At 45.9% G+C, this 57,671-nt stretch carries 44 protein-coding genes, 1 other RNA gene and 1 pseudogene (2 of these 46 cut by a window edge); 26 read left to right on the forward strand and 20 right to left on the reverse strand.

Going from position 1 to position 57,671, the window contains the following annotated elements; all coding sequences use genetic code 11:
• From RID53_RS06980 to RID53_RS06990, 3 genes are all read right to left on the reverse strand, one after another.
• On the reverse strand, positions 1 to 136 hold the start of the coding sequence (locus RID53_RS06980) for an iron uptake porin (protein WP_446387479.1). The gene continues 1,469 nt to the left of window position 1, outside the view; 136 of the gene's 1,605 nt are visible here — the first part of the coding sequence; the start codon lies at positions 134 to 136; its stop codon lies beyond the left edge, outside the window.
• On the reverse strand, positions 75 to 242 hold the full coding sequence (locus RID53_RS06985; protein ID WP_446387427.1) for a hypothetical protein: 168 nt from the start codon (positions 240 to 242) through the stop codon (positions 75 to 77). The genes RID53_RS06980 and RID53_RS06985 overlap by 62 nt, the downstream gene beginning before the upstream one ends.
• 239 nt (positions 243 to 481) lie before the next feature.
• A complete protein-coding gene (locus RID53_RS06990; protein ID WP_446387428.1) occupies positions 482 to 2,569 on the reverse strand; it encodes an acylase in 2,088 nt (695 codons plus the stop codon).
• 198 nt (positions 2,570 to 2,767) lie between these two features.
• Between RID53_RS06990 and RID53_RS06995 the strand changes: the two genes are divergently transcribed.
• Complete coding sequence (locus RID53_RS06995; protein ID WP_446387429.1) at positions 2,768 to 3,556, forward strand: SDR family NAD(P)-dependent oxidoreductase; 789 nt, start codon at positions 2,768 to 2,770, stop codon at positions 3,554 to 3,556.
• Positions 3,557 to 4,069: 513 nt separating this feature from the next.
• Here RID53_RS06995 and RID53_RS07000 read toward each other — a convergent pair.
• Positions 4,070 to 4,261 carry a hypothetical protein gene (locus RID53_RS07000; RefSeq protein ID WP_006098246.1) on the reverse strand — a complete coding sequence of 64 codons (192 nt, stop codon included), beginning with the start codon at positions 4,259 to 4,261 and terminating at the stop codon, positions 4,070 to 4,072.
• A 481-nt stretch (positions 4,262 to 4,742) separates the two neighbouring features.
• Here RID53_RS07000 and RID53_RS07005 point away from each other — a divergent pair, with 481 nt between their 5' ends.
• Positions 4,743 to 6,134: a glutaredoxin family protein gene (locus RID53_RS07005; RefSeq protein WP_446387430.1), complete on the forward strand. Its 1,392-nt coding sequence runs from the start codon at positions 4,743 to 4,745 to the stop codon at positions 6,132 to 6,134.
• A gap of 119 nt (positions 6,135 to 6,253) precedes the next feature.
• On the opposite strand, the gene RID53_RS07010 is transcribed toward RID53_RS07005, so the two are convergent.
• Complete coding sequence (locus RID53_RS07010; RefSeq protein WP_006098250.1) at positions 6,254 to 6,442, reverse strand: hypothetical protein; 189 nt, start codon at positions 6,440 to 6,442, stop codon at positions 6,254 to 6,256.
• A gap of 270 nt (positions 6,443 to 6,712) precedes the next feature.
• A complete protein-coding gene (locus RID53_RS07015; protein ID WP_446387431.1) occupies positions 6,713 to 7,369 on the reverse strand; it encodes an HAD-IB family phosphatase in 657 nt (218 codons plus the stop codon).
• 749 nt (positions 7,370 to 8,118) lie between these two features.
• On the opposite strand from RID53_RS07015, the gene RID53_RS07020 reads away from it, so the two are divergent.
• Positions 8,119 to 8,463 (forward strand): hypothetical protein, encoded by a 345-nt coding sequence (locus tag RID53_RS07020; protein ID WP_006098037.1) that lies wholly within the window; start codon positions 8,119 to 8,121, stop codon positions 8,461 to 8,463.
• A 286-nt stretch (positions 8,464 to 8,749) separates the two neighbouring features.
• Here the strand turns inward: RID53_RS07020 and RID53_RS07025 are convergent, their stop codons facing one another.
• Positions 8,750 to 9,394 (reverse strand): class I SAM-dependent methyltransferase, encoded by a 645-nt coding sequence (locus RID53_RS07025; protein WP_446387432.1) that lies wholly within the window; start codon positions 9,392 to 9,394, stop codon positions 8,750 to 8,752.
• Between the two features lie 222 nt (positions 9,395 to 9,616).
• Between RID53_RS07025 and RID53_RS07030 the strand changes: the two genes are divergently transcribed.
• The gene (locus tag RID53_RS07030) at positions 9,617 to 12,871 is read left to right on the forward strand and encodes a protein kinase domain-containing protein (protein WP_446387433.1); all 3,255 of its coding nucleotides are present in this window, start codon (positions 9,617 to 9,619) and stop codon (positions 12,869 to 12,871) included.
• A gap of 548 nt (positions 12,872 to 13,419) precedes the next feature.
• Here RID53_RS07030 and RID53_RS07035 read toward each other — a convergent pair.
• Positions 13,420 to 17,208 (reverse strand): P-loop NTPase, encoded by a 3,789-nt coding sequence (locus RID53_RS07035; protein WP_446387434.1) that lies wholly within the window; start codon positions 17,206 to 17,208, stop codon positions 13,420 to 13,422.
• 183 nt (positions 17,209 to 17,391) lie between these two features.
• Here RID53_RS07035 and RID53_RS07040 point away from each other — a divergent pair, with 183 nt between their 5' ends.
• A complete protein-coding gene (locus RID53_RS07040) occupies positions 17,392 to 17,583 on the forward strand; it encodes a hypothetical protein (protein WP_446387435.1) in 192 nt (63 codons plus the stop codon).
• 563 nt (positions 17,584 to 18,146) lie between these two features.
• Here RID53_RS07040 and RID53_RS07045 read toward each other — a convergent pair.
• Positions 18,147 to 18,956, reverse strand: a complete 810-nt coding sequence (locus tag RID53_RS07045) for a DUF1350 family protein (RefSeq protein WP_446387436.1) — start codon at positions 18,954 to 18,956, stop codon at positions 18,147 to 18,149.
• Between the two features lie 268 nt (positions 18,957 to 19,224).
• Between RID53_RS07045 and RID53_RS07050 the strand changes: the two genes are divergently transcribed.
• Together RID53_RS07050 and RID53_RS07055 are read left to right on the forward strand one after the other, a co-directional pair.
• Positions 19,225 to 19,635 (forward strand): hypothetical protein, encoded by a 411-nt coding sequence (locus tag RID53_RS07050; protein ID WP_446387437.1) that lies wholly within the window; start codon positions 19,225 to 19,227, stop codon positions 19,633 to 19,635.
• Between the two features lie 355 nt (positions 19,636 to 19,990).
• Positions 19,991 to 20,419 carry an FKBP-type peptidyl-prolyl cis-trans isomerase gene (locus RID53_RS07055; protein ID WP_446387438.1) on the forward strand — a complete coding sequence of 143 codons (429 nt, stop codon included), beginning with the start codon at positions 19,991 to 19,993 and terminating at the stop codon, positions 20,417 to 20,419.
• 119 nt (positions 20,420 to 20,538) lie between these two features.
• Here RID53_RS07055 and RID53_RS07060 read toward each other — a convergent pair whose 3' ends face one another.
• A complete protein-coding gene (locus tag RID53_RS07060) occupies positions 20,539 to 21,354 on the reverse strand; it encodes a pentapeptide repeat-containing protein (RefSeq protein WP_446387439.1) in 816 nt (271 codons plus the stop codon).
• A gap of 535 nt (positions 21,355 to 21,889) precedes the next feature.
• Here RID53_RS07060 and RID53_RS07065 point away from each other — a divergent pair.
• The 3 genes from RID53_RS07065 to RID53_RS07075 all read left to right on the forward strand — a co-directional run bounded on the left by RID53_RS07065 (position 21,890) and on the right by RID53_RS07075 (position 24,267).
• Positions 21,890 to 22,738: a lysophospholipid acyltransferase family protein gene (locus RID53_RS07065; protein ID WP_446387480.1), complete on the forward strand. Its 849-nt coding sequence runs from the start codon at positions 21,890 to 21,892 to the stop codon at positions 22,736 to 22,738.
• Positions 22,739 to 22,955: 217 nt separating this feature from the next.
• Complete coding sequence (locus RID53_RS07070) at positions 22,956 to 23,159, forward strand: hypothetical protein (protein ID WP_446387440.1); 204 nt, start codon at positions 22,956 to 22,958, stop codon at positions 23,157 to 23,159.
• 550 nt (positions 23,160 to 23,709) lie between these two features.
• Positions 23,710 to 24,267 carry an SH3 domain-containing protein gene (locus tag RID53_RS07075; RefSeq protein WP_446387441.1) on the forward strand — a complete coding sequence of 186 codons (558 nt, stop codon included), beginning with the start codon at positions 23,710 to 23,712 and terminating at the stop codon, positions 24,265 to 24,267.
• 197 nt (positions 24,268 to 24,464) lie between these two features.
• On the opposite strand, the gene acsF is transcribed toward RID53_RS07075, so the two are convergent.
• Both acsF and psbO read right to left on the reverse strand, forming a co-directional pair.
• Positions 24,465 to 25,541, reverse strand: a complete 1,077-nt coding sequence (gene acsF / locus RID53_RS07080; protein WP_446387442.1) for a magnesium-protoporphyrin IX monomethyl ester (oxidative) cyclase — start codon at positions 25,539 to 25,541, stop codon at positions 24,465 to 24,467.
• Positions 25,542 to 25,908: 367 nt separating this feature from the next.
• Positions 25,909 to 26,745 carry a photosystem II manganese-stabilizing polypeptide gene (gene psbO, locus RID53_RS07085; protein WP_446387443.1) on the reverse strand — a complete coding sequence of 279 codons (837 nt, stop codon included), beginning with the start codon at positions 26,743 to 26,745 and terminating at the stop codon, positions 25,909 to 25,911.
• A 714-nt stretch (positions 26,746 to 27,459) separates the two neighbouring features.
• On the opposite strand from psbO, the gene RID53_RS07090 reads away from it, so the two are divergent.
• The 3 genes from RID53_RS07090 (at position 27,460) to rdgB (ending at position 30,241) form a co-directional block, all read left to right on the forward strand.
• The gene (locus tag RID53_RS07090; RefSeq protein ID WP_446387444.1) at positions 27,460 to 27,780 is read left to right on the forward strand and encodes a hypothetical protein; all 321 of its coding nucleotides are present in this window, start codon (positions 27,460 to 27,462) and stop codon (positions 27,778 to 27,780) included.
• A gap of 290 nt (positions 27,781 to 28,070) precedes the next feature.
• Positions 28,071 to 29,507, forward strand: coding sequence for a phosphoglucomutase/phosphomannomutase family protein (locus RID53_RS07095; protein ID WP_446387445.1), 1,437 nt, complete (start codon positions 28,071 to 28,073; stop codon positions 29,505 to 29,507).
• Positions 29,508 to 29,668: 161 nt separating this feature from the next.
• The gene (rdgB, locus tag RID53_RS07100; RefSeq protein ID WP_446387446.1) at positions 29,669 to 30,241 is read left to right on the forward strand and encodes an RdgB/HAM1 family non-canonical purine NTP pyrophosphatase; all 573 of its coding nucleotides are present in this window, start codon (positions 29,669 to 29,671) and stop codon (positions 30,239 to 30,241) included.
• 48 nt (positions 30,242 to 30,289) lie between these two features.
• Here the strand turns inward: rdgB and RID53_RS07105 are convergent, their stop codons facing one another.
• Positions 30,290 to 30,628 (reverse strand): P-II family nitrogen regulator, encoded by a 339-nt coding sequence (locus RID53_RS07105; RefSeq protein WP_006098071.1) that lies wholly within the window; start codon positions 30,626 to 30,628, stop codon positions 30,290 to 30,292.
• Between the two features lie 386 nt (positions 30,629 to 31,014).
• On the opposite strand from RID53_RS07105, the gene ssrA reads away from it, so the two are divergent.
• From ssrA to RID53_RS07120, 3 genes are all read left to right on the forward strand, one after another.
• Positions 31,015 to 31,404, forward strand: a transfer-messenger RNA (tmRNA) gene (gene ssrA / locus RID53_RS07110).
• 484 nt (positions 31,405 to 31,888) lie between these two features.
• Positions 31,889 to 32,926, forward strand: coding sequence for a helix-turn-helix domain-containing protein (locus RID53_RS07115; protein ID WP_446387447.1), 1,038 nt, complete (start codon positions 31,889 to 31,891; stop codon positions 32,924 to 32,926).
• Positions 32,927 to 33,356: 430 nt separating this feature from the next.
• Positions 33,357 to 35,018: an adenylate/guanylate cyclase domain-containing protein gene (locus RID53_RS07120; protein WP_446387448.1), complete on the forward strand. Its 1,662-nt coding sequence runs from the start codon at positions 33,357 to 33,359 to the stop codon at positions 35,016 to 35,018.
• A gap of 125 nt (positions 35,019 to 35,143) precedes the next feature.
• Here the strand turns inward: RID53_RS07120 and RID53_RS07125 are convergent, their stop codons facing one another.
• Positions 35,144 to 36,178 carry a glutathione S-transferase family protein gene (locus tag RID53_RS07125; RefSeq protein ID WP_446387449.1) on the reverse strand — a complete coding sequence of 345 codons (1,035 nt, stop codon included), beginning with the start codon at positions 36,176 to 36,178 and terminating at the stop codon, positions 35,144 to 35,146.
• A 290-nt stretch (positions 36,179 to 36,468) separates the two neighbouring features.
• On the opposite strand from RID53_RS07125, the gene RID53_RS07130 reads away from it, so the two are divergent.
• Complete coding sequence (locus RID53_RS07130) at positions 36,469 to 36,750, forward strand: hypothetical protein (protein WP_446387450.1); 282 nt, start codon at positions 36,469 to 36,471, stop codon at positions 36,748 to 36,750.
• On the opposite strand, the gene RID53_RS07135 is transcribed toward RID53_RS07130, so the two are convergent.
• Positions 36,747 to 37,919 (reverse strand): S-layer homology domain-containing protein, encoded by a 1,173-nt coding sequence (locus RID53_RS07135; RefSeq protein WP_446387451.1) that lies wholly within the window; start codon positions 37,917 to 37,919, stop codon positions 36,747 to 36,749. The two genes, RID53_RS07130 and RID53_RS07135, sit on opposite strands and share 4 nt — an antisense overlap.
• A 630-nt stretch (positions 37,920 to 38,549) precedes the next feature.
• Between RID53_RS07135 and RID53_RS07140 the strand changes: the two genes are divergently transcribed.
• A complete protein-coding gene (locus RID53_RS07140; protein ID WP_446387452.1) occupies positions 38,550 to 39,584 on the forward strand; it encodes an AAA family ATPase in 1,035 nt (344 codons plus the stop codon).
• Positions 39,585 to 39,590: 6 nt separating this feature from the next.
• Positions 39,591 to 42,104 (forward strand): S8 family peptidase, encoded by a 2,514-nt coding sequence (locus RID53_RS07145; protein WP_446387453.1) that lies wholly within the window; start codon positions 39,591 to 39,593, stop codon positions 42,102 to 42,104.
• 10 nt (positions 42,105 to 42,114) lie between these two features.
• Here RID53_RS07145 and RID53_RS07150 read toward each other — a convergent pair whose 3' ends face one another.
• The gene (locus RID53_RS07150) at positions 42,115 to 42,324 is read right to left on the reverse strand and encodes a hypothetical protein (protein WP_446387454.1); all 210 of its coding nucleotides are present in this window, start codon (positions 42,322 to 42,324) and stop codon (positions 42,115 to 42,117) included.
• Positions 42,325 to 42,552: 228 nt separating this feature from the next.
• On the opposite strand from RID53_RS07150, the gene RID53_RS07155 reads away from it, so the two are divergent.
• The 3 genes and pseudogenes from RID53_RS07155 to RID53_RS07165 all read left to right on the forward strand — a co-directional run bounded on the left by RID53_RS07155 (position 42,553) and on the right by RID53_RS07165 (position 46,605).
• On the forward strand, positions 42,553 to 44,271 hold the full coding sequence (locus RID53_RS07155; RefSeq protein WP_446387455.1) for a diflavin flavoprotein: 1,719 nt from the start codon (positions 42,553 to 42,555) through the stop codon (positions 44,269 to 44,271).
• Positions 44,272 to 44,312: 41 nt separating this feature from the next.
• A pseudogene (locus RID53_RS07160) lies at positions 44,313 to 44,691 on the forward strand (GxxExxY protein).
• Between the two features lie 189 nt (positions 44,692 to 44,880).
• Complete coding sequence (locus RID53_RS07165; protein ID WP_446387456.1) at positions 44,881 to 46,605, forward strand: diflavin flavoprotein; 1,725 nt, start codon at positions 44,881 to 44,883, stop codon at positions 46,603 to 46,605.
• A gap of 505 nt (positions 46,606 to 47,110) precedes the next feature.
• On the opposite strand, the gene RID53_RS07170 is transcribed toward RID53_RS07165, so the two are convergent.
• Positions 47,111 to 48,433, reverse strand: coding sequence for a nuclease A inhibitor family protein (locus RID53_RS07170; RefSeq protein ID WP_446387457.1), 1,323 nt, complete (start codon positions 48,431 to 48,433; stop codon positions 47,111 to 47,113).
• 201 nt (positions 48,434 to 48,634) lie between these two features.
• Here RID53_RS07170 and rsmI point away from each other — a divergent pair, with 201 nt between their 5' ends.
• Positions 48,635 to 49,471 (forward strand): 16S rRNA (cytidine(1402)-2'-O)-methyltransferase, encoded by an 837-nt coding sequence (gene rsmI / locus RID53_RS07175; RefSeq protein ID WP_446387458.1) that lies wholly within the window; start codon positions 48,635 to 48,637, stop codon positions 49,469 to 49,471.
• A gap of 327 nt (positions 49,472 to 49,798) precedes the next feature.
• Here the strand turns inward: rsmI and RID53_RS07180 are convergent, their stop codons facing one another.
• Positions 49,799 to 51,646, reverse strand: a complete 1,848-nt coding sequence (locus tag RID53_RS07180) for an Rqc2 family fibronectin-binding protein (protein WP_446387459.1) — start codon at positions 51,644 to 51,646, stop codon at positions 49,799 to 49,801.
• Between the two features lie 245 nt (positions 51,647 to 51,891).
• Between RID53_RS07180 and remA the strand changes: the two genes are divergently transcribed.
• The 3 genes from remA (at position 51,892) to RID53_RS07195 (ending at position 54,044) form a co-directional block, all read left to right on the forward strand.
• Complete coding sequence (gene remA, locus RID53_RS07185) at positions 51,892 to 52,158, forward strand: extracellular matrix/biofilm regulator RemA (RefSeq protein ID WP_446378804.1); 267 nt, start codon at positions 51,892 to 51,894, stop codon at positions 52,156 to 52,158.
• A gap of 15 nt (positions 52,159 to 52,173) precedes the next feature.
• Positions 52,174 to 52,725 carry a guanylate kinase gene (gmk, locus tag RID53_RS07190; RefSeq protein ID WP_446387460.1) on the forward strand — a complete coding sequence of 184 codons (552 nt, stop codon included), beginning with the start codon at positions 52,174 to 52,176 and terminating at the stop codon, positions 52,723 to 52,725.
• 332 nt (positions 52,726 to 53,057) lie between these two features.
• Complete coding sequence (locus tag RID53_RS07195; RefSeq protein ID WP_446387461.1) at positions 53,058 to 54,044, forward strand: GGDEF domain-containing protein; 987 nt, start codon at positions 53,058 to 53,060, stop codon at positions 54,042 to 54,044.
• Positions 54,045 to 54,242: 198 nt separating this feature from the next.
• Here RID53_RS07195 and RID53_RS07200 read toward each other — a convergent pair whose 3' ends face one another.
• A complete protein-coding gene (locus RID53_RS07200) occupies positions 54,243 to 55,952 on the reverse strand; it encodes an EamA family transporter (RefSeq protein WP_446387462.1) in 1,710 nt (569 codons plus the stop codon).
• A 169-nt stretch (positions 55,953 to 56,121) separates the two neighbouring features.
• Positions 56,122 to 57,671: the 3' portion of a hybrid sensor histidine kinase/response regulator gene (locus RID53_RS07205; protein ID WP_446387463.1), read on the reverse strand. It continues 46 nt past the right edge of the window; 1,550 of the gene's 1,596 nt are visible here — the last part of the coding sequence; its start codon lies off the right edge, out of view — the gene reads right to left on this strand; it ends in the stop codon at positions 56,122 to 56,124.

Consider the following 57,671-nt stretch of genomic DNA (forward strand, 5'->3'; position numbering starts at 1 on the left):
TCCCTATTGTTTCTGGACTCTCTAAGGTTTCCCCTAAAACACAAAACTCCCCCGCACCCCCACACCCTTGCACCTCAACCTCTTGTGCCGTAACAGTTCCAGCCCACACTACCCAAAACGCGATCGCTGTATTCATCCACAGCAGTTTCGGCAAAATTTGATCCATTTTTCGGTTTCTCCTTATGTCCGGTTGAATACTTCAGTAGGTGGGGACAATTAAAGTTAACGGTGGAGATTGTCATTTGTCATTTGTCATTCGTCATTCGTCATTCGTCATACTCACTGTCGCGAGAAAGCAAGCTACGTCTTATGTCTTATGTAAGGGTTTGAGGGTTGTTTATATAACTCCACCCCCTAACCTCTACTGTATCAGTTCAATAAGTGGATTGGTTTTTATCGTATCAAGGCTTATTTCTAGGACTTTATCAACCTTTAATCGTCGATTCCAGCTATTATCCCTAAATGATCGAAGTTTTTTCTTTCAAAACACCGTCCGCGATTCCAAATTTGCCTCGATATCCTGACGAGTCCGCCAAACCGATCGCAATTCTTTGCGGGCATATAAAGGTAACTGATCCCCAATATGCCTAGAACCCGGTTGTGTGGCATTGCCATAAACGGTGAGTACCCTTGCCTTAACTGGATCAGAAAACTCGATCGCGGCAATATAACTATCCCCAGCTACTGATTGCAACCCTGTCTCATTCATCGGTGCAAAATTAATCACCTGGAAACTGCCCAACTGCCCAGACGCGCCACTTCCCGGTAAATCCACATCCCCATACTTTAATCGTGCCCTCTCACCCCAAGGGATATCTAACCTGCCATACCCTGATTTAACCCTAGCGGCGGCTTCTGCTAAAACCTCCACCGCCGCCACCGGATCTGCCAAACTATCAGGGGTAGTCAGAGGCGATTGAGGATTCCAACCTGTAGCAAACTGATTCGTATTCGGCATTAACTGTACCCAAGTGGCAAACAAAACCGTCCCTCGACTGTCTGCATTTGCCTGTCGATCCCAGTTGGCTAACACATTCGCGGCTTCATTGGCTAACTCGTCCCCCGACTGTCGTGTTGCAGCAATTAAGTCATCGAGTATCCGATCTGCCAATTCTAGACGCGAGGAGAATTTTCGGGCAATCATCTCCTCAAAACTAATTGGATTCTCCCTGATCAACATTTTTGCCGATCGCTGGGCGCGGAAATTCATAGATTGGGGTGCCATGTAGGGCGGATAATCATCAGGGTTAATCGCTTGGGGGAATGTAGTCGTCCAAGGTGGATCATTGGCATTTTGTAACCAACCCGTTTCTGGGTCAAGGATGCGAGGTAAATCTTGATAGGGATGATACTTTGTCCATAAGGTTTCAGAGGTATCGCCAGGAACCACACCCTGCCAATACTGCCAATCTCCCTGAGAACGCACTGGCACTTGACCATTAAATATATGCAAAATATGCCCGTCTCGGTCAGCATAGAGGATCGTGAACATGGGCAGTTGCAAACGGGCGACGGCTGTCTCAAACTCTTGGCGATTACGCGATCGCACCATATCCCACAACTGTGCCATTAACTGAGGTTGGTCTAACCCCACCACCCGCAACGCGATCGCATTCCCCTCCTGCTGCGAAACCACAAAACCATGAATCGACCGCCGAATCACCAATTCCTGTTCCGCTAATGTCCCATTTTCCTGCTTTACCTTTAGAGTTTGGGTTTCGGTTGCAAAGGGGCGAACTTGCCCATCAAACTCATACCCCCCATCCGCCAGCGTGAGTTCATAAGCCGTCCAACCCCGATGAGTGTTTACTGTGGCTGTCCAACCCAACTGATCATTAAACCCAATGGATAACATCGGCATTCCCACCAACGCCGCCCCATACGCATCAATCCCTGGGGCGGTTAACTGGGCTTCGTACCAGAGGTAAAAATTCGACCAGGGTAAGTGTGGATTCGCCAGTAGCATCGCATTCCCACTCGCCGAATGAGACGGTGCGATCGCCCATCCATTAGAACCCGCTTGAGACCCTCCCGATTGCAACGATTCTAAACGCTGGGGATTCACCACAAAATTAAAATGAGTTACCCGCTGTAAATGTGCCAACACATCAACCCCATCCACAGGCAACACCACCTTGACCTTATCGTCAATTTGGTCATCATGTTCGGCAGCATACCGATTAATCCCCGCCGCAAAGCTATCCAGATAACGCCGCATCGTCAGATCTTGCGCTTCGTACCATTCCTGCGCCCTGGCGGGAATGCCCATAGTGCGGACATACTTATCCGAGTCCAAATAATCTTGCCCCCAATACTCGGCTGCCTTACCCCGTGCCTGTCCATATAACCTTAGAATAAGATTGCCATGACTTGCCGCTTGCGCCCAACCAAACGCCTGGAATAGATTCTCTGTATTATTACCGTAAATATGCGGTACGCCCCACCTATCCCAAAGAATCTCAGTTTGATTGTCTCCAGTCACTGGACGGTAAATTCCCCAGGCTACAGTAAAAATCACCGTCAGCACTATGACGAGCAAAACTGAAAATCTTTTGTTCAATCGGGACATTCTCAATTAAAATAAACGTCGATATTTTTGTACGACTATAAATTATAGACCTTATTTGTTTAATCAACCACAATAAATTGTAAACTATTCCTTGAGGCTGAGTTCCTTCTTTAATACACCATTTTAGGGGCAATGCGTTAAACTAGACATTAGGTTAATAATGGCAACCTAAACATCTCTAAAAATAATAGAACATTAATGTCCACTGCTTTAATTACTGGAGCGTCGGCAGGGCTGGGGGCTGCATTTGCTCAGGAACTCGCTAAACAGTCAACCGATTTAGTTCTTGTCGCTCGTTCCCAAGACAAACTACAGCAACTTGCCCAAGATTTACAAGCCACATACGGGATTCAAGTTGAGGTTATTCCCCAAGATCTTACCGCACCTGATGCCGTCCCACACGTCTTTGAAATAGTCAATCAGAAAAATATTTCCATTGATTTACTGATTAATAATGCTGGGTTTGGCGACTACGGTGCCTTTAGTCAGACTGCTCGGCGTAAACAGCTAGAGATGATTCAGCTTAATGTCCTGGCGTTGGTAGACTTGACTCATCACTTTCTCCCGCAGATGCAACAACGAGGTTCTGGAAGTATTATTAACCTCTGCTCAATTTCTGGGTTTCAACCGCTCCCGTATCTATCAATCTATTCAGCAAGTAAAGCCTTTGTGCTTAGTTTCAGTGAGGCGCTTTGGGCAGAAAATCAGCATACGGGTGTTAAAATTATGGCAGCTTGTCCTGGACCAACGGAAACGAACTTTTTCACCACAGCGAATTTTGCCGAATATGCTCCTGATAGTTTAAAACAGCAACAAACCGATTCCCCGGAGGTAGTGGTTCAGGAAATTCTCCAGGCTCTAGACGCTGATGATTGTACGGTTGTGCCAGGGCGGTGGCAGAATAATTTTATCGTTAATCTGCCGAGATTCTTTCCCAGAAAAACTATGGTACAACTTGTTGAACAACAGTTTCGTCCTCAAAAATAAAGAAAAAGGGAACAGAGAACAGGGAACGTGGGAAGCAATGTAGAGACGTAGCATGCTACGTCTGGGAGCTGGGGAAGTAGAGATAAGCTGTAATGCATTTAAATTGGGTATTAGTAGCGAGCAAGATGCAAAGCCTGCGGCATGGCTTCGCTAAACGCACTACAAGGATTGCGCCATTATTGATATTAAGGTTTAAATGCCGAACAGCTTACTTTCAAATGCCACGTTCGATAAGGGAATGCCTCGGTTCATGACCTATACATAAGTTTTATTGTGGTAAACGATTAAAATTGCTAATTTTATAGCAGTAGACACATCGATTAGGATTTTCGACACCATTGTAGAGACGTTGCATGCAACGTCTCTACATGACAAAGGTGCAACCCGGTTTAGGCTGCACCCTTTCAGTTGTCTGTATAAGTCGAGGGGTCTGAAAACGTTTAGATTAATCGAGGTAATCAAGGAATAATGACCAATTCGTCATTCCTCTACTGCTATGGAAGCAGTTGAGGATCAATAGTTCGCCACTGGCGTAATTTCGTCTCCTAACAAGGGTCCGTACAGATTGGAAGCACCCGTTTCGTGACTATTCCAGTTTCCTTGGATAAAGTAGATTCCATCATGGCTGGAAGCCGCGATTTTTCCCGTGTGACCTTTTAAAGAGCCTTTGGTGATTTGCACGAGTTCATGTTGCTTGTAAACCATTGTGATCCCTCCGTTTCACATTTGTTCAAAAATTAGCTTTTCCTACTTATACAGTATTTTGACAAAAGTTTTACATCATCAGCGACGATCTTTCGACAGATTTTAGAAATCTTTCAGGTTTACAATGCCTGACAATAACAAAGAACTCTGGAAACCGTTGGTATTGCTGGGGTCTGAACGATTGGCATCCAAGAGAACAAGCCACAGAGCAGATGGTAGAGGGCAGAAGGTTCCCAGGAAAAGGTATCCAAGTCATGCCTAGGGGTGACTTCATCGGATTGGGTATACACCGTTGATCCCCTATAGGAAATACAGCTTTGGGATCAATGGCACTGAAAAGCGTGCTTTAAAACATCATGCCCATCCTGTCAAGGTAGAACTATTACATCTTTTTTCTAAGGGCAGATCCTCGCCCGGTGATGGATTTACAGTGGAAGTATCGTCTTCTAAATTTCTCCTCATGTAAAAAGGACGCTAAAAAATGATGGTTAAATCTTACCGCCGACTGATTCTGTCCTTTATCATCATGGTTGGTCTGGTATTCGTGACCTCCTTTCAGTCCGTTGCCCAGGCTAGTGATGATGTCGTCAATGTCTATTTCTTCCACAGCAAAACCTGCCCCCATTGCCTCGAGCAAAAGCCGTTAATGACTTATATCGATCAACACAATAAAAATGTTGAGGTTACGTCGCTTGAGGTTAACGACAATCCCAGGGAATGGCAGGAATTCCAAAAAGCCCGGGGAATCTCGTCCGGCGCTGTTCCCAGGACTGTAGTTAAGGACAAAATGTTCATTGGCTATAGTGAAGCCGAAGGACCCTTGGAATACACTCCAGTTCATCAAGCTTATATCGGCTACAAAAACCAAATTATTGCAGCGATAGAAACAGCCGTCGGATCTCCACTCAATTTACCCACAACTGATCAACAGCAACAAACTAAGACCAGCCCCCCGTGGCAGGTCTTTTTAATCCCGTTCTGGTATCTCTGTAGTTATCCGTTTTTGAAAGACCAGCTTGAGAAACGACAAGGTAAACGCTATTGGATTGGCGGGTTGCTGGCAACAACGATCATCAGTCTATTTGCGTTTCTTGCCCTCACCCCTGATGCTGTAATTAAAACCTTTGCCCAAGGGCTTCCCTTTCCCCTATTTGTCTCTACCATTGCCCTTGCCGATGGCTTTAACCCCTGTGCGTTTACGGTTTTAGTTATTCTGCTGTCGTTACTCACCTATACCCGCAGCCGCAAGGATATGACCTTGGTGGGGACAACTTTTATTATCACATCAGCGGTGATGTATTTTATCTTTATCATGCTGATGGTCTTGGCGGGTTCAGTTTTCCTAGAAAACTATGGCGTTCGATTTATGCAAATTCTGGGAATTCTGATTACTGGGGCGGGTCTAATCAATATCAAGGATTATTTTTGGTTTAAAAAATCTATCTCCTTATCCCTCTCGGAAAAACAACAGTCAACGATCAATAAACGAGCGGGAACGATTGTCAGAAACCTGAGAAATGCTAAAGGCGATCGCAAGATGTTTCTGGCGGCATTAGCGGGGACGGTTCTATTAGCTGTCTTTGTCAATATTGTCGAACTTGGTTGTACAGCGATTCTGCCTGCGGTTTACATGACGGCGCTGTTACAGTACTGCTCCGATACAATTGGCTTGTGTCATATCTCGTGGACAGCGTTGTATGCCGCGATTTACATTATGCCGCTGTTGGCTATTTTAGGCAACTTTATCTATTCGTTTAAGTCCACTCGACTCACTGAAAACCAAGGGAGAGTACTGAAACTGGTTGGCGGACTCTTTATGCTATTCTTTGGTCTGGCGATGATCTTTAAACCCCAGTTACTAACCCTTGGCTAGGACTTATCGCCCAAGGCAGAAGGCTTAAGGGAAGAAGCTTCAAAGGAAAAAGTACCCAAATTATTAAGGGGGTAAAGTTTATTCTCCCCCTGTTTTCGCATTGTATGAGTGAATTCAATTTAATAAGATAAGGGTGAAATTTCGTCGCCCAGCAGTGGTCCGTATAGGTTGGACATATCGTTTGTTTGATGCGTCAAGTCTCTGGCAATAAAATAGCTACCTTCATGGCTACAAGAGGCAATTTTTCCTGTATGACCTTTGAGAGAGCCTTTGATGATTTTTACGCGATCGTTTTGTTGATAGACCATGGTGCAACTCCTAGTTGGACGTTTTTCAATAAACTATTTCATTATATGAGTGTTATTTTTTCAATTCTATGAAGCTGAATCAGCTTTTCAATAAAGTTTTGGCAAAGTTTATTTTACAAAACTTTACAGTATATCTCCGAAAGATCCCCGACTTCTCTAAGAAGCTCCCCCTGCTCCCCCTGCTCCCCCTGCTCCCCCTGCTCCCCCTGCTCCCCCTGCTCCCTCTGCTCCCCCTGCTCCCCCTGCTCCCCCTGCTCCCCCTGCTTCCCCTTAGCTATCTCCCCAAAGCTGGGATAGCTGTTGACGCACCTCAAAAAAGTCATTCCAGGGTAGGTAGGGCTTTTGACGTTCATCGAGATACTGGCGGAGGCGATCGCGGGCGAAGACGACAGAGGCGTGCAATGCCATGTTAAAATCCGTTACCGAATCCCCGATCGCAATCTGTTCGTCTGCTGGGTGTTGTGCCATCACCTGAACTTTAGCAACCAATTCGCTATCCCCCTCAAACTCGGACAATGGCTGGAGATAGTCACCACTGGTATCCACATCTACCGCATAAACCGCCGCCACTCGTTCGAGCAGCGACGTTCGTCCCCGCTTTTCTCGACCCAACACCGTCTCCACCATACCGCGCAATCCCCCGGAAACCACCACAAACGGTACGCCGCGATCGTCTAGAAAATCGAGTAATTCGACTAAACCGGGGCGAATCGGTTTAGATTGGGTATAGGTGAGGATATCTGGATATCGAGAGGACGGAATTGATTCTAGGACGCGGCGCACACCTTCCCGTAGGGTTAGCCGTTTAGCATAAAGTTCGGGCATCACTTGGGCAGATACTTCAGGCGCAAAATCCTTTAACATCCCGGCAAAGGTTTCTACTGCCGTAATCGTACCGTCGAAGTCACAAAAGACAACTCGCTGCATTCGAGATCAGAGGTTAGGTTTAACATTGATAAAGATGGTATATTCTTAGCCATCCCACTTGCTTTATTATGCCGCCTTAAATCTCTCTAAGCAAAGAATAGATCAGATAGTTTTTAATTTTAAGATGAATCGATAAAAATCATCCGGCTACAACCGATAAAGTTCTGAACGATGGAATAGACCGAAGTTAAGCAAAAGCCTTGAGAAGTCAATGTTCCTTATTTGTGATAGTCCTAACCCTCCTAATACAGGTCAAGCTAGAGTATTTTCGATTAAGTGATTATTCTCTAATTGATGTATATCTCGGAGTTATTAAAGTAGCAATAACTGAATAGATTTATCTTCAGAACCCAGAAATTAAGGGCATAGCTTGCTTGCTGCTTCGTGAGTATGACAATAGCTCAATGACCCCATAAGTACAATACCCAATGAACCGGAGTCTCCGTCTCCCCGGCAATAGGTCAGAGCCACGAACTTACAATGTTTGATCCATAAAGTAAATTGAATTAAATCATTGATATGACCAATAGTTATTGGGTTATGATTGAGTCAGGATATAGCGGTTCGCGATTCGGTGAGATACACTCTGCTCACAGGAAAAGGATGAGAGAGAAGGGATCAGGAATAACTTGACGTATCTCATCATAACCCGCGAAGAAGAACCGCGAAGACTATAGAAATCTAGTCCAAAGCGATTAGCTTGATCAGGGGGTATATACCACGTACAATTGTCAACCAATGCGAAAGGAATGACTCTAAACTATCCCATCATTGAAACCCAACTCAGACTCATTAGAGCTTTACAGCGCGGATACGCTGAAGCCTTAGAAGCTGGAGATTGGCAAGCGGCGGAGTATCGTTGCGCTCATTTACATCGGTTGTGTGAAGGGCTACATCATCTGAGTTATTTGCTGGATCGAGGCAATGCTTTATCCACAGTGACACCCCAAAATCAAAATAATTGGGTGGGGACTATCCGGGGTAACAATCCGATGCACGCTTTAAATCAGTCCTCGGAGACGAACGAAAAGCCCCTTTCATCACGCCCCCTACCCCCTGAACCACCACCGATTGATGAAGTGTGGAATCAGTAAATGCTTCTAACGTTTCATAGTTGATGAGGGAGATAGGGGAGATGTAGAAGATGAGGAAGATAGAGGAGTTCACTTGACATTTAACCTTCAGCAAGGGCGAGTTTAATTAAGGTAGGGGTTGTCTCCTGAACGGTATTGGTAAAACCCGCCCCTACACACCCTGTCCGACTAGCGAAGAAGGGTCAAGACGTGCCATGGCGCGTCTCTACCTTCCTTACTTTCGCCAACCCCATCTAAATCAAAGATTCTAGATAGGGACTGCGCTCAACTTTCGTTCAATGATTTGCTATTGCTTTTCTGTTGTATTCGGTTTTCTACCAATCAGAAGCGCCAGTTCCAGCCATTTCCAATAACAATCAACATCAGTATAACCAATTTCTCGTAGCCATTTCAGTTGAGTTTCTACATCCAATAATTTATTCGAGGGATCATCGGGTTTGTCAGCAATCCCCATGCAAACGCGGAAATGTTCATGGAGTGCTGGTGTGGGAGAGGCGACGTGTTCTAAGTTACAAAAAATACCACCGGGTTCTAGTATGTTGAAGAGTTCAGCATAGAGGGAATACTTGCGTTCATGAGTTAGGTGATGAATCGCAAAGCTAGACACGATCGCGTCAAATGTACCTAATTCTGGCAAGGGATGATCTAAATCATGGGTGATGATTTTTACTGTGTCATCCCCAGCAAACCGCTGTTTAGCAGCATCAAGCATCGTGGGCGAAAAATCGATCGCGATACTTTCGACATGGGGGCGGTCAATTTTCAGCAGTGCCAAAAGGCGTCCATCTCCAGTACCTAAATCGAGGATACGTTTAACGGTTTTGGGAACCTCTTCTAAGACAACAGCTTCACCTTCAGTGCGATGGGGGAGATTATCCGATCGCTCTAAATAAGATAGCGCATGGTCAGCCGATGTCCAGAGATTTGTCATTTGTCATTTGTCTTATGTCATCTTTGTAGGTTGGGTTGAGGAACGAAACCCAACCAGCGCGGGTTAATGCACCCAATCCTAAAAGTCCCAGCACCGTGAGACTACTCAGTTCAGGAACAGAGGGCGTTACGATTGAGACGGAACGTGCTTTTTCGAGGGGCTATGGCAGAATTATATCACTTGTGCGGTCTATAAAACCTGCTGAGAGTCTACACAAATCTTATGATTGGAACACGACTACGGGGGCGCTATGAAATTATCCAACCCTTGGGACGTGGGGGGTTTGGCGAAACCTACCTGGCACGCGATCGCGATTTACCCGGATATCCGTATTGTGTGGTTAAACAACTGAAGCCGCAGGTGTCGAATTCCTCTGTGTTAGAGGCGTCTCGCCGCCTATTTGATACCGAGGCGCGGGTTTTGTATCAATTGGGCAATCATGACCAAATTCCTCAGCTTTTAGCCCATTTCGAAGATAATCAGCAATTTTATTTAGTTCAAGAACATATTGAAGGGGAGGATTTACGTCACGAGTTAGTGGCTGGACGCCGATTGGATGAGATGCAGGCGATCCGGTTAGTCTGGGATATCTTAGAAATCTTAAACATTGTTCATCAACATCAGGTGATTCATCGGGATATTAAACCCTCTAATTTAATTCGACGGGCAGCGGATGGCAAGATTATTTTAATTGACTTTGGCACGGTTAAACAGGTGAGTACGGCGACAAGTTCCCCAACAGAGGTGACGATTGCTATTGGTACGCCCGGTTATATGCCTCCGGAACAATGTGCGGGAAAACCGCGTTTTAGTAGCGATATTCATGCGGTGGGAATGTTGGGGATTCAAGCCTTAACTGGGGTATTACCTCATCATTTGCCAACTGATCCGAAAACCGGTGAGATACTGTGGCGAGATCAGGTGGCAGAAGCCTCACGTTTTCATGACATTTTAGCGAAAATGGTGTGTCAGGATATCCGCGATCGCTATGACAATGTGAGAGAGGTATTAGACGCGATCGCCGCCTTACCATCTAGTGCGACAATCCCCTTCCCTAGTCAACCTTTACCTCGTCCCATGAGAACTGTAAACAGTTTACCGTCTCAGCTTCAAACTCAGCGCACCCTAGCCGCGATCGCGTTTACCGATGGTGTGGGGTTTAGTGCCAGAATGTCGGCGGATGAAGAACATACTCTGGACTTAATTCACCGGGATTTAGAGTTAATGCGGCAATTATGTCAGCAGTTTTCTGGACAGACGATTAAGTCTACTGGGGATGGCTTATTAATGTATTTTCCCAGTGCGGTTCTGGCGGTGGATTGTGCGATTGAAATTCAGAAATCCCTAGCTAAAGCTGCCCAAAGTTTATCGGAAAATGACATTATTTTACATCGGATTGGTATTCACTTAGGCGATGTCTTTGTCAGTGAAGGCGATGTCATGGGCAATGGCGTGAATATTGCTGCCCGTTTAGAAGGGAAGGCACAACCGGGAGGGATTTGTATTTCTCGGATTGTTTATGATTTGGTCAAAAATCATTTACAGTTACCTACGACATTTTTAGGGGATTTGTCGTTAAAAAATATTACTGACCCCGTACCGAGTTATTTAATTCAACCTGTATCCTCAGAAAATAGAACCTATTCACCCCAAAGTTCTCCGTCTAAACCCCAACCGAAACAGACTCGCCAAGATGTACAGTTTCGCCACATATTACTCAATAAAGTGAGAAACTATTGGATTAAAGGGGTATTAGAAACCTCATTACATGGTCGCGTCTTAATTGAACTGGGGTTAGAAGAACGCCTCGATTTAGTCGAACGCCCTTGGGAATTGGTTTGGGAGGGTTCTGGGGAATTCCAGCAAACCCTATTACCGGGAATCAAAGTCAGTGAGAAGTTTCTAGCGATGGGCGAGGGGCGATCGCTCTTAATTTTAGGGGAACCGGGAAGTGGCAAAACCACGACGCTTTTAGAATTAACTTGCGATCTATTGGATCAGGCGGACGTTGATAGTAATCACCCGATTCCTGTGGTCTTTAATTTATCCTCTTGGACGGGAGGTAAGCAAACCATTGCTGACTGGTTAGTTAATGAACTGCATACCAAATATCAAGTATCGAAAGATATTGGGAAAAGCTGGATTGATTCGGGAGAACTGTTACTCTTATTGGATGGGTTGGACGAAGTAAGTATTACATTAAGAGAGGCTTGTGTCACCGCCATCAATCAATTTAGTAGCGAACATGGCACAACTGAACTCGTGGTTTGTAGTCGGATTCGCGATTATCAAGCCCTACAGCAGCGTTTGAATTTACAAGCCGCCATTTGTCTGCAACCGCTTACCTTAGCCCAAATTGATCGCTATCTAAACAGTGCTGGGACGCAACTTACAGTCGTGCGCCAAGTTCTGCGATCGGATAGCACCTTACAAGACTTAGCCCAATCCCCGTTAATGTTAAGTATTATCACCCTGGCATATCAGGGAATATCCCTGGATGAGTTACCGCAAAGGAGTGGTTTAGACGACTGGCGCAAGCACTTATTTGATCGGTACATTCAGCGGATGTTTAAGCGCAGACGGGGTCAAGAGAAGTATAACCAAGAGCAAGTAATTAACGGGTTGAGTTGGTTAGCAAAACGGATGTATCAAAACTCAGAAACCGTATTTTTAATTGAGCGATTGCAGCCGAGTTGGTTAGACACTAAGGCGCAAAAATGGCTGTATTCTCTAGGAGTCGGTTTAATCGGGGGATTAATTATGGGGTTGGGTGGGGGGCTGAATGTCGAGCTTATGTTTTGGCGGGAAATTACTCTATTGGCGGGATTAATTATGGGACTCGGTGGCGGATTGATGGCGGGGTTAATTGTCGCGTTGGTTATGAATCAGATTGAACCCGTGGAAACGTTGAAATGGTCATGGGTAAAAGCAAAACGGAATCTATTACCGGGGTTGCGAATTGGGTTAACCGTAGGATTAATATTTGGCTTCAGCAGTGGACTCGTTTTCTGGCTGATTACGCCGAGTCAGGAGGCGATTATTGAGGGGCTAACCTATGGATTGAGTGGTATAGGAACGGGATTAATTTTCGTATTATTGCGTGGATTAACGGGAGGCGGAATTGAGACAAGTACAGTTCCCAATCAAGGGATATGGCAATCGGCACAAAATACCTTAATTTTTGCTTTAATTGGGGTAGTTGCTATGGTTGGTTTGGCGCAAATCGTGGGGCTACCGATTTTATTTGGTGCAGTGATTGGATTGCTGTTTGGGTTGTTTTCACCTGCGGGAATTGCTTGTATTCAGCATTTCACATTACGGTTAGTGCTGTATTTTAGTGGGTGTATTCCCTGGAATTATGCGCGATTTCTGGATTATGCGACGCAGCAGATTTTTTTACAGAAGGTGGGAGGTGGGTATATTTTTATTCACCGATTGTTATTGGAACATTTTGCTCAGATGGAGCGAAAAATGTAATACCCGTAGGGGCGCACCGACGTGCGCCCTCTTCCACTGACGTGCTATTAGTGTCAACTTAAACCCCCTCACCCCCAGCCCCTCTCCCACCAGGGGAGAGGGGAGCAAGAAGGAAGTTTCAGATGTAATATTAGAAGCATCTTTATGTGATGGTTTCCCTTCTTTTCCCACCTTTATTTCCCCGTTTATCCCTCCCTTTGAAAGGGTGACTAGGGGGGGATAGAGTAGGGTGGGTTAGGCGGAATTAAATCCAGGAAATAATCCGATAATTGGATATCCGCCGTAACCCACCAATAATGAACACCTTGCACCATTAAAGCTTGGCGAATAGAATTCGCAGCTACACAAACAAAGTCCGCCTACGCTTTTATTAAACTTGGAAATAATTCGATAATGGGATATCCGCCGTAACCCACCAATAATGCACACCTTGCACCATTAAAGCTTGGCGAATAGAATTCGCAGCTACACAAACAAAGTCCGCCTACGCGGACTTTTATTAAACTTGGATAAGTAAACTTTCTTTATCCAGCCCAAACCCTATCCTTTTAATCATCAAGTTGAGCTTGAATCCCTTGGATTCGAGACTCTAACCTATCACGCTGTTCCCTTTCGGGGCGAGTCATCGGCACCAACGCTAATCCCTGTTGTAACAACTCCCTCGCCCGGTCAAAATTACCATCAGCCAGTTCTAATTCGGCTAAATCCACACAGGCGCGAAGATTAATAGTCTGGTTCAGGGAGTTTTCAAAACAGGTGCGGGCTTCAGTCGGGTTCTGCATCGCATCTCGGTAGAAGCAGCCAAACTCATACCAGAAGTGACCGTTTTTTTGATTATCAAACTTAATCGCTTGCTGGAAATGTTTGATGGCTTGTTGGTAAACCTTCCGCCCTTTGCTACTATAATTGTGACCTTGGGCTTGATAGCACCGCGCCATGTACCAGTGAGCAACGCAATGTTTGGGGGTTTTCGTCAGGGTAGGTTGGAGATAATCCATGACTGTGTAGGGATCTGGGGGTTGGCGTAGTAGCAAGAGAAAGGCATAGTTTAATGAGGCGAAGTTAACTGTTTTCTGGAGATCATCGCCATACTTCTTGATTCGGAATTTAGCAGATTTGATGGTTCTTTGATAAATTTCTGTAGCTTTATCTAACTCACCACAGTCTCGAAAGAAGTTCGCCGCATAGATAACGCTTTGCCACTGCGATGTATGGAGTCGAGACTGGCTAATCAAATCAGCTAATCGATAGCAGGTTTCATAATCTAAATCATTTTGAAAGTAGCCAAAAATAAGACAGATAATGGTTGCATCTTTGGGGTACTGCTGCAAAACAAGATTGACAGCTTTTTGAATCAGTCGAGGTTGGGCATGATAATATAGGACAGGTAAAAATGCAGTCCATAAAGATTGGTCTACTTGTGCTTGCTGACTAATCCATTGCCATTGCTGGATGATAATAGGCTCAATGTCGATGATGTCTTTGCCAGCCTTTCCAACTACAGCTAAGTAGGTTGTGCGAACTTCATGATCATCAGGATATAGTTGCAACCAAGTAGTAGTTAGAGCGATCGCCTCTTGCTTCTGTTGAGTTGTCCCACACTGCCCAATCAGTGCCAGATATTGAGTACGAACATTGGTATCATCAGGATGCAGTTGCAGCCAAGAAGAAGTTTGAGCGATCGCCTCCTGCTTCTGCTGAGATGTCCCACATTGCCCAATCAGTGCTAGGTATTTTTCACGAACAGTAATATCATCAGGATGCAGTTGCAGCCAAGTAGTAGTTAGAGCGATCGCCTCCTGCTTCTGTGGAGGTGTCCCACACTGCTCAATCAGTGCTAGGTATTTTCTGCGAACTTCACGATCATAAGGATGCAGTTGCAGCCAAGTAGTAGTTAGAGCGATCGCCTCCTGCTTTTGTAGAAGTGTCCCACACTGCTCAATCAGTACCAGGTATTGAAAACCCGAATGAGCGATCGCTTCTTGCTTTTGTCGGGTTGTGCCAAACTGCCCAATCAGTGCCAGGTATTTTCTGCGAACATGAGAATTATCAGGATGCAGTTGTAGCCAAGAGGAAGTTAGAGCGATCACCTCCTGCTTCTGTGGAGATGTCCCACATTGCCCAATCAGTGCCAGATATTGAGTGCGAACCCAGGAATCATCAGGATGTAGTTGCAGCCAAGAGGAAGTTTTAGCGATCGCCTCCTGCTTCTGTTGAGATGTCCCAAACTGTCCAATCAGTGCTAGGTATTTGGTGCGAACCCAGGAATCATCAGGATGCAGTTGCAGCCAAGAGGAAGTTTTAGCGATCGCGTTCTGCTTTTGTTGAGATGTCCCAAACTGCCCAATCAGTGCTAGGTATTGAGTACGAACATATGTATCATCAGGATGCAGTTGCAGCCAAGAGGAAGTTAGAGCGATCGCCTCTTGCTTCTGTTGGTTCGTCCCCAACTGCCCAATCAGTGCTAGGTATTTGGTGCGAACATGAAAATCATCAGGATGTAGTTGCAGCCAAGAGGAAGTTAGAGCGATCGCCTCCTGCTTTTGCTCATTTTTACCACGCCTTTGTATCAGAGACAGCCAATAAACCCACTCTGATGAACTTTGTGGTTCAGTGGATAAAATTGCATCCAAGCAGCGATCGCGTTCCGACAGTAAACCTACAGATTCATACATCTTTGACCATGTAAACCATCCACTAACCCCACTCTTATGCTGTAGAGATTGAATCTGGTTGGAATAGTCATCCACAACCTGACGGACAAGAGTCACTTCACCATTCACAGCCAAAAGTCTCAATCCATGATACGCCCAGCGTTGATGAGTTTCTTTAGTTGCCTTTAAAGCCGGAATTGCCGCTCTTAAATAGTCTTCTAATAAATTAGGAGAATAGGGTAGATTCTCGCCCCGACTGCGCGGGTACTTCACCGTCATCGCTGTTTGGGCAATGAGTTCGTGAATTGTTGCAAACCCATCATATCCAGCCTTCCAGATTATATTCACCAAGCCCTTTAATTCGGCATCTCTGGCAAAATCCACCACATCCCGCACCGCTTTTTTAGAATAGTTCGGCAAACACAACGGCAACACTCCCGTAGGTGTAATAATGCTGTATTGATAAAAACTGCAAATCACGCCAAAAACTTGATAAACCGGATAATCCTCATCACTGGGCAAACGCCTAATCACATCCGCCACAATTAAATCAAAGGGTTTCCCTTCCGATAGCTGTAACATCAGTACCAACATTGAAGGCGCAGCCATTAACTGTTTCCGTTCTGCTGCTGCCATTTTCTCTAATCGGGCTTTGGCTTCCCCATCTTCCTGACAAATCCGATCCAAAATTCGCTGTTTTTCCTGAGATTCTGGCAAGGGAGATAATTCTAAATCCAGGGATTCAATCCGATATCCCCGCAACCGTAACTTGTCCTGCTGATCTTCATTCAACCGCGTTGTGCCAATTACCGTTAGCGGAAACTGTAACTCATTATTCTCCAACTCCTCCAGAATCGAATCATCCCGAAACACGTCATCGGCGATTAAATAAAAATGCTGATGAATTTGCTCAGAAAACTCCCATAATGGGTCTAACCAGTAGGGTTCTTCTCGCTTTTTCTGCAACACCAGCCGATGTTGACCCGATAACTCATACGCCAACCATTGCATCAGCGCCGTTTTCCCCGCCCCCGGTTGTCCCCGAATCAGCAACAGGGAAATCCCCGAATAGTTTGCCAACGCTTCAGCCTGGGCGAAAACCTCCCCTTGTTGATCCCGATCAATATAATTCCCTTGGGTAATCAACGACCAATTTTTAGACACAGAGGGTAATTTCAGGATGCGCGTCTCTCCCCCACGCCGCTTATGAAAGAATTTCTGATCCAACAAATCAAACTCAGGCGGGACAACCTTCCGCACCTGTCCCCAGGGATCGTTACCCTGGCGAGTTTGCGTCTGGCGTCGTTGGGTATCGCATTCTGCATCAAACCGAATCAGATTTTTCTGCTTGTCAGTCTCCCAGAGACGAATCGTTAGCTGCTGTGTCGAACCCTGCTGATTGTCTGGACGCTGAACGATCCCGAAACCCTCTAGAAACTTGATCGCTGATTCAACTTTGGCGTAAGTCAACCCACCCTCAGCCTGATCATTTTCGGTCAATTCCACCAGAGAGTTAATCGTATAAGTGACAAACAATCCCGGCGGATCAGTTTGAGGGCGAACAGTCAGAGGTTTCTTCGTGGAATTTTGCCTCTCTAAGGTTCCATCAGCGACATCCAGCAACGCCGCCAATATACGCTTGGCATTCTCCTGAACGATTCGACCTTTACTATACTCTGTCATGCGTTGAACCCAGAGAGTTCTGTAAAACTTGATAACAACTTCAGGAAAACCGGAGGTGTTTTCCCTAACCGGAAGTGATAGAACTCCAAACCTAGTCTTTATTCTAAAGCCTTTACCCCAAGCCTGTTGCTTGCGGCTATCAACCGAACGATTTCATCGAACTGTAGCGTTCAAGGTTCGGTTATGGGTTCAACCAAAAATTGTCGATGGATTCAACAATTAATCCAGGGGTTCAAACACTTGAATTCCCACGGATGGCTAATGATCATCATCAAGTTTCTGATTCCCTTCTTGATTGGATTGTTTTATCCCAATCTGGCGTTATTGATTGAAGTGTTAATTTTAAGTTGGGAACTGTGGGATAGTTTAAGGTAAGCTGTTCGGCATTTAAACCATAATGTCAAGAATTGCGAAATCCTTGCCGTAGTGCGAGCATCTTGCTCGCTACATTGAGCATCTTGCTCGCTACATTGAGCATCTTGCTCGCTACCCATTCCCAATTTACAGCGCTTTTCAGGTTTATGGAATACAAAATTGTATTGGCTTGCTTTTTAGCGCAATCATCGTCTGTAGTCTATTAACTTGAAAACTGCTGTAAATGCATGACAGCTTAGTAGCGCGGCACAGTTTATTTGATGAATTAGATTCGGCTTGTAGTAGGGAACCTTAGCCCTAGATTCCGTTGGGTTTCCTGTCGTCAACCCAACCTACAACCTACCCCACAATTTTAGCTATGTCAGTCCAGTAGTAGCGCGGCACACCTAATTTAGATTAGCCTTACATCCAGAAATCGTAGGGGCGCACGTCAGTGCGCCTGACAAAACCGTAAATTTTATTGTCTATTCCCATGAATGACTATTGCCCATTGCCTATTCCCTGTTCCCTAATCTCAACCGTTAACTCTACTTTTGCCCCACTACTGATCTATCAATATCAATTTACCCCACCGCTAAAGGATTTAACCAGCGAATCATCTCTAATTTCAATCGATTTAAATCCCGATAAACCCCTTGCTTCATCCACTGACCGATCGCATCAAATGGCGTGAAGGAATCTCCCGTTTTCCAATTGACATCTTGTCCCAACGGTGTTAAATGATTTCCCGGTAGCATTTGTAGCACAACCATATTCGGAAATCGCTGTTGCAGCACAGGGGATAGGATTGCCGTTTGGTCAATCTCATCATTGATAAATTTAATCAGTAAATTGCGACGGATGGCGTATTGCTGGGCAATCAGATCATTCGTTTGTTGGGGTGAAGGAGTAAATTCAACGTCAAAGGCTGGCTTGATATTCAACTGCTTGAGGAATGTCAACTGATCCAGCATATTGAACTGTTCCAGAAACGGAATCGCCTGTTTTGCTGGATAATTGTTGAAGGAAATCAAAATATTACCCGCCCGTTCCACGGAAAACAAACTGCCAATCAGCAGATGCAGTTTACACCCCATGCTATGTCCGACACCGTATATCGGTAAATACTGTTTCTTGAGTAGTCTTGTGGCTTTGAGGCGATCAAGGGTTGTCTCAAAACGGTTGAGGACTTCGCGGGCGATCGCAACGTGATCTAAGGTATTGAGAAACGGCGTCGCCACAACCAAATAACCCTGACGCCCTAATTGCTCAAGTAGCCAACGGTAGGTGACTTGGGGCGCAGCCGCAATAAATGCCCCACCCAAAAAATGCACAATGCCAACGGGACGAGACGGAATTAAAACCCAGCTACCAGATAGTTCTTGCCAGTCCATAGGAAGAGAGGGAAGTTCTTATATTTTTATATTGTGACGTACTCTTGGCGAGGTGGCGCTGCATATACCATGTCCGGTTGAGTACCTATACCTCGTTGCCTTCTAACGTGTCATTGGACAGCGTTGCCAAGAATCTCAGCGATATCATCGAGTTTGATTTATATATTTAATGAGAAATTGTTATCGGATAATGATTCCATAATTGGATCAGGTCTGTACACTGTTAGATAAGCTTTTTGTCCCTGATTAGACATATCCCTTAGCAATCATGATTAAATCCAAACTGGTTTTCACAAGCCTCCTGTCTACCGTAACCGTTACAGGTAGCCTATTCCTGGCAACGATTAGCCCCACTCAAGCCATCCCTTGTGCGTTTGGCAAAAAGGGTGTTTCCCAAAATGTTTCTGGAGAATCTCCTAGTCTCGTTGGCGATAAAATCAACTTCTACAAAAAATTCGGCATTGCTGGTGTTGGTATCGCCGCCGTAGCCGGAGGGTTAGTCGCTGTGAAAAAATTCAAAGCCCGCCAGAACCAACCCACTGAAGCGATTATCACAGAGACACCCTCATCGGAAGTCTTTGAACCCTATAACTTTGCTATCCCTGTTTCTCCAGAAGCGTTAGCTGCTTCAACTCCTGAAGCCGAGGAGTCTGAGCAGGATCTGACCTCCATAAGCTAATTCAACTGGGTGAATGTTAGCTAAGGTGGGCAAGCGATAGACTGATTAACTCGGTTCATTAGCCTTGCTCACCCTACAGTCTCCTTAGACTTATAGCAGTACTAAGACAGGGCGTGGACATTCTTTACTGTTCCCTGTTCCCTGTGACACACCGAGCGTGTTACCGAGCGGAGTCGAGGTAAGTCGAGGTGTTCCCTGTTCCCTTTTGGACTAACTGATGTCCTTTCCATACCCCATAGTGCTATATGACTCACCTCCCAGATAGATATGACTGGTTAATCACGCTAGAGAAATAATGCAAAATTTGCGCGAGTTGATACCCTAGAGGTGTTGACCAACTCCAAGGAAAATAAATATGGCACAAGCGAAAGTGGGTGATACCGTCAAAATTCACTACACAGGTAAACTAAAGGACGGTACGGTCTTTGATTCTTCCCTGAGTCGCGAACCGATAGAATTCACCATTGATGCTGGACAGGTCATTCCAGGTTTCGAGCAAGCCGTTGTGGGTATGACGCCTGGGGATTCCAAAACCGAAATGATTCCCATGGATAAAGCTTATGGTCCCCATCGCTCAGAAATGGTACTGGAGGTGACACGAGACAAAATGCCCCCAGACTTGAATCCCGAAATCGGTCAGCAATTACAAATTCAACAACCCAACGGGCGAGTTATTCCCGTGGTGATTACCGATGTCACCGACTCGAATGTGAGATTAGATGCCAATCATCCTCTAGCAGGACAAGACTTAACGTTTGAGATTCAGTTAGTGGACATTGCTTGATCCAGGATTGTCTCAAAGAAGAGAGGGAGGAGAGAGTGCGTTGGGAATTGATCAACACAACTCATGTTGGCACTCTCTCTTTCTGCTAATAGGTCAGTCGCTATTTCCCTCAACATCCGCTAAGAACCCGACATTCCCCCCACACTAAAACTCGTCATTTCCAAGATTGCCCCACGTCGCTGCAAATCAAACTGGTTGGTTTCAGAGAGTCCCTCATTCTCTCCAAATCGAGCGTTCTCTACGTCGGTAATCTTCAGATCAACTTCCGTGAGATTGGTATTACTCAAATTGCTATAGCTTAAGTTCGCCCGATTCAAAGTAGCCTGAGTCAGATTAGCACCACTCAGATTCACACCAAACAGATCAGCACCACTGAGGTTAACCCGACTGAGATTGCTTCCTCTCAAATCAGCACCGCTGAGATTAGCGCCACTTAAGTTGGTATCGCTTAAGTCAGCACCAATTAAAAAAGCACCACTCAGATCAGCACCCACCATAATGGCTTCCTTGAGGATGGCTCCAAATAAGTTCGCACTACTTAAGTTCGCTCGACTGAGATTAACTTGAGTGAGATTAACTCGGCTGAGATTAACATCCGCTAAGTCAGCATCCATGAGGTTCGCCTCAATCAAAGTCGCGCCTCTGAGATCAGCATTCATCAAGAAAGTACGGCTCAGGTTAGCTGCATTTAAATTGACACCGCTTAAGTTAGCCTGTTTCAGGTTAGCGCCACTAAGGTTGACTCGGCTGAGATCCGTGTTGCTCAAATTGGCGTCAATCAGTTGAGTACCCCTGAGATCAGCACCACTCAAATCAGCACCAATCAAGTCAGCACCGTTAAGATCAGCACCCATGAGATTGATCTTCCTGAGATTAGCACCCTGAAAATTCCGTTCCCTGGCTAGATAACGCCGCAGGAGTTCGTTAGTATCCATAATGTTTGGGGAAAACTGGAGTTGTACTATCAATTTCCCAAGGATTTCCCCCAGCATTGTGATGGGTGCTACCCCTCACCCCCACTAGAGCCAAATATGCTATGGATTACTCAATCAGACAAAAATTCATCAAATCTTTACACGCTTTTCATCATAGCTAAACATAAAAAGTCGTCCAAGGGTGCAAACTAGGTAAGTAAGGGAGCTTAAACGCATTCCAACGTGGTCGTTATTCTCCTGTTTAGTGTTTAGGTTGTTTGGGAATCCCCTAGCGGTGTCTTTGAGGCTCACCTAGGGGTTTTTTTTTAGGGTTTTTTTTTGGCGAGGGAAAGTAGATTGTCACCTCTTCAGGGGTTTACTATTCGACAGGGCAAACCGCAAGCAGAGCCTTATGGGTTGGGTTCCGTTAATATTTATGAAGGATGCACGTTAGATGCACGTTATCCTGTTTCTCGAAGAACATCACTCTGGTTGTCCCTCTTATACTCTTCTGCTTTTGGTCAGAATCCGCCCAACCCAACATTTTGTTTCGTTCATGAATGGTAACTCAATCCCAAACGACCAACCCGGGTGGTCACTCGATGAACGTGATCCCCAAACCATCCAATCTTTCATGCCCTTATGGGGATGGTTTTACCACTACTACTTTCGGGTGAAAACCGATGGCTGGCATCACATTCCCGATCAGGATAACGCTTTGTTTGTGGGTTCTCACAATGGTGGACTTGTCGCGCCGGATATGATCATGGTCATGTATGACTGGTTTCGGCGTTTTGGTCCCGAACGTCCGGTTTATGGGCTAATGCATCCCAATGGCTGGAAATATGACCTAAATACGGCACGACTAGCGGCTAAGACAGGGGCAATTAGGACTCATCCCAAAATGGCGATCGCGGCTTTGCGTCGAGGTGCTAGTGTCCTCGTCTACCCTGGGGGGGCACAGGATGTCTTTCGTCCCCATACCATGCGGAATAAAATCCATTTGGCGGGGCGTCAAGGGTTTATTAAGCTGGCATTACGGGAAGGTGTGCCGATTATACCCGTTATTTCCCACGGCGCTCATGATACATTGATTGTCTTGGCTGATTTTTACGATCAGATTCGACAACTGCACGATTGGGGATTGTTCCCTTGGTTATTTGGTCTTGATCCGGAAGTGTTTCCCATCTATTTAGGTTTACCCTGGGGATTAGCGATTGGACCTCTGCCCAATATTCCCTTACCTGTCCAAATTTACACTCGTATTTGTGCGCCGATTGTCTTTGAACGGTATGGTCGGGATGCAGCTAGCGATCGCGAATATGTCAATGCTTGCTATGAAAAAGTCTGTAGTCAGATGCAATGGGAACTTGATGGTTTAGTCAAGGTGGCGAGTAGAAGTTGATCCGGCTGAGATGAACGAAGCGAAGGGACATGGGGGCTTTCACCTTCGCTATATTGTAAGAATTAACTGTAAATGGTCGGACACAAGAAAACGGCACGCTCCGACAAGTGCAAGTAAATCGCCCTCAAACCCTTACTGTTCCCTGCCCGTGAGTTCCCTAATCTCCACCGTTTACTTTAATGCAAGTCCACCTACTTATTAAGTTGAGGATAGTACCTTGAGTAATTCTACTGATCCGTCTCGATCCGTCTCTCGTCAGGATTTAGATTACTGGTTAGAACGTCAAACCGAATACCAACAGACTCTTAATGTCATCGAATCAAGAGGAGAAAATAGTGAAAGTGTGTGGAAACTGAAAGGTAAGCTCGAAGCTGTAGGAGAAACGATCACTTACCTACAACGAAAGCTCAATAAAGTCTAGAGCATTGGTTTATTAATCGTAGTTGGAGGGCAAAACAACCGGGAAATTCTCCTGGGCAAAAAACCCAGTGATAGTATCACTGGGTTAACAAGGGCTGCTGTAATAACTGAAGAAGATGTCGTTAGCTAGTATAGTATTGACTCAACGTTAAGTCTTGTTTATTCGCAGATTAAAATTCACAATTAAAAAACTTCAATTCTATTCTGAAAAGTAAGTCATTAAAAATTACTAATTATAACAATTAATACTTGGCTTAAATTAGAAAACAAGCTGAAGGATGTATAGCGACCGCCATGGCTGTTAGGACACATCATTTATGTAGAGACGTTGCATGCAACGTCTCTACAATGGTGCCGAACGTCCTAATCGATGTGTCTATTGCTATACCTACGACCAAACCCTTCAGGTTATGGACGCAATGCTATAGTTACCTCAAACCTCCCTCTTGAGATAAGGCTAGACTTTATCACCTGCGAAAGATGAAGCAACCTAAAATGAATGGAAGCATAGGGGCATAGAGGTTAGATTCGGAGGCTTCATTAGTTTAGTAATGAAACATACGCAAGCTTGGCAATCCTTATTCGGAATCAGTGCTTTAGCGGTGATAAATTTACCGACAGTGGCGATGGCAACGCCAACCATGTCTGGGGGAAATCAATCGTTGATTCAGAATTCAGAAAACTATCAAATCGCCCAGGCTGGGAGTGATTGCCGTAAGGTTGATGCCAGATATGGTTTAAATATCCGTGAACGCCCGACAGAAAATAGTCGCATTGTTGGAGTTGTGGCAAATGGCGCAAAGATTAATATAGAAAGTCGCGGTCAAAATGGTTGGGTTCCCATCGACGATCCCAGAGATGGTTATGTATCAGCAGAGTACCTCAATTATTGTGGCACGCCAACACCACCTCAAGTGAGTTGCGCTCAAGTTGATGCCTATGGTGGCTTGAATGTGAGACGACGCCCAACAACGAATAGTCCAATCATCCGGACGTTAGATAATGGGCGGTATGTCAATATTCGTGAGGCGCGAGGGAGTGACTGGGTGTCCATTAGTGCGCCAGTATCTGGTTTTGTGGCGTCGGGTTATTTGGAATCCTGTTCCTAGAATTTCTCTCATTCGGTTAAACATGATACCAAATCTGTAGAGTTTAGTGACTGGATCTAGCCCTCTTATAGAAATAGAAAAAACCCTCACTATCCATCAAAAGAGGTCAGCGAGGGGCGATTTTATTAAATTAGCGGAGACAAATTTGAGGTCGTTCCAGACGCGCCATCATACCATGCTGTCTGGAACTGAGTTATTTAACGAACCACGCCCTGTTGAGAAGCAACTTCCATGGGCTTCATCAGGTAGAGTCTCAGGAACTGCCAACCATTAGAGACATAGTAGGGCAGCTTCTTGAAAAATTGCAGGAACTTCGGACTGTTGGAGTTAGCAATTTCCGTTAACTTTTCGTTATTGCCAATACAGACTTCCAGACGTTCGTAGAACTTAGGATGTTCCACATCTAAAATCACCGGAAATACCCGTCCAGCCGTTTCGTTGGTCTTCTTAATCACATGCTTATCATACTCGCGGGCATCTAAACCAATCGACTGATAGAAACCAGACCGTTGGATGTCATTTAGATACATTGTCACAAATACTGAGAGCAAGAAGAAGCGAGACCATAACTTCGCCTGCCAATCATTTAACATTTGCGGCTGGGCTTTCATGATCGCATCAAAGAAATCCCCATGACGATTTTCGTCCTGACACCAGTTTTCAAAGAACCGGAAGATGGGGTAAATGCGGTCTTCAGGATGAGCTTCAAGATGGCGATAAATGGTGATATACCGCCAATAGCCAATCTTCTCGGACAAATAGGTGGCGTAGAAGATAAACTTCGGCTGGAAGAAGGTGTACTTCTTATTCTTGGTCAAAAATCCCAAATCCAGCGCCAGATTGAAATCTGACATCGCCTTATTCAGAAAACCCGCATGACGTGCTTCATCACGAGACATCAGGGTGAAACACTCTGCCAGAACCGGGCTTTTATCTTTTATCCGACGACCCAGTTCTTTATACAGTAAGAATCCAGAGAATTCTGCTGTACAGGAACGCTCCAGAAATTCCACAAACAAGCGGCGGGTTTCACCGTCGATATGCTCCCAAGACTGCTCAAACTCAGCGTCCCGGACGAAGTGGTGGCGATTGTAGTCCGCACGGAACTCTTCTAGAATCGCCAATAGCTCATCCTCATTCGGCGAGATATCCATCTGCGCCATGGCTTCAAAGTCTGTCGTGTAGAACCGAGGCGTCAGTATGGTCTCCTTTGCCGGAGATTTAACGCCAGGTCTCATTTCTTCAAAGGTAGGTTTTTTAAGGGTATCTACCATAGTTGGTTTTACTCGTTATCTTTTACTTACGATTTTGGACTTGAGAATGGGGCAATTGGGGGGTGACTCGACCCGCGCCGATTTTTTAGCGCTGCATATTGAGTCTACCAAGGTCTTGGGTGAGTGCAAAATCCAGTTAAGGTTAAAATTTGTAAATTTGCTTAACCTTTCTTCATGTTTGTCAGGGAACAGGGAATAGGTAACAGATAACAACGTAAGTAGAGATGCGCTTTTGAAGCGTCTCTACAGAGAATTTTCATCTTTCCTATCTCCCCCATCTCCTCGGTTTTTGTCAAAAGGGACATGACTATCGCCATGCCCCTAATTAATTAAATCAAAGACGGTTTAGTACGGAAGTCCTAAGCCGTTAAGCGTCTTCAGCTTCAACGCGACCGTAAAAGATCCCCCGAATCAAGACTTCTTCAGGTTCTTCTTCGGCTCCCAGGTCAGTATCAGCCGTCTGTTCGCTCTCAAAGGTACCAGCAATTTCACCGGTGAAGCTATCCACCTTAGAGACCTGTAGAGACATCTCACCCGAGCGGGTCTCTACGCGCTTAACGTTAGCGCGAACGAATTCCTCTTCATCCGCTTTGGAAGGCAGCGCGATCGCATTATCATAGCCAGATGCTACACCACGACCTTTGGGATCGAGGAACACAGCACCCCGATAAGACGGAACCTTAAATTCTCCTTCAAAGTCAGTAGACGTATTCACGCTCGTCATATTTGGCTGACTTGTGGCAACCAAACTTTTAATTGTGAACATGAAGGGAACTTGTTCGCCTCCAGGTAGCTGTACTGTAATCGCTTGAAAGTCAATACCATCCTCTTCAGTAAAGATAAGGCTGCCATTTTCTCCAAAATTCAAGGAACCTTCAACTTGGTCTAGGCTAGAGGTAGCCCGGGTCAATAACTTACCTGGGATATATTCTGCCTCTCTACGCTTATTTGTCGGTTCTTCCTTGACAAAGAAGCTGGTTGGCTGTAAACACAGCTCGACAATTCGATAGGACTTATCAGACTCAATGGGAATAGAACCACGAGTTGTTTCTGAGAGCTGGGGACATAAATTCGCTAAGCCCGTATTTCTAATCTGGTCGTAGGTCAATTGATCAGGACTAGTCGCTGTTGCTGCATCCGAACAAGCAGTTAATACCCCCAGACACAATGCCAAAAAGGCAACAATAAATGCGCGATACCTCATGGTCAACCTCAATCGTCAATCTCTAAAACAAGAAAAATTTTTTTATGGTGATTAGTTAGTGAATCAGGCTGTGGTTTATATAAATAAAACCGCAACTATCCTTACCATATCAACGAAAGTCACCCTAAATTCACTCCACCTTAAATGCGGCAAAGGGGCGGACGAGGAGAACCCGGAGGGTCAGCGTCCGATAGCGAAGCAGGTGGGCAACGCCCGACGAAATTGCCGCACTGGGATTACTCCCAAAAACACTTGGATTTCTCCGGTAAAGTTTACCTCGACGAGCTATGACTCGGTACTTTCTGAATAACACTGGCTTTCCCGCATAACCAGTTTAATTACTCAGTTGTAGGGCTTGGAACTGGCATGCATCCCAAGGTACGAACGTTAACACTTAGTCATAACGGCTGCTCGGTTCGGCTCCGCTCACCGAGCGAAGTCGAGGTGAGCCGTCTGGTCAACAGGCTTTGGAGAGCCTACACCTGATCCTGCGATTAGGTGTGCGGTCGTTGACACCATGGTATAGTTTTGGTCACACGCTGGTTATCGGTGATCGTTTAGTAGATCGAACGGTGGCTTACTAAAGCCTTGTTCCCTACATGATGCCGAAAGCGTGAACCTTAGCTTTTCTCGCTTCATTGTACACGGGAAGCGACACTTTTACGCTTTCAATCAAGCGGATGGCAAGAAACAACGAAGATTGACAGGGGTAGGATGAATTTTAGTGATGAGTTAGATGCTCAAGATCTACAGGTCAAATTACAAGCTCTAAGGACGGAGATTTGGGCGTTAGCCGATAGGCATCAAGGGGATACCTTAACACTGCTGGCTCTGCTGCGGACGCTGGAAGAGGCGCACCGCGAGATCCGAGATAGTCTATTTCAAGACTCGTTACCCGACAATCGACAAACCTTGTATGCGCTGCTCAAAGATATTGAAGAATTAGGGGGTTGGCCCTATGTGGCGCGGATGAAGCTGCGATCGCTGCTGACAAATTTCCCGGAAGCGGCAATCTCGGAGATTCAACAACCCTAACGTGATCTAGCGCTGGCTAACCCCAGCTAGCCGAGCCAGACGTTGACTCAAGCAGGGTAAAGTTAGGATCGTCTATAACGACTTAGAAGGCTTGGCTAATGAGATAAAAACAAGTTTTTTCTCTCTGCCAATTCATCTCACCGCTTGCGGAGCGAGATTATGGCGGGAAACGTCTTGGAGATTAGGTTAAACGATGTTGCGCCAACAAGACAGTTGGGGCAACAGGTGCTAAGATCCAGCCGTCAGTCTTAGCACTTTATTATCTTACTTCTTATTTTTGAGCAGGGACTATGGATGAAATTAAGTTTGGCACAGACGGCTGGCGAGGTGTGATCGCCGCCGATTTTACGTTTGAGCGTGTGGCGTTAGTTGCGACAGCCGCCACTCAAATCCTCGCTGATATTTATGGCAAAACCAGCGGTAGCCGTACTGTGGTTGTTGGTTATGATCGGCGCTTTATGGCGGAAACCTTTGCCAAAAAGACGGCGGAGGTTGTCCAATCCCTGGGATTTGATGTGTTGCTTTCTGAAAGTTACGCGCCCACCCCGGCATTTAGCTGGGCAGCAAATAACCAGAATGCTCTAGGGGCTTTGGTTCTAACGGCTAGCCATAATCCAGCCAGTTATCTGGGATTAAAAGTGAAGGGGGCATTTGGGGGATCAGTTCCGCCAGAAATTACCCAAAAAATTGAAGCCAAACTCGCTCAACCTCCAGCCTCAGCGCCAACACCAGGTAAAATCCAATCCTTTGATCCGTGGTCAAGTTATTGTGATGCGCTGCGCTCAAAAATAAATTTGGCGAGTATTCAGAACCTGATTAGCCAAGGTAAATTGACTGTCTTTGCCGATGTTATGCATGGCGCAGCCGCAGGGGGCTTGAGCAAAATTTTAAATGTACCGATTCAGGAACTCAATAGCTCCCGTGATCCCTTATTTGGTGGCGGTGCGCCGGAACCTTTGCCCCGTTATCTGTCTCAACTCTTTCGCCACATCCGTACCCACCGACGGCAAGCAGAGGCGGCTTTACGGGTAGGATTGGTCTTTGACGGAGATAGCGATCGCATCGCGGCAGTGGATGGACAAGGCAATTTCCTCAGTTCTCAAATTCTAATCCCGATTCTGATTGAACATTTAGCATCCCGACGGCAAGAGACAGGGGAAGTGGTAAAAACAATTAGTGGTTCGGATTTAATTCCCAAAATTGCTCAACTTTATCAATTGCCCCTCCACGAAACCCCCATTGGGTACAAATATATTGCCGATCGCATGGTTTCTACCCAAGTCTTGCTGGGAGGTGAAGAATCCGGTGGAATTGGGTATGGGACACATATCCCAGAACGCGATGCCTTACTCTCTGCCCTATATCTGTTGGAAGCGATCGCGGAATCGGGTATGGATTTAAGCCAACTCTACCAACGCTTACAAGGGCAAGTCGGCTATACCTCGGTTTATGACCGCATTGATTTACATCTAGCAGGAATGGATGAGCGATCGCGTCTACTCAACCAACTGCAAACCCAACCCCCCACTGAGATTAATGGTCAAGGGGTTGTTGATTGTCAGACAATCGACGGGTACAAGTTCCGGTTAGCCAATGGTAGCTGGTTACTGATTCGGTTCAGTGGCACCGAACCCGTCTTACGCCTTTACTGTGAAGCTTCGACTCCAGAACAAGTTCGTCAAACCCTCAGTTGGGCAAAAGATTGGGCAAATAGGAATCAGGGATAAGAGAGCAGGGGGAGTTATCAGTTATCAGTGAGCAGTTATCAGGAGCCGGGGGAGCCGGGGAAGCCGGGGGAGCCGGGGAAGATGGGGAAGTTAACTAGAAATTCTACCTTACCTGTTCACTGTTCCCTGTTCCCTAACAAATGACAAATGACCAATGACAAATGACCAACCTAATTGTTGCCACTGGAAATCCAGGTAAATTACGCGAGATGCAGGCATATCTCGGTGATTCGCCTTGGGAATTGCAGCTTAAGCCACCGGAAATCGAGATTGAGGAAACGGGGGATACCTTTGCGGCGAATGCTCGTCTCAAGGCGTTAGGTGTCGCCCAAGCCACGGGTCAATGGTCAATCGCCGATGATTCTGGTTTACAAGTAGATGCTTTGGATGGAGCGCCGGGGATTTATTCTGCACGCTATGGGAAAACCGATGCAGAACGGATTCAGCGGTTGCTGTCCGAACTGGGGGATACGTCCAATCGGGGGGCGCAGTTTGTTTGTGCGATCGCGATCGCTCGTCCTAATGGCACAATCGCCTTAGAAGTGGAGGGCGTGTGCCGAGGTGAAATTCTTAAGGCTCCCTTGGGTACAGGTGGCTTTGGCTACGATCCGATTTTTTACGTGCCAGAACAGAGATTAACCTTTGCCCAAATGACTCCGGAACTGAAGCGACGCTACAGTCACCGGGGCAAAGCCTTTGAATTACTCCTCCCCCAGTTCAATCAACTCTTATGAATTATGAATTAGAAACCTTAATTTTTAATCCATAATTCATAAGGTAATTTAAACAGCTTCCAGATTCCGTTCACCTGTCCTGATCCGGACAATTTCCTCAACGGGACTGATGAAGATTTTTCCGTCGCCAATTTCACCCGTGCGAGCAGCAGCAATAACTTTTTCTACTACCATATCGACTTGGGCATCTTCGACGACAATCTCCACTTTGAGCTTTTGCAGAAACTCAACGGTGTATTCAGAACCTCGATAGCGTTCGGTTTGACCTTTTTGGCGTCCAAATCCCCGAACTTCCGAAACCGTCATCCCGACGATTCCAGCGTTGACCAAGGCGATTTTAACTTCATCAAGCTTAAAGGGTCGAATAATCGCTTCTACCTTTTTCAAGATTCTAGCTCCTCACTTACGTTTCTTTATTTATATGTATCAGACCAGTATGACACGATGAACTACGGCGACTTACTTCGTTGAAGTCGCTGTTTCTGACGTTTCTTCGCCCCTAGTTGCTTCATACTTCCGTATCGCGATTTAGTTTTACACTCCCATCAATAAATTTTTTGTAACATTAAATACAGTTATTTAGAGTGTCGTATGCATTGCCCGTCGCCAATCGCCAATTCCCAGACGGTCAACACTCGATCAGGGCAGGGTGAAACTCGCCCCGACAAACTATGCCTTCAGTCGTCAAGGGTCAAAACTCTCGCATTTCCCCAATCCTCAGGCTACGGTGGTCGATCGCCAAACTTTTGATTAAAATGAGAAATATATCACGGGGGGCCTTAATGGTTTCGACGTGTTGGTGAAAGCCAACCCGTGATACAGGTCGAGAGTGAGTCTTCTCTCGTAAATCCCGGACTCAAACAAAAGTAACTGCGAACAACATCGTTCCTTTTGCTCGTAAGGCAGCTCCTGTAGCCGCTTAAACACCTCTTATAGGTTCGAGCGTTCTTAGTCTGACTCCGTTAAGGGCTAAGGACACAACCCCAACGGATGCGCTAGTTAGCTGTCTTTGGTCGGCTGTCTAGCAAAGACCTAACCAAAGCATCCCACCATCCGGGATAATGGATGGTTCCCGCCCTGAGGATGAGAAGGGCTAAACCTGTGAATGATCGGTAGGTAAATACCCAATGCGGACACGGGTTCAATTCCCGTAGGCTCCATTCCTAAATTCAATTTTCCGATGCAATAAGACCCCTTCATGCTAGATGAAGGGGTTTTTATCATTGATAATACGTTGATTAGTTTGCCATCATTCATACCAAATGGGCTTCATTAACCTCCTGTATCACCGGGGTACTGTTTCCTGGAAGCCATCTGCCATCTGCCATCTGCCATCTGCCTTGTCCTTACCAAGAAGGAAATAGTTAACCCGGATTCACTATCAGATTATCCGGATGAATGCCTTGATGACAGAAAAAGGTAATCAAACGCCTTCGGTGCCCTTATCAATTTATTAACAATTGTTGCGGGTTAGATGAATGAACTCCAAACTCCGGCTTTGGTGTTCATTCAATCATGATATTGGAGGTAAGGATGCGAGGATTTGACCGCCCAAAAGGAGTAGGGAAGTAATCCTATCCCACTGAATCCCTTACTCTGGAGTACCTCATCCTTAAATATGTAAACAACAACGAGCAAGAGCAAGTTATGGTAATGCAACCTACGTATGGTAATGGTTTTATCGATAGCTCAACCATTGAACTTTCTCAGGAAGGATTGCGGTCTATTCTGAATCAGATTGAGGCGGAACTCATCGATAGTGAAGTTTACCGCCGCACCATGGCTGGGTTACAAACGATGTTAGGAGAAGCCTCAAGCAACGCTCATATTCTGGTCAAGGCGGTGGGGCGAGAAGCCGTAAGGTTGACATTTCAGGAATTTGCCAGACAGTATAAAGTTGTTCCTGTAACTCCTGTGGCTTCTGACGGAATGAATCAACCGACAGAAACCGAAGAGGAGGAGTTGGAGATTCCCCAAACTGAAGAGACGGAATGTCCCATTGGCTCTGGAGAAACGATGTCCCATAGGGTTGAGACAAACTTATCGCCCAGTTTAGCGGATCGAGAGATTGGGGAAACTCAGTCGCGTAAAAAACTCACTAAAGCAGAATTAGCCGCGCAAAAGCTTTCCCTAGAACGGGAAGAGATGTTGCAGCAAATTGGTCAACAACTGCGACGAGCGCGTAAATCTCGCTCTTTGAGCCTTCAGCAACTCCATCGCCAAACCTTAGTCCCCATTCATCAAATTGAAGCATTAGAAACGGGTAGTCTGGCTCAGCTACCCGAGGATATTTATATTCGTGGTTTTATTCGTCGGCTTGGTTATGCTCTAGGGTTAGATGGTGTAGGGTTAGCCTTGTCTTTGCCGGAAATTGATCCGGTCAAGTCTGTGATTCCTTCCTGGTATAAAGATCCAGTCGCTACAGGGTTTCACCTTAAATCTGTTCATTTATATCTAGGTTACGCCACGTTGATTGCAGGAGCAGTGGGAGGACTCAACTGGATGTCGAATCAACAATCAGCGCCACAAAACACAGCGGAACCTGAACCTGCGACTCCTGGTCAAAACGCTATTTCTCCAAACGCTGAAACTAGCAAATCTACCCATAGACCTGGGATTCAATCGGGTCAAACTGGTGTAAAGGCTGGAGCGGATATTGCTCCCCCGGAAGCATTTCCGTTTTAAGGAGATGGGGAAGATGAGGAAGATGGGGAAGATGGGGAAGATGAGGGAGAGAATAAATTTTTCGGCGGAACCATGAACAATTAACGAAGGACGAATGACGTAGCTTCCTTCTCGATGAAAGCGAGTATGACGAATGACGAATGACGAATGACATAAGACATAAGACGAATGACCACTTTATAGACTCTTTGCCAATTCCTCACCAACTCCTAACACAGATCTATCGGACGGAATTCCTGTCGTCAGAATAGTGATATAGAAACATAAAATAAGACTCGGCTGTTACGATCCTTTCTTGTAATTCAGTACCGAATTGCAAGCTGGGAGCTATTTGCCTTATTCATGACTTTATCCTGGCAAATCGACTGAATTATATAGTGTTTCCTTAACGATTTAACGATGTTGAGTAATCTTACCCCTTTTTAAGACAGTGACTTACTTAATCTGTACTTGTGACATATTACACAAGCAAATCTATCCATTAAGTTTAGGCGCGAATACAATTGGGCGGGAAGAGGATAACACTATTGTAGTTGACCATACCTATCTTTCCCGTTACCACGCTCAGATTTTGTTTTCCCCTGACGCTGTGATACTGCGGGATCTTAATAGTCTCAATGGTACATTTGTTAACGAGTTTAAAGTTGAACAATGTCAACTTAAGGATGGAGATTTTATTCGTTTAGGGGATGTATCGTTTAAGTTTGTACAGCAAATCCCTAGGGTTGAGAAAACTGTATCATCAGATGCTGATACGGAAATTTCAATTGTCAAGCAAGTCTCTCCGGAAAAAACTCGAATTGCCATCACTGATTTATTACAACCCGATAAGTCAGAAAATTCTATTATTAAACTGAAGCAGCAAGACGCTCATCAACGAACGGTTGATAAGTTGCAAATTTTACTGGAAGTCAGTAAACAACTGTCTTCTCCGGAAGATCCCGATCAATTACTGCAAAAAATCGTCGATTTGCTATTTGAAATCATGCATATCGATCGCGCTACTATTTTGATGGTTAATGAAACGACAGATTTTCTGGAACAAAAATCCGTAAACTGGCGATCGGGAATCCCGACTGACGAAAATTTTTACAGTAGTAAAATTACTAATTTTGTCCGTGAACAGGGCGATGCAATTCTCACGGGTGATGCTCGCAAAGATGGCTTATTTAACGATTCAATCTCTATCGTTGAACAAGGGATTCATGCCGCCATGTGTGTTCCTCTGAAGCCCGCAGATGAGGTGATTGGGGTATTGTATGTGGATAATTTGTCAATGGCTGATATCTATTCTGATGAGGATTTAGAGTTTTTAACTTGTCTAGCCAACCAAGCCGCGATCGCGATCGAAAATTCCCGCCTGTATAAGAAGATGCAGGAACAGGAAGTGATGCAGGCAAAGTTACAACGATTCTTTCCACAATCCGTGAGTCGCAAGTTACGGGAAGAAGGACATTTAGCGACAGTGGAGACGGAAGTGACGGCTTTGTTTGCCGATATTAGCAACTATACGCAAATGTCGTCAGAAATGGAACCGTGTCAGATTGTTGAAATGCTGAATGAGTATTTTCAGGTTGTTGTTGAAGAGATTGTTTTCCCTTACAAAGGCACATTAGAAAAGTATATTGGTGATGGAATTTTGGCAATTTGGGGCGCACCGTATCGCCAACCGGATGATGTGGATTTAGCGGTACAGGCAGCGATAGAAATGCAATGGGCAGTTTCCCGCTTAAATCAAAAATGGATTCGAGACAACCGACAACCTATTCAAATTCACATTGGGTTAAATACAGGTACAGTCGCCGCTGGAAATATTGGTTCTAAAAATATGATTCAGTATGCCACAATTGGAGATACAACGAATGTGAGCAGTCGAATTTGTGATGTGGCTCAAGCGGGGCAAATTTTAATCGCTCAAAGTACGTTTGATAAGCTGGGTGATCCGAGTATTCCCCTAGAAAAAATACCACCTGTTTGGGTGAAGGGTAAGACTTCGCCTTTGCATCTCTATCGGGTTTTGTGGGAGCAGTATAACGCAACAGAGGTATTGTGCGAGAATGGTGGTCTAGTAACTACACTTAGCCGATCTTAACGACTGAACGTTGGACAAAATTTTACCAGGAACGTTTACCATGGCAAACCTCCTTTGTAAGTCGAGATGTTGAAACTATTGCCTATTGCCTATTCCCACCACAAGACTTATTCAGCAGACTCTACTTAGCTGATCACTGAAGCTTTACCCACAGTCTCTCGACCATGAGGTTCCATCAGGCTAGACACATCCGGACCGCTGGGGATAATTCCGCCAGGATTCAGCGGAAACAAATTCCCATAATAATCTCGCTTAACACTCTCTAAATCGCAGGTGTCCGCAACCCCCGGAAGCTGATACAAATCGCGCAGGTAAGCACCTAAATTTTGATAGTCTTTAATCCGGCGACGGTTGCACTTAAAGAGTCCGTAATAGACAATATCAAAGCGGAATAGGGTTGTAAATAGACGCACATCTGCCAACGTCACTCTATCCCCACATAAATAGCGATTTGTCTCTAGCACCGCATCAATTTCATTGAGTGTAGTAAATAATTCATCACAGGCTTGATCATAAGCTTCTTGAGATTGGGCAAAACCGCAGCGATATACCCCATTATTCACCGTATGGTAAATTTTATCATTCCACTCAGCGATCGCGGACTTCAGATCCTCTGGATACAAGTCCAGTGCAGCATTCTTCGCGAATTGATTAAACTGAGAGTTGAGCATGACAATAATCTCGGCACTCTCATTATTAACAATTGTCTTCGTCTGGTTGTCCCACAATACGGGAACCGTCGAACGCCCACCGTAACCGGATTGGGCTAACTGGTATAATTCTGGCAACGTGTGACAGCCCTGTTCGGGTTTCTCAAACACCCAGATTCCCTGATCTGAAGATGGCGAGACAATCGACACACCGATAACCTCATCCAATCCCTTCAGCGCCCTCACAACCAGCGTCCGGTGCGCCCAAGGACATCCGAGTCCTACAAACAGAGTATAGCGCCCCGGGGCGGGTGGATAGGGGTTTCCGGCGTCTGTTCCAATCGCCTGTCTAAACTGACTCTCTGGGCGAATATATTCTCCCTTTTTGCTCTTCGGTGCTAGTTTGGACATCATAGTCTGCCACATTGTCGTCCAGACAAACTTGCCCAACCGAATAATTACGGTTGAGGGAAGAGATGTACCTTTCGGTTTCCAAGAAGATGTTGCCATGAGTGAAGAAATGAAATGTATCCTACTGGCGTGATACATCTAGTTTGATGGATTAGCTTGGGTTCGTAGTAAGGGCTTTAGCCCTATATCCTATATTCTGTTGGGTTTCCTGTCGTCAACCCAACCTACAACTACAACCTCTTCCACAATTTTAGCTGTGCCACACCCCTACTGTATCGAATAGCCGCGAATAGTAGCGATCGCGATCGCATCCAGGGATGATAGTCTAGCTACTGTTGGGTTTTCCTGCTGATCATCCAACACCAAAGCACACCAGACAACGGTTAGATATGGCTAACATCACCATCCAATCCGCAACTGAACGTGACAACGGCTGGTCTTATCAGGTAAAACTAGAAAACGATCGCGAGTATAACTACGATGTCACCCTTAGTCAATCAGACTATAACCAATGGTCGCAAGGTAAAGTTTCACCCGAACAATTAGTCGAGGCGGCGTTTGAATTCCTACTGGAACGTGAACCCGCCTCGTCTATCCTGTCAAAATTTGATTGTTCCGTAATTCGCCGCTATTTTCCAGAAGTGGATAGCGAGTTACCGAAGAAACTTTAACGGTTAAAACTCAGGCTATTCATCATCTGGTCTAACACTTGTTTATTGCGTTGATAGCGTTGACCTTGCATATCATAGGTTGTCCCAATCAGAGTTTGTCCATCGAGATCGACGAAATATAAATAAGACCGGACTCCCTCAGGGATTAATCCTATCCCTGTGGCTTTATTTTCAACAACCACCGCTTGATACCCATCAATAGTCGTCTGACGGCGAGACAGTTCTTGACTCGTCTGGTTATCCGCACTCGCTACCCGTTCAAAGGGAACATTATCAACTCGGATATGTACGGCTTCATCGAAACTTTCAGATTGTTCTGGCAATGAAATTGATTTTGGATCAAAAACCTTACACTGTTCTACCACCGATCCGGAATTTGTCACCCAACCTTGAGGATAACTCACCGTATAACTTACCGCCTCATTGGTGCAGGTTTGGCTGAGGGCGATAGGAGAATTGTCTTCAGGTTGCTGGGCATTCACGACGTAACGATTGGGTACACCCGACACATTTTTAACTTGACATAATGCAGCAGCAACTTGCGCCCGTGTTGCCGGATCAGTGGGGCCCATCAGTCGCATATTTGGCTTGGGAGGACTAATGAGAATGCCTTTTTTAGTGGCGGCGGCAATTTTCCCTTCGGCGTATTCAGGAATCTCTTGAGCATCCGTATAGGCGGCGTTAAGCAGGGATTCCGGGGAAGTTGGACTCTCATAATCTAACCCACTGGCGAGGGCGACAAAGGCTTCTACCCGTACAATCAAATCATTGGGTTTAAAGACTTGACCCGGATATCCAGAGAGAAATCCTTTGCGATAGGTATTTTGAATCGCATCTTGACCCCAATAGGAGGCTGAGACATCTTTAAAATTAATCGCATTTCGTTCTAAAGAGGTATTGGGAAATGCTTGGTCAATCATCGCCGCATATTCAGCGCGAGTAATCACATTATTTGGTTTAAAGGTTTGATCGGGATAACCACTGACTACTCCTTGCTGAGTCAATCCTTGAATACATTGTTCAGCCCAATGACCTTGGATATCTGAGTAGTTCTGTGCCTTGGCAGGTGGGGCAATACTTCCACCAAAAGCATTAGCAAAGAGTCCGACCGATAGCCAGGAAAAAATAGGTTTAAGGTGTTGGACAGAATAAAGTATAGTGTTTTTCATAGCACCCAATTCTCTAAGGTTTTGATGTATTGGGTATCTTTTAGCAAAAATACGATCCTATATGCCTCTAACTTAAGAGGATGATTGGATTGGGGGTTTTTATAACTTTAGGTAGAGGCGCGATCGCTCTTTTCAGGAAGCTGTTCAGTATTTAGGTTGGCATCCTTAAATTCTACAAAGGTAACAGGGAACGGGGAACAGGGAATAGGGAATAGGGAATACTCAATTTAAATCCACATCAGCTTAATGGGCTTCCACCCAAAGGTGTGGTCATGTCATTTACTCAGATAGAGAATTTTGCTTTGATTCTATCTGCGACGAATTGACTTGAAGTATTGTATTAATGTCCCGCTTGGGTGCAATACAGGCATTGTAAAAATGTGATAATGAGTCGTCAGGCAATCGCACCTAAAGATGATAGCCTATCTACAGTTGAGCCAAAGGAGATCATCGTCCTGTTGATCATCAAATCTTAATAGTTTTGGTATCCCTACTGTAGTACAATTGAACTAACTCAGTAAAGCCATAGCCTATCTCAACTCCAGTTAAATCCTAAATACAGTTGAGGATAGTGCAAACTATGTTTTTCCTACTAGGTTAACGACGCTTAGGTAGCGTATAAAGAGAACAATGGCAAGAGCAGATCTGTTAAAAAAACTCCTACAGAGCTACCAAAAGCGTGATGACCGAGCTTTCCGTGAGGCGGCGGCAGAAATTATTGAACAGGAGAGAAAGAAGCATCATATTGTTTTGGCAAACGAGCTAGAACGAATACTGAAGAATGGGAACGGGTATATAGAACAAGGACAACCCTCTAATCTGACACTTTTTGGACCTATTCCGCGAGATGCTGACAAGGGAGTCGGGTTACTGGAGCCAAAGTGGACGAGCCGTTATCTGGATGATCTAATTTTGAGCCAAAAGATCCGGCATTCTCTTGACAGGCTTATGCGTGAATTTCGTGAATGGGAAGTGCTGGAGGCGAATGGCTTGCTCCCAGTACGACGGGTTTTGTTTTGCGGTCCATCTGGATGTGGTAAAACAGCAGCAGCCGAAGCCATTGCCGCAGAATTAGGATTGCCTCTGTTGTATGTTCGCTTTGATGCTGTTGTTTCATCACTGCTAGGTGAAACGGCTGCTAATCTCCGCAGAGTCTTTGACTATGCTCAAAGAGGACAGTGGGTGATGTTTTTTGATGAGTTTGACGCTATAGGTCGTTCGCGGGACGATCCGACAGAGCATAGTGAGATTAAGCGAGTTGTTAATTCATATCTCCAAATTGTGGATAACTTCAGTGGCAGATCACTGGTTATTGCGGCAACAAACTTTGAGCAGGCTTTAGATCCAGCCGCTTGGAGAAGATTTGATGATATAATTCGTTTTGAGAAACCGACGAATGAGCAGCTTAAGCAGTTGGTAAAAAAAAGATTAGTCCCTCTAAAATTTAAAGCGTCACAAGTCAATGAAATTGTGAGTCATCTCTCCAACTCAACTTATGCAGACGCCGAGCGAGTTTGTCTCGATATCCGTAAGTCATGTGCTATTCAGGGTACTCGGCAAATCACCCAGGAAGATGTGGCAGAAGCTGTCTTTCGATATTCTTATCGTAAGGCTATCCTGGAAAAAGCATATAACAGTCCCATTGCAACAATTGATAAAGATTAAGAAATTATGCCAACACTTCAACCGGGTTCGGGTCAGTATTTGCACATTGAGTTTGTTCGGGATGTAAAACGGCAACCAGAGCGACGAAGAGGGGGTTATAGCAGACTGAAGCCACCAGTTCCAGATGATCGAGATCAACACGCTCAAGAAATTTCTCAAGAGATCACTCAGGCAGTTCAACAAATATCTCAAGCTCGTCAAGGTTGGGGCATAGAGCCTTCCAAATTGTTCGTTTTAGAGTTTAGTAGTGTCAATCTTGATCTGCGAGATATTTTTGAGCAGCGTTTTGGAGCTTGGGTTGTTAGCGAATATAAGGATAAGGTTGAAAAGGATAAGGTTGAAAACCAAGAGCGATATCGGTTTCTTGTTCAATTTCCTACTGAAACATCTCGTCAGCATTTACAAGAAGAAATTCGACTCTACAGAACAGAAGCTAATAATATTGAAGTTTTGCCTTTAGGTATGAGGCAGAATTTTTGTGAAGCGTTACAAGCTGTGCGTTCTATATCGCGAGATGAAAGAATTGGGGTGCGTCTTCGTGACGAGGGATTTCCTGAAGTAGAACCTTTCTATCTGGATATTGATCTTTGGCATCCTGGAGATTCCTCAGATGCTCGCCAAGTGCTAAATGATATACGCTCAATGTGTGCCAAGTATGGCGGTGCATTAAAAGAGGAAGTACGCACATCCAGTTTACTCCTAATTAAAGTTTATGGTTCCAGACAATTAGCTGAAGCTCTTCTGGAGTTAGACTGGGTAGCTCGTGTTGATCTTCCTCCTAAGCTGTCACAAGCTTACTCAGAGATATTTGGTAATATTGAGCCGCCTGACCCCATGCCCATTCCTGCCGATGAAGATCCTCTTGTTTGTATCGTAGATAGTGGTGTGGTATCAGGACATCCATTTTTGATGAATTGGGTGATTGAGGAGCGAGATTTTGATACAGGTGAAGATACTCCTACCGACTTAAATGGTCATGGAACCTCAGTTGCAGGTTTGGTTGTTTACGGTGATATTGCTAAGTGTATCGAAAGTCGTAACTGGCAACCTAAAGTTAAAATATGTAGTGCAAAAGTCTTGTGCCATGATGCCATTTGGCAACGCCCTGTTATTCCAGAACAACATCGTGCTGAAAAGCTCATAGAAGATGCTATTCGCTATTTTTGGAAAGAAAGAAGTTGTCAGATATTCAATCTCTCAATTGAAAATTCAGTAGAGGTTTACAGGGGTGGACGGCAATTTCCCTGGGCTGAGAAACTTGATGAACTAGCAAGAGAACTAGATATCGTTATCGTTCAAATTGCTGGGAACCGAGACAATCCTCCACTACCCGAAAAAGTATATATTAGAGAGCAAGCTCAGGAAGCTATCCGAACAAACTTACTAAAGGATCAAGATCAGAGAATTTGCAATCCCGGTACGGCTGCACTGGCTCTTACAGTTGGTGCTATGGCCAGATCAGATGCACTTGGGCATCATCAACAGAATATTGGACCTCGGTTAAGAGATGCTTTTGTAGGTGTGCCAGCTAATGCACCAGCACCCTTTACTAGAATAGGACCAGGACTGTCTTCTGGAACGAAAAATTTTGCTATTAAACCCGATATTGTTGCCTATGGTGGCAATTGGGCAATTCAAACAGTAGTTGGCGGAAATCCCAGTTGGAAACCTTTCGTTTTTCTCGGTGAACCAACCATTCAGAAAGAGCAAAATGGTCGATTTATCACAGCCCGAGATGGTACTTCTTTCGCTTGTCCTCATGTAGCTCATGCTTGTGCGATCGCGTCTGCCAGTCTAGAGGCAACTCTGGGGTACAAACCATCTGCCAATTTAATTCGTGCGTTGGTAGGTAGTGCAACAATTCCGCCTCCATGTCCTCCAGGTTGGTTAGATGATGAGAAAGAAACACTTCGTTTGGTGGGTTACGGAATGTGTTCAGTAGACGACTTAAGATGGTCTAAGAAAAATCGGGTTCGTTTAATTGCGATGGATGAGCTTGAGTTAGATAAACTTCATATTTATCGCATCGCTATTCCTGAAATTTTTATAGCAACAAAAGGAAAGATGGGTATAACAGTCGCTCTAGCCTACGATCCGCCAGTTCGCTCCAGCCGCAAGGAATATTTGGCAAATACAATGTGGGTTGAAGCATTGCAGGGACTAACGAATGAAGAGGTGGAGTTATATAAGGCTAAATTCACAGGTGAAGATGCACCAAAACCGCCATCAGGTTCAGAAATAAAAGAGTTACAACCTCCAAAAACAAACCTACAATGGTCAACGCTTCAAGTAAGACGAAGAACGTGGAGTCGCAAAAAGTTTCGAGTACCTAATGGTGAAACAGAACCAGTTATTCATTTTGTTGTCGGTTGTCAGCAAAGATTCCCGACAGAATTTGACTATAAACAGCGATATGGTTTAGTTGTTCTCTTTTGGCATGAATCCGAGGAGATAGAGTTATACCAAGCGTTACGAAATCGAGTAACTCTCAAAGCGGCTCGTGTACGAGTAGGGGCTTGATGTAAATAATTTAATGTGACAGTCTTGACCCAAAAAGTTTAGCTAAATCCTGTCGTAATCCTTGACCAATATAAAACTTCAATAGAGCATCCAATGACATATCTCGACTAGCCGCCACTTTTCTGAGGGACTCCACTGTGTCTGTAGGAATCTTGAGTGATACTGTCTCAGTCGCCCGTGGATGCAAACGCAATTCAAATGTTTCTTCAGGCTTGTTCATAGAATTTTCGTTCAATACGAGTATCAATACAAGCAGAATTGTTTACACTCTACCTATTCTCTATGATGACGGTTCGGTGCGGTTAGTCCAACTCACTCAAAAGCCGTGATAGGTATTTCTACTCAAAACCTATAAGGATTTCTGATACAGCCCTTGGGGGTGATCGTGTAAAAATGAAGAAAATATAAATCGTTTTAATAAACGTTGCTGATACAGGAGTCAACATCCATGGTCGTACTCACCGATCGCACCCAGAAGCGCTTAACCATGCAGACGGGCGAAATCGCGCCAGATACAACGGCGATCCGTTCCTTAGATTGGGATCGCGATCGCTTCGATATTGAGTTTGGGCTGCAAAACGGCACCACCTACAACTCGTTCCTGATTCGGGGTGAGAAAATTGCCCTGGTGGATACCTCCCATGAAAAGTTTCGTGAACTTTACTTAGATACGCTTAAGGGGTTGATTGAACCCAGCCAGATTGATTATCTGATTATTAGCCACACGGAACCGGATCACAGTGGCTTGGTGAAGGATATTGTCCAACTTGCGCCAGAGATTACCGTTGTCGGGTCAAAAGTGGCGATTCAATTCCTGGAAGACTTGGTGCATCACCCCTTCAAACGGCAAATCGTCAAAAACGGCGATCAACTGGATTTAGGCAAAGGACATGTGTTGGAATTTGTCAATGCCCCCAACCTGCATTGGCCCGACACTATCTTCAGCTACGATGCTGGAACCCAAGTGATGTTTACTTGTGATGCCTTCGGGATGCACTACTGTTCCGATAGCACCTACGACGAAGACATTAATGCCATAGAAGCCGACTTCCGTTTCTACTACGACTGCTTAATGGCACCCAATGCCCGTTCCGTTCTCTCCGCCCTGAAACGGATGGATAAACTAGGAGAAGTCACCACCGTCGCCACGGGTCATGGTCCCCTATTATTGCATCATGTCGGGGAATGGGTGGATCGGTATCGGCGCTGGAGTAAAGCCCAGGCAAAAGCCGAAACCTCTGTCATCGTCTTTTACGTATCCGATTACGGGTATAGCGATCGCCTGTCCCAAGCCATTGCCCGAGGCATCACCAAAACCGGGGTGGGCGTGGAAATGATGGACTTAAAATCGGCTGATCCGCAGGAAGTCCAGGAAACCGTCAGTCGCGCCGGGGGAATCGCCATTGCTATGCCTCCCGCCTCCAATAAAGCCGCCACCGCCGCCGTGAGTACCGTCCTCGCTGCCGTAAAATCCAAGCAAACGGTGGGTTTGTTTGAATCGTATGGCGGAGATGACGAACCCATTGACCCCCTCCTGAGTCAATTCCGCAACCTGGGACTCAAAGAAGGATTTGCCGCGATTCGGGTCAAAGAAACGCCAAGCGAAGCCACCTATCAACTCTGCGAAGAAGCCGGAACGGATATGGGGCAACTGCTTACTCGCGATCGCGAAATTAAGCAACGGAAATCCCTGGATAGTGACCTGGACAAAGCCCTAGGACGGATCAGTGGCGGACTTTATATTATTACCGCCCACAAAGGTGATATCAACGGTGCCATGTTAGCCTCCTGGGTATCCCAAGCCAGCTTCAAACCCCTCGGCTTAACCATTGCGGTGGCGAAAGATCGGGCAATTGAGTCGTTAATGCAAGTCGGCGATCGCTTTGTGCTGAATATTCTAGAAGAGGGGAATTATCAGGCATTAATGAAGCACTTCCTCAAGCGGTTTCCCCCAGGTGCCGATCGGTTTGAGGGGGTGACAACGCAAACAGCGACGAATGGATCGCCGATTCTCACCGATGCATTGGCGTATGTGGAATGTAAGGTGGAAAGTCGCATGGAGTTGAGTGACCATTGGATTGTCTACGCCTCTGTTGATGCTGGACGAGTGTCTAAGGCAGATGCGTTGACGGCGGTTCACCATCGTAAAGTGGGGAATTATTATTAAACGCAGAGGTTCGCAGAGGTCAACGCAGAGGTTCGCAGAGGATGACTGAGAATGAGGTGTCGGGGAAAGTGATTGGGTTGGCGATGAAGGTACACACGGCTTTGGGACCGGGTTTATTGGAGTCAGCTTATGAAGCCTGTTTGAGGTATGAACTGAATAAGGCTAGCTTAAACTTTGAACCCCAGAAACCCTTACCCTTAGTCTATGAAGAGATTCGCCTCGAATGTGGATATCGAGTCGATCTCCTCGTCGAAAACAAAGTCATGGTTGAACTCAAAGCCGTTGACACCCTGCATCCCATCCACACCGCCCAACTCCTAACCTACCTCAAACTCTCCCACCATAAACAAGGGACTCCTAATCAACTTCAACGTCATCCATCTCAAAGACGGCATCAAACGAGTCGTCAATCACCTCTAACCCCCCTCTGCGAACCTCTGCGCTTCCCTCTGCGTCCCTCTGCGTTAAAAAAACCATTCACCCCAAACTCAACCATGAACCTCAAACGAGTCGTCAACCACCTCTAACCCCCTCTGCGAAACTCTGCGCTTCCCTCTGCGCCCCTCTGCGTTAAAAAACAACATTGCACCCACCACCACTAACTCAACCATGAACCCTCCTACCCCTCGCGACGTTCAAGTCCTCCCCATCGCCTCCGACACCACTATTCTCCGTTCCCGGACGTGGGATAGACTCAAATTTGAAATCGAATATGCCCTACAACGCGGCACCACCGCCAATTCCTATCTCATCCAAGCCGATAAAATCGCCCTGATTGATCCCCCTGGCGAATCCTTCACCGAAATCTTTTTAACCGAACTCCAACGCCGGATTGACCCCAAACAAATCGATTATGTTATCCTCGGTCACGTCAATCCCAATCGAGGCGTTACCCTCAAAGCCTTACTCAAACTTGCCCCTCAGATTCAATTTGTCTGTTCCAATCCTGGTGCGATCGCGCTGCGTGGTATCTTAGATGCACCGGATTTAAAAGTAACGGTGGCGCGAGGCGATGAAAGCCTGGATTTAGGGAAAGGTCATCACCTGCAATTTATCCCCACGCCGAATCCCCGTTGGCCCGATGCCCTCTGTACCTACGACCCGCACACCGAAGTTCTATTTACCGATAAGTTATTTGGGGCCCATCTGTGTGGTGACCAAGTAATGGATGAAGGCTGGACAACAATTAGCGAACACCGCCGCTATTATTTCGATTGCGTCATGGCACCCCATGCGCGACAGGTGGAAAAGGCGTTGGATAAGGTAGAGGAGGTGCAAGCAAGGCTGTATGCTACAGGTCATGGGCAATTGGTACGCTATAGCTTAATTCCCCTGACCCAATCCTATCGCCAATGGTGTGAGGCGCAAAAAACCCAAGACATAAGCGTCGCCCTGTTATATGCTTCAGCTTATGGGAATACCGGAACCGTTGCCCAGGCGATCGCACGGGGGATTACTAAAGCTGGAGTTGGTGTAGAATCGATTAACTGCGAAATCGCTGACCCGGAGGAAATTCGCGCCGCCGTGGAAAAGGCGGAGGGGTTTGTCATGGGTTCTCCGACGCTGGGGGGTCATGCACCCACCCAGATTCAAACGGCTTTGGGAATTGTTTTATCCACGGCGACGAAAACCAAACTGGCGGGGGTTTTTGGGTCATTCGGCTGGAGTGGTGAAGCGATTGACTTGATTGAAAATAAGTTTAAGGATGCGGGGTATAAGTTTGGCTTTGAGACGATTCGGGTTAAGTTTAAGCCCACGGAAGCTACACTGAAATACGCCGAAGAAGCGGGAACGGATTTTGCCCAAGCCTTGAAGAAAGCCAAGAAATCCCGCACATCTCGCCAACCCGTCAGTGATGCCCAAGTTGCCCGAACGGAACAGGCTGTGGGGCGGTTAATTGGGTCCCTTTGTATTATTACCGCCAAGCAGGGAGAACTCACGGGGGCGATGTTGGCAGATTGGATTTCCCAAGCCACATTTAATCCACCGGGTTTAACGATTGCAGTGGCGAAAGACCGGGCGATTGAGTCGTTATTGTATCAGGGGGATCAGTTTGTCGTGAATATTTTAGAGGAAGGCAAGCATTTGGGATTAATGAAGCATTTCCTCAAACCCTTTGCCCCAGGGGAAGACCGATTTGCGGGGGTGGCGACGGAGGATGGCGAAAATGGTTGTCCGATTCTCAGCGATGCTTTGGCGTATGTGGAATGTACGGTGGATAATCGGATGGAATGTGGGGATCATTGGTTGATTTATGGGGTAGTGACCAATGGCAAGGTGTTATCGGATGGGGTAACGGCGGTGCATCATCGCAAGTCGGGGACGCATTATTAGTAAGCTGTCATGCATTTAAATTGGGTATTAGTAGCGAGCAAGATACTCGCACTACAAGGATGAGAGCCATTATTGACATTACGGTTTAAACTGAAGTTCCCCAGTGCAGATGTACTACACCCAGGCTAAAGCCTTATTCCATGGTTGTTTGATCGCTCAACCCCTCAAAGTCGTACCCATGTAGCCCTTGCCAAAATCTGGAATTGATGCCATTTGGCGGGTAAGGGACTTGCGACTTAATAATGTACCAAGGAGACTTAGCTGAGTTCATGAATTTCAGCTTTCCTCACTGGTACTTTATTTTTACGCCGCTCCCTAACAACGGTTCCTCTTGAGGCGTAGATCAATTCCCAGTTATAGCGCTTCGCGCTGGTCTAGTTACACTTTGTTTGTACGCTACTCGTTGCAGCAGTTCGGTTTTTAAGGCTAATTGCGTTGCGTCATTGCTCACCATATCTCACCATATCTTCATGTTTCTTTCCAGGCTTTGAGGAAAGGCATTAAGTTAAGTTTCCGTTGATTGAGTATGGATAATTATCCAGTCTCCATCCTCGGTCTGACCGACAAGATAGACATGTACTATAACTTGACTGAACCGATAAAATTGGAAATTAGTTAGGTTAGATTTGACTAAATTTGCAAAATTTTGGTTTTGATTATGTTCTTCATTATTATCCTGATCATCTTCTCCAAAAAAACCTTCTCCCAATTCAGCGATTTTAATAAATCCCGCTCGGTCAAAAAGTTTTTTTAGCATTAAATCTCGTTGTTCGGCGATTTCCCCAACAAAGCACTCTAGATAATCAATATTTTCAAAACGTTCAATTCGAGAACTCGCACTCTCCAACACTTCTATGGCTGCTTGATTCTCTGGCTTGGCTATTGCTAAGTCACGCCCTAGCGGAATGGGTGAACAGCCCATAAGATGCACAGCTTGCCATTCGCTACTCAACTCTGTTGATAATCCTAACCAATCACCTACTGCGGTTTGCCCTATCAGTATGTAGGTATAAAGGTCTATTTCTATTTCATCTTGAGTATTGCTAGTGAGTCGATAGACTTGCCAGTTGGTCAGATACGGTTCCAGTTGCGCCATTAAAGTCCGAAACCCTTGGATGACCTCTTGCGCTCCCTTCAACATGGCAGAACCTTCACCTCGATAGTTGAGAATCTGGAACCATTCGAGTGTGTTAATGTCCCCGGTGTAGAAATCATCCAGCGTGATTCCTTTGAGATGTCCCATTGCCAAAAATAATTTCTCCAGGTTAAATTCTCCTCTTTGGTTTACTTCCCAGAGAAAAACTTGGTAGGGATAATCCGATTCGCTACCATAAGTATAAAATAGTCCCTGACAAGCTTCTCGAAGTGTAGATAACAATTTGAGGTTAGGATTGTCTGGGGAATTGCAGAAGATCCCAGCTAAATCAGAAGCATTGCGAACATTAGTCAAGTTCGCACCAAACCAACTGGCGCCACCTAGATTAGCATCCGTCAAATCAGCCCCTGTTAGGTCAGCATCTTCTAGGTTGGCATCAGCGAGGGTAGCCCCTCTCAGATTTGCCCCTCGCAGCTTGGCTACGTTCAAGTTGGCTAAAAAGAGGAAAGCATCCGATAGGTTAGCTTGACTCAGGTCAGCTTGACTCAAGTTGGCATTATTGAGGTTGGTTTCCTTTAAGTTTGTCTGTCTCAGATTTGCTCCACTCAGGTTAATCCCCGACAAATTGAGTTTTTCCAAGTCCGCGCCGCTTAGGTCAATACCAGAAAAATCTCGCTCAAGAGCGGTATAGCGTTCAAGCAATTCTTGGCGGTTCATTACGTCTGCTCTCAAATAATTTTCCTCATTTTAGTACAAATGCACTGATTTCAGTTCCTCCGGTGCAGATGTTTCTTGAGTTAAAGTCCCACGGTTCTCGTTATGTTCCCGACAGATGCTGATTCAACGGTAAAACCTGCGTAAGTCCTGAAGATATCAGCATCCCGCGCCCAAAAAAGCTAGAGTAACAAAGTCAGCAGGTATGAAATTAGACAAATGGGGACACTGTATGTTGTTGGGACGCCAATTGGCAACCTAGAAGATATGACCTTCCGGGCGGTACGCATCTTGCAAACGGTTGATACTATCGCCGCCGAAGATACCCGCCACACGGGAAAACTGTTGCAGCATTTTCAAATTAAAACCAACCAAATCAGCTACCACCAACACAATCGCCAGCAGCGCCTACCCGAATTGCTGCATCGGTTAACGGCGGGAAAAACCATCGCCTTGGTTACAGATGCGGGAATGCCCAGTATATCTGACCCCGGTTATGAACTCGTCCATGCTGCTATAGAAGCTGGAATCCCGGTGATCCCCATCCCCGGTGCTACGGCGGGAATTACCGCCCTCAGCGCTTCTGGACTCCCTACTGATCGATTTGTGTTTGAAGGCTTTTTACCTGCTAGTGGTCAAGAACGCCAACAACGGTTAGAGTTGTTAGCGGCTGAATCGAGAACCTTAATTTTTTACGAATCGCCCTACCGCCTCCAGCAAACCCTGGAAGATTTCGCCACTATCTTTAGTCCCTCCCGTCAAATCGTCCTAGCGCGGGAATTAACCAAGTTACATGAACAATTCTGGCGAGGCACAATTGAAGAGGCGATCGCATATTACACTGACCACGAACCCAAAGGTGAATTTACCCTAATCCTTGCTGGCGCACCTGCTGAAACCCCTGTCCTCTCTGAAGCCGCCCTCAAAGCTGAACTCAGCCAACTGATTAACCAAGGACTTTCGCGATCGCAAGCCGCCCGTCAATTATCTCATCTCACTAATCTGCCGCGACGCCACCTTTACCAAATGGCACTATCGTTAACCGAGATCCCGTAGGGGTGGGTTTAGGAATTCAATGAACAGACACACTTTAAACCAGACAACGAAACCCGCCCTCTTCTTGGCGCTAAATTAAGGCTGGTGGGTTTCGACTTCGCTCAACCCAGCCTACGGTATATCAGACGAAGGACAAATGACGAAGGACGAATGACATAAGACAAATAACTGAAAAAGACCATCAACTTGACAGATGGTCTTTCTTGTGCTACAGATGTCGTTGTCATTTTTGGAGGAAATCTGCTGCCCGTTCCCAAACGCACAGCTTAAGATTTCTTCATATTTTTATCGTAACAGAGAATACGGTTTTTATCAAACTTTACATTTTTATCCCGAAATATCTGCCGTCTGATAGTGTTCAGCCTGTTGAGGACGCCCCCATAGGATTTGTTCTCGCTTGTAAATTGCCATTCCCGGTTTAGCCCCCTTGGGCTTGTAAACATACTTCGGCTCAGTATACACCACAGGTACTGTATCACTCTGACGACCTCGACTATAATGAGCAGCTAAGTCAGCCGCAAACTGGAGATCCGCTTCATCTGCCACCGCCCCTGGATCTAAGCGTAATAAGACATGACTCCCAGCAATCTCCTGGGTATGAAACCACAAGTCATAATCCCCAGCCGTGCGAAAGGTAAGCTGGTCATTTTGGCGATTGTTACGACCAATTAACAATTCAAACCCACTGGGCGTGCGATATCGGTAGGGTTCAGAGGCTTCGGTGACATCCCGACTCCGTTGATCTCGAACATCCAAATACCCTTGCCCAATCAACTCCTCGCGGATTTCCTGTAACGCCTGCAAATCTTCCGGCGTGGTGTAGCGATCAATCTGAATTAAAGACGCCTCAACCTGTTCCAAATACTCAACTTCCGCTTGCACCTCTTGCAGTAACGGCACAACCGCCAGACGCGCCCGTTTCAGCTTTTGATGACGTTTATAGAGGGCTTGAGCATTTTGCACAGCATTTTTGTCGGGATCGAGGGAAATCGTCAACGGTTGATTGGTTTCAAAATCCAGAACCGTGATCTGGTTCATTCCCGGTTGCCAATCTTGCAGATGTGCCATCAATAAGTCAGCTTGTTGACGATACTCATCCGCCTGTTCCGATTGCTGTAACCGTTGTTCAAAGCCTAACGCCTTGGAGCGCGATCGCGCTAAAAAATTGTTGACTTTCTGAGTCAGTTGGTTATGCAGTCGGCTAAACTCTTGTCGATTCAGTTGATCTGTATAGTAATGATGCAGTAAAAACTGGACATTTGCAGCAGGTTTAATCACACCCCAACCCAGCACATTATATCCATCCTCTGTCCAACCCGGTTGTAAACGGTTAACTTCCTTGTCTCCCCCATCTTCCCCAACAAGGGCGGGTTTAGTTAAGTTATCAGTTTTCTCCAAAACATTATCCGTAAAACCCGCCCCTACAACTTGACCCCAATTTTCCAACGCCCATAGCCATTCTTGCCAGCGCTGAAACAGCCGTTGCCAATCCTCTGTCTTTAACGTGTCTGTAGATTGGTTGGGATCTAAATCAGCCGTTTGGATCATGGAACGCACCAAGGCTGGACTTAATCCCCGATAACTCTTGAGTAATTGCCGTTTTAACGCTCCGGGAACTAAGCTAACTCGTTCTTGCCAACGCTCCTGGGACTCACTTAAACTGGGTAAATCCCCCAACAATGCTGGCGGATGTTCGTAAGGCTGACCCGTTTGAATCGGGCGGACGCTCGATTGCTGGGAGCTAACCTGATGGGCGGCGGTGACGATGATATTTTTATCATCTGTCAGAATAACATTACTATATTTACCCATAATTTCTACATACAGATGCCAGAGAATCGGATCTCCGGGGCGTCGGGCGAATTGCAAGTCTAACACCCTCTCCCAAGGAGCAATGAACTGAATCCCGACTAGCGCCAACCCATTTAACTGATGTCGCAGTTGGTCACTAAACGTAAACGTATCCGGTAGGCGAGGCGGCGGATCAGCCAAGCAAATTCGGGCGGCTTGGGGATGCCAAGCCAGCGTCAGCCATCCTCTACCCTGAAGCGTTCGTAAGCATAGAGTAATAGTAAAGCGATCGCGCTGATAAACCTTTTCCAGTCGTCCTGGTATCCAACCCGCTTGTAACTCTGCACAAGCGGCTGTCAAGGTCGTAAAGTCAACCTGTTGCATGTCTTCGTGATGGGGTGTAACGGTGTCTCGTATAAATTGGTGTCCGTTGTCGTCTGACTATCTACTTAATAGCCGATGACAAGTAAGCCGCATTTATGGCAAGCAAATCTACTCTTTTTTTAGCGTCAACCCGAAAATTCAGGTTTTCTGTGCAATTTAACCTTGTAAGCCTAAATTTTTGTAGATAACATTGAAATCAAATCCCTCGTAATCGCTCCTCAAGCGGCTTTTGCCGTTATTTTTTCATGGACATTCAACTGATCAATATCGGTTTTGGTAACATTGTTTCGGCAAACCGTGTCGTGGCAATCGTTTCTCCAGAGTCTGCCCCGATTAAGCGTATCATTACAGATGCTCGCGATCGCGGACAACTGGTTGATGCAACGTATGGGCGGCGCACTCGAGCTGTCATTATTACCGATTCTAGCCATGTCATTTTATCAGCGATTCAGCCAGAAACGGTTGCTCATCGCTTTGTCATTGGCAAAGAGGGAGCAACCAGTACTAATTAACTCGACAAGAAACCGATGATCAAACCAGGCAGACTTATTGTAGTAACGGGTCCAAGTGGCGTGGGGAAAGGAACGTTAGTCCGTTTACTCTTGACTAGACATCCGCAACTGTACCTATCGATTTCCACCACTACCCGTCAACCCCGCCCTGGTGAAGTGGAGGGACAACATTATTATTTTGTCAGTCAGGATACGTTTAAGCAGATGGTCAGCGCCAATGAGTTATTGGAATGGGCAGAGTATGCGGGGAATTATTATGGTACACCCCGCAAACCCGTAGAACAGCATATTCAACGGGGTGAGTCCGTCCTCTTGGAAATTGAACTGGAGGGAGCAAGGCAAGTTCAACAAACCTTTCCCACCGCCTTGCGTATTTTTATTCTACCCCCCAATATGGCGGAACTCGAACAGCGCATTCGGGGGAGGGGTAAGGATAGTGAGGACGCGATCGCACAACGCCTGGAACGAGCCAAAGCTGAAATCGAGGCGGCGGATGAGTTCGATCTGCAAATTGTCAATGACAATCTAGAAGAGGCACTATCGAAGCTAGAAGCAGCTATTTTTTGAGGGGCGGAGTAAATGGGAAGGTGAGGGAGATGAGGAACACCTCGACTTACTTCGGCTTCGCTCAGTAACACGCTCGGTGTGTCAGATGGGGAAGATAGGGAAGATGGTGTAGGGGCGGGTTTCACTACTATCGTTGGAAATGGTGCGTTACGCTACCCTTCGGGAACGCTTCGCGAACGCTAACGCACCCTACACCCGCCCCGACTTTACGTAGCTTGCTTCTCGCGAAGCGAGTATGACCAATGACGAATGACAAATAACAATGCCAGTATAGAAGAACCAATATCAGGGGCATCACGATAATCTCTCACCGTTGAAAACCGCAGGTAAGCATGCAAAGTCAATTAAATACCCCTGTACTCGAACAATTGATTGATTCACTTCAATCCAGTTATTCGGTGGAAGAGGCATGTACAACCATTGAACCCTTAGTTCAACAGCTTTTTCCCGATGAAATTGGGGCGATTTTTGTCATGAACTCCTCAAAAAACTTACTGGAGGCGATCGCGACTTGGGGTTCTGTTCCGTTGACGAGCGATTCGGTCTTTTCGCCCCACGAATGCCTAGCATTACGACGCGGACAGGCTCATTTGGTCGATGATACCCAGTATTGTTTAAACTGCCAGCATATTCGCGCTAATTCTCCTGCCGTGGAAACCTATTGTGTTCCTATGATTGCCCATGGAGACACGGTGGGGTTGTTGTCCGTTAGTTCACTCCAACGGGGGCGAATTGCCCAAACTCGACAATTAGCGGAGAAAGTGGCGAAGCATATTGGCTTGGCATTAGCGAACTTAAAACTGCGAGAAACGCTGAAAACCCAGACGTTTCGAGATCCGCTGACGAAACTGTATAACCGACGTTATCTGGAAGAATGCTTTGAACGAGAAATCCGCAAGTCTCAACGTCAACCCAAGCCTATCGGGGTAATTTTATTGGAAATTGATGAGATGGAACAGTTAAACCAGCGATTTGGTAAATCTGTAGCTGATTTGCTGTTGCGCGAGATTGGGTTGTTATTACCCAGCCAAGTTCGGGCGTCGGATATTGCCTGTCGTTATGGTGGTCAACAATTTCTCCTACTCTTACCAGAAGCCGCGTTAGCCGTCACCCAACGACGCGCCGAACAACTGCGACAGAGTATTCAGCAACTTCGTTTAGACTATCGGGGTCAATCCTTGAGTTCTCTAACAATTTCTGCGGGGATAGCCAGTTTTGCTGAACATGGCAAGACGGCAAAGGAAGTGCTACAAGCAGCTCAGATCGCCCTGAATTTAGCAATTACTGGAGGACGCGATCGCATTGTCACAGCATCCTGATTACCTTGCTCAATTCAAAAGTTATATTGTAGGGGCGGGTTTAGCCATTTATAAAACTCGGTTAATCATAACGTATCAACAAAACCCGCCCTTATTCACCGTCTTCCCCCGCTCCCCCAGCTTCCCCAGCTTCCCCAGCTTCCCCAGCTTCCCCAGCTCCCCCAGCTTCCCCAGCTTCCCCAGCTCCCCCAGCTTCCCCTACTCTCCTGCTCCCCTGCTCTGGGGATGGCGCGATTGCACAATGTTTAAAGCCGCTATTCCTAACGTTACCAGCACCATACCCGCGATTTGAGGAACCGTTAATGGACTTTGAATCAGAATCCAAGCCAAGAGTGCGGTTAAAATCGGTAAGGTAGCCCCCAAAACCGAAGCGCTAGCCGCACCAAGTCTGGCAATTCCCATGAAGTTGCAGATAGAACTAATCAAAGTAACACCGCCTAAAACCAGACCACTTATCACTAGATTTGAACTTAAACTCGGCGCAAAGACTAGACCCCACGATGCTGGGAAGGATATCATTACACCCAAGGCAGAAAATATCAGCACGATGGCTAAGTTCAGCAACAGAATTGGCATCGGATGAAACTGTTTTGCCAAATTTTGCATCAGCATTAAATGCAGGGCAAAGGCGATCGCCGCCCCTGACGCCAGGGTAACACCGAATTGTGACAGTTCCCCGCTACCACTGGGTAGAGTCGTCAGCACAAACCCTGCAATCACCATCGCGAAGGGAATGAAATGACTCCATCGATTAAAGCGATCGCTTAAGAGTAATAGCACGATGGGATAGATAAAGAAAATAATCACAGCCACACCGGGCGCAATGATTCCTAATCCCCAATACAGCAATACTTTGGATAAGAATAGGAAAAACCCGCTACAGAAGAGAGTACCGAATAAACCCCAATTGCGCGATCGCAGAACCTGTTGAATATCTCGCCACACCCCCCGATAAAATCCCCGACTCAAGATTGCCATCAGAGGTACAACGACCAACATTCGCGACCATAGTACCAGTAAGGTATTCCCTAACGTCGGCATCCAAAAACCACCCACTGGTTCTGGGAATCCCGCAATCGCTGTGGCATTAAAAATAATATTGACAAAAACGTTTTCAAATGCTAGAGCTAGCAACGATAACAACACCAGCACTAACCCAACCCACTGTTTCCCCGTGGATTGTTTTGGCGGGCGTCTTTGAAGCTGGGTAGGTGGAACAACAGGTAAAGGTGATTCAGCAGGCGATCTGACGATTTCGCCCTGATTAGAACGAGGAGAAGATCCATCCTGATCCGGCGCAGGTAACGTTAGAGGATGGGGGGCGGCGGGAGGAAGTTGAGAACGGGGTTCAGAGGTAGAGGATGGGGGAGGAATTTCAGCTTTGAGTCGATTCACCAGTGTCTCTAGAATCACCTCGGCTTGTTCCTGGAGACTGTACATCTGGCTCAACTGTTGAGACATTGAGCTTTGATAGCTATTCAGATCCTGTTGCAGGGTTCTAAATGTAGTTCTCAGCGTGTTATCTAAGGAAGCCACTAATTCCTGGATAGTTTGCTGATGATTTCCCACCGTCTGATCAATGGATAGTCTTTCTGAGGATTGGGCAAGTTGTTGGAGTTGCTGGCTGAGTAAGTCTTGCAATTGGTTGGCAAAGGCTGGGGCAATCTCAGACGTCAGTGCTGGCGGTTGAGTCAAGTGCTGCTGTCGTTGATCGTGCAGCGTTTTAATTTCCTCGCTTAACTGGGCTTTCTCTTTGTGTAGCTGTTCAATCTCCTGAGTAAACTGAGTCATGAGACGATGACGCAACGTCTCCATTTCCTCAATACTCTCAGTCATGGATTGCAAGAGATCGGCGGCTTGTTGTTCCCGATTCTCGGCGTTTTCCGGTTGATTGTCTAGTTGCCCCATTTCCAATACCACTCGGTTAGTCTATGCCTTGCAGTAATAAGTTCACTGCTTTGAGTCGGATGTTGAATTTTAGCATAATCGGCGAGAAGCCTCACGGTCGAATCTTTGATTGACCGTGAGATGAATCGCTAGTTGGAGGAAACTTGTTTCCAGGGTTGCTCAATTTTTGTTACTGATTGATAGGTAGGGTAACAGTAACGGTTGTGCCGATGCCGACTTCACTCTCAATTTGGATTTGACCGCCATGTAAGTCCACATATTTTTTGACAATGGCGAGTCCTAATCCAGTGCCGCCAATGGTGCTAATATTACTCCCCCGATAAAACGATTCAAATAATCGGGATTGATCTATGGACGGAATGCCAATTCCTTCATCTTGAATCTGGACGGTTACGTTATCTGAGTGACAGCCTAACTGGAAGGTGATCGTGCCTCCTTTGGGGGAATATTTGACAGCATTGGAGAGCAAGTGATTTAATAATTTCCGTAACATAGCCTCGTCGAATAACCCTTTGATGGGAGATTCTGCAATAAACACCTTGAGGGTATATCGCGGATCTAGATTACTTTGGAATTCCTCGATTAGGTCATGACATAAATCTGCCACCTCCAGGGAAATAGGATTAAATTTCATTTGTCCTGCTTCCGATTGACCAATCAGTATCACATCATTTAGGAGTTGGGTAATATGTTCAACACACAAGCCAATTTTTTGGAAATGTTTTAGCTTTTTGTCCTCGGTTAATTTTTTATCGTAGAGTTTCAATAATTCGCTAGAGGATTGAATCGTGGTTAGGGGAGTCCGGAATTCATGGGAAATGGTGGTAATGATGTGAGATTTCAATTCACCCAGTTCTTTCTCTTTCTCTAAGGCTTGGCGAATCATCGCCTCGCTGCGCTGGCGTTCAATTATTTCCGTTTCTAGCCGGATTTTTTCTTTTTCTAATGCAGCGGCATAGATCCGTTCTGTGATATCATGCAAAATACCAGAAAGACCCGTAAATTTGCCGTTAGTAACCTGTGAGGCATGGGCATGAATTTCTAGCCAACGAGTTTCTCCGGTTTTGGTGACGTACCGAATCTCTCGTTGAAAACCAACGTTTGCCCCAGTTAGGATAGATTGCCATAATTCTTTCTGGAGTTGGCAATCGTCAGGATGAACACACTCAAGAAAAGGCGTTCCTAAGGTTTCTTCTAGAGTAAACCCCATCAACTTTGTCCAAGCCGGACTGAGAAATTCCCAGTTACCATTGGGGTCAATTTGAAAAATAACTTCTTTAACATTTTCTACGACGGATCGATATTGTTGTTCGCTGCGTCGCAGTGCTTTTTCTGCCCAACTTGCGGCGAGGAGACGACGAATACGTTGGAGTAAGACGGGGACATGCAAGGGTTTAGTCACATAATCGATCGCGCCAGCAGCAAATGCTGAATCAATGGACTTTTGATCCTCAAGCCCGGTAATCATCAGCACCGGGATACCCAGCAACGCGCGATCGCTCTTTTGTTCGGGAGTCTGTGTAAAGGTTTGCAGGTTTTGGCAACAGATGAAACCATCCATCACCGGCATCAACGCATCCAACAGCACCATATCCGGCTGGTACTGCTGATACGCCGCTAAACATTTCTCCCCATTTTCTGCCTCGATCACCTGATATCCCTCTTTTTCCAGCAGTTGACGTAACATCACTCGTGTGAAGCGATCGTCATCAGCAACGA

This window comes from Coleofasciculus sp. B1-GNL1-01, assembly GCF_040220235.1.
Taxonomy (GTDB): Bacteria; Cyanobacteriota; Cyanobacteriia; order Cyanobacteriales; family Coleofasciculaceae; genus Coleofasciculus.

What these genes read in the sequence shown, in the direction of transcription:
- RID53_RS07145 (WP_446387453.1), top strand. Translation starts at nt 39,591, where the DNA reads ATGCCAACACTTCAACCGGGTTCGGGTCAGTATTTGCACATTGAGTTT.
- rsmI (WP_446387458.1), top strand. Translation starts at nt 48,635, where the DNA reads ATGGGGACACTGTATGTTGTTGGGACGCCAATTGGCAACCTAGAAGAT.
- RID53_RS07030 (WP_446387433.1), top strand. Translation starts at nt 9,617, where the DNA reads ATGATTGGAACACGACTACGGGGGCGCTATGAAATTATCCAACCCTTG.
- RID53_RS07090 (WP_446387444.1), top strand. Translation starts at nt 27,460, where the DNA reads ATGAATTTTAGTGATGAGTTAGATGCTCAAGATCTACAGGTCAAATTA.
- RID53_RS07200 (WP_446387462.1), bottom strand. Translation starts at nt 55,952, where the DNA reads ATGGGGCAACTAGACAATCAACCGGAAAACGCCGAGAATCGGGAACAA.
- RID53_RS07040 (WP_446387435.1), top strand. Translation starts at nt 17,392, where the DNA reads ATGGGTTCAACCAAAAATTGTCGATGGATTCAACAATTAATCCAGGGG.
- RID53_RS07010 (WP_006098250.1), bottom strand. Translation starts at nt 6,442, where the DNA reads ATGGTCTATCAACAAAACGATCGCGTAAAAATCATCAAAGGCTCTCTC.
- gmk (WP_446387460.1), top strand. Translation starts at nt 52,174, where the DNA reads ATGATCAAACCAGGCAGACTTATTGTAGTAACGGGTCCAAGTGGCGTG.
- RID53_RS07135 (WP_446387451.1), bottom strand. Translation starts at nt 37,919, where the DNA reads ATGAAAAACACTATACTTTATTCTGTCCAACACCTTAAACCTATTTTT.
- RID53_RS06985 (WP_446387427.1), bottom strand. Translation starts at nt 242, where the DNA reads ATGACAATCTCCACCGTTAACTTTAATTGTCCCCACCTACTGAAGTAT.
- RID53_RS07180 (WP_446387459.1), bottom strand. Translation starts at nt 51,646, where the DNA reads ATGCAACAGGTTGACTTTACGACCTTGACAGCCGCTTGTGCAGAGTTA.
- RID53_RS07195 (WP_446387461.1), top strand. Translation starts at nt 53,058, where the DNA reads ATGCAAAGTCAATTAAATACCCCTGTACTCGAACAATTGATTGATTCA.
- remA (WP_446378804.1), top strand. Translation starts at nt 51,892, where the DNA reads ATGGACATTCAACTGATCAATATCGGTTTTGGTAACATTGTTTCGGCA.
- RID53_RS07075 (WP_446387441.1), top strand. Translation starts at nt 23,710, where the DNA reads ATGAAACATACGCAAGCTTGGCAATCCTTATTCGGAATCAGTGCTTTA.
- RID53_RS07035 (WP_446387434.1), bottom strand. Translation starts at nt 17,208, where the DNA reads ATGACAGAGTATAGTAAAGGTCGAATCGTTCAGGAGAATGCCAAGCGT.
- RID53_RS07050 (WP_446387437.1), top strand. Translation starts at nt 19,225, where the DNA reads ATGATTAAATCCAAACTGGTTTTCACAAGCCTCCTGTCTACCGTAACC.
- RID53_RS07155 (WP_446387455.1), top strand. Translation starts at nt 42,553, where the DNA reads ATGGTCGTACTCACCGATCGCACCCAGAAGCGCTTAACCATGCAGACG.
- rdgB (WP_446387446.1), top strand. Translation starts at nt 29,669, where the DNA reads ATGACCAACCTAATTGTTGCCACTGGAAATCCAGGTAAATTACGCGAG.
- RID53_RS07130 (WP_446387450.1), top strand. Translation starts at nt 36,469, where the DNA reads ATGGCTAACATCACCATCCAATCCGCAACTGAACGTGACAACGGCTGG.
- RID53_RS07150 (WP_446387454.1), bottom strand. Translation starts at nt 42,324, where the DNA reads ATGAACAAGCCTGAAGAAACATTTGAATTGCGTTTGCATCCACGGGCG.
- RID53_RS07015 (WP_446387431.1), bottom strand. Translation starts at nt 7,369, where the DNA reads ATGCAGCGAGTTGTCTTTTGTGACTTCGACGGTACGATTACGGCAGTA.
- RID53_RS07065 (WP_446387480.1), top strand. Translation starts at nt 21,890, where the DNA reads ATGAATGGTAACTCAATCCCAAACGACCAACCCGGGTGGTCACTCGAT.
- RID53_RS06990 (WP_446387428.1), bottom strand. Translation starts at nt 2,569, where the DNA reads ATGTCCCGATTGAACAAAAGATTTTCAGTTTTGCTCGTCATAGTGCTG.
- RID53_RS07115 (WP_446387447.1), top strand. Translation starts at nt 31,889, where the DNA reads ATGGTAATGCAACCTACGTATGGTAATGGTTTTATCGATAGCTCAACC.
- RID53_RS07060 (WP_446387439.1), bottom strand. Translation starts at nt 21,354, where the DNA reads ATGGATACTAACGAACTCCTGCGGCGTTATCTAGCCAGGGAACGGAAT.
- acsF (WP_446387442.1), bottom strand. Translation starts at nt 25,541, where the DNA reads ATGGTAGATACCCTTAAAAAACCTACCTTTGAAGAAATGAGACCTGGC.
- RID53_RS07140 (WP_446387452.1), top strand. Translation starts at nt 38,550, where the DNA reads ATGGCAAGAGCAGATCTGTTAAAAAAACTCCTACAGAGCTACCAAAAG.
- RID53_RS07025 (WP_446387432.1), bottom strand. Translation starts at nt 9,394, where the DNA reads ATGACAAATCTCTGGACATCGGCTGACCATGCGCTATCTTATTTAGAG.
- RID53_RS07045 (WP_446387436.1), bottom strand. Translation starts at nt 18,956, where the DNA reads ATGGACTGGCAAGAACTATCTGGTAGCTGGGTTTTAATTCCGTCTCGT.
- RID53_RS07055 (WP_446387438.1), top strand. Translation starts at nt 19,991, where the DNA reads ATGGCACAAGCGAAAGTGGGTGATACCGTCAAAATTCACTACACAGGT.
- RID53_RS07005 (WP_446387430.1), top strand. Translation starts at nt 4,743, where the DNA reads ATGATGGTTAAATCTTACCGCCGACTGATTCTGTCCTTTATCATCATG.
- RID53_RS07125 (WP_446387449.1), bottom strand. Translation starts at nt 36,178, where the DNA reads ATGGCAACATCTTCTTGGAAACCGAAAGGTACATCTCTTCCCTCAACC.
- RID53_RS07000 (WP_006098246.1), bottom strand. Translation starts at nt 4,261, where the DNA reads ATGGTTTACAAGCAACATGAACTCGTGCAAATCACCAAAGGCTCTTTA.
- RID53_RS07165 (WP_446387456.1), top strand. Translation starts at nt 44,881, where the DNA reads ATGAACCCTCCTACCCCTCGCGACGTTCAAGTCCTCCCCATCGCCTCC.
- RID53_RS07020 (WP_006098037.1), top strand. Translation starts at nt 8,119, where the DNA reads ATGACTCTAAACTATCCCATCATTGAAACCCAACTCAGACTCATTAGA.
- psbO (WP_446387443.1), bottom strand. Translation starts at nt 26,745, where the DNA reads ATGAGGTATCGCGCATTTATTGTTGCCTTTTTGGCATTGTGTCTGGGG.
- RID53_RS07095 (WP_446387445.1), top strand. Translation starts at nt 28,071, where the DNA reads ATGGATGAAATTAAGTTTGGCACAGACGGCTGGCGAGGTGTGATCGCC.
- RID53_RS06995 (WP_446387429.1), top strand. Translation starts at nt 2,768, where the DNA reads ATGTCCACTGCTTTAATTACTGGAGCGTCGGCAGGGCTGGGGGCTGCA.